52 protein-coding genes (2 of these 52 cut by a window edge) are annotated in these 55,785 nt (G+C 73.2%); 27 read left to right on the top strand and 25 right to left on the bottom strand.

All coding sequences use genetic code 11. The annotated features are described in order from the left end of the window. A protein-coding gene (locus tag ACY0MR_RS25240; protein WP_361854409.1) for an HpcH/HpaI aldolase/citrate lyase family protein crosses the window boundary here: on the bottom strand, positions 1 to 602 show its 5' portion. The gene continues 595 nt to the left of window position 1, outside the view; only the first 602 of its 1,197 coding nucleotides appear in the window; the start codon lies at positions 600 to 602; its stop codon lies off the left edge, out of view. Positions 603 to 779: 177 nt separating this feature from the next. Here ACY0MR_RS25240 and ACY0MR_RS25235 point away from each other — a divergent pair, with 177 nt between their 5' ends. Continuing rightward, entirely contained in the window at positions 780 to 1,688 is a 909-nt protein-coding gene (locus ACY0MR_RS25235) for a TerD family protein (RefSeq protein ID WP_473555502.1), read from the top strand. A gap of 104 nt (positions 1,689 to 1,792) precedes the next feature. On the opposite strand, the gene ACY0MR_RS25230 is transcribed toward ACY0MR_RS25235, so the two are convergent. The 6 genes from ACY0MR_RS25230 to ACY0MR_RS25205 form a co-directional block, all read right to left on the bottom strand. Further along, positions 1,793 to 2,533 (bottom strand): TerD family protein, encoded by a 741-nt coding sequence (locus ACY0MR_RS25230; protein ID WP_361854415.1) that lies wholly within the window; start codon positions 2,531 to 2,533, stop codon positions 1,793 to 1,795. A 130-nt stretch (positions 2,534 to 2,663) separates the two neighbouring features. Further along, the gene (locus tag ACY0MR_RS25225) at positions 2,664 to 3,812 is read right to left on the bottom strand and encodes a DUF475 domain-containing protein (RefSeq protein ID WP_404080371.1); all 1,149 of its coding nucleotides are present in this window, start codon (positions 3,810 to 3,812) and stop codon (positions 2,664 to 2,666) included. Between the two features lie 28 nt (positions 3,813 to 3,840). Continuing rightward, on the bottom strand, positions 3,841 to 4,416 hold the full coding sequence (locus ACY0MR_RS25220) for a TerD family protein (protein ID WP_266965648.1): 576 nt from the start codon (positions 4,414 to 4,416) through the stop codon (positions 3,841 to 3,843). An 82-nt stretch (positions 4,417 to 4,498) separates the two neighbouring features. After that, on the bottom strand, positions 4,499 to 5,074 hold the full coding sequence (locus ACY0MR_RS25215; protein WP_015033386.1) for a TerD family protein: 576 nt from the start codon (positions 5,072 to 5,074) through the stop codon (positions 4,499 to 4,501). 127 nt (positions 5,075 to 5,201) lie between these two features. Continuing rightward, complete coding sequence (locus ACY0MR_RS25210) at positions 5,202 to 5,672, bottom strand: peroxiredoxin (RefSeq protein ID WP_403313176.1); 471 nt, start codon at positions 5,670 to 5,672, stop codon at positions 5,202 to 5,204. 153 nt (positions 5,673 to 5,825) lie between these two features. Next, complete coding sequence (locus ACY0MR_RS25205; RefSeq protein ID WP_041662345.1) at positions 5,826 to 6,248, bottom strand: DUF3052 domain-containing protein; 423 nt, start codon at positions 6,246 to 6,248, stop codon at positions 5,826 to 5,828. 418 nt (positions 6,249 to 6,666) lie between these two features. Here ACY0MR_RS25205 and aceE point away from each other — a divergent pair, with 418 nt between their 5' ends. Together aceE and ACY0MR_RS25195 are read left to right on the top strand one after the other, a co-directional pair. Beyond that, positions 6,667 to 9,399, top strand: coding sequence for a pyruvate dehydrogenase (acetyl-transferring), homodimeric type (gene aceE / locus ACY0MR_RS25200; protein WP_388799226.1), 2,733 nt, complete (start codon positions 6,667 to 6,669; stop codon positions 9,397 to 9,399). Positions 9,400 to 9,521: 122 nt separating this feature from the next. Beyond that, complete coding sequence (locus tag ACY0MR_RS25195; protein ID WP_388799223.1) at positions 9,522 to 10,358, top strand: potassium channel family protein; 837 nt, start codon at positions 9,522 to 9,524, stop codon at positions 10,356 to 10,358. Here ACY0MR_RS25195 and ACY0MR_RS25190 read toward each other — a convergent pair. Both ACY0MR_RS25190 and ACY0MR_RS25185 read right to left on the bottom strand, forming a co-directional pair. Continuing rightward, positions 10,339 to 10,767 (bottom strand): peptidase inhibitor family I36 protein, encoded by a 429-nt coding sequence (locus ACY0MR_RS25190; RefSeq protein ID WP_473555496.1) that lies wholly within the window; start codon positions 10,765 to 10,767, stop codon positions 10,339 to 10,341. The two genes, ACY0MR_RS25195 and ACY0MR_RS25190, sit on opposite strands and share 20 nt — an antisense overlap. Before the next feature lie 162 nt (positions 10,768 to 10,929). Next, positions 10,930 to 12,552: an MFS transporter gene (locus ACY0MR_RS25185; RefSeq protein ID WP_392204031.1), complete on the bottom strand. Its 1,623-nt coding sequence runs from the start codon at positions 12,550 to 12,552 to the stop codon at positions 10,930 to 10,932. Between the two features lie 94 nt (positions 12,553 to 12,646). Here ACY0MR_RS25185 and ACY0MR_RS25180 point away from each other — a divergent pair, with 94 nt between their 5' ends. The 7 genes from ACY0MR_RS25180 to ACY0MR_RS25150 all read left to right on the top strand — a co-directional run bounded on the left by ACY0MR_RS25180 (position 12,647) and on the right by ACY0MR_RS25150 (position 20,508). Further along, on the top strand, positions 12,647 to 13,315 hold the full coding sequence (locus tag ACY0MR_RS25180) for a TetR/AcrR family transcriptional regulator (protein ID WP_451061753.1): 669 nt from the start codon (positions 12,647 to 12,649) through the stop codon (positions 13,313 to 13,315). Positions 13,316 to 13,363: 48 nt separating this feature from the next. After that, positions 13,364 to 14,578 (top strand): alpha/beta hydrolase, encoded by a 1,215-nt coding sequence (locus ACY0MR_RS25175; RefSeq protein WP_388799214.1) that lies wholly within the window; start codon positions 13,364 to 13,366, stop codon positions 14,576 to 14,578. A gap of 74 nt (positions 14,579 to 14,652) precedes the next feature. Next, the gene (locus tag ACY0MR_RS25170; RefSeq protein WP_361854443.1) at positions 14,653 to 15,534 is read left to right on the top strand and encodes a DUF4429 domain-containing protein; all 882 of its coding nucleotides are present in this window, start codon (positions 14,653 to 14,655) and stop codon (positions 15,532 to 15,534) included. Positions 15,535 to 15,787: 253 nt separating this feature from the next. Next, positions 15,788 to 17,191, top strand: a complete 1,404-nt coding sequence (locus tag ACY0MR_RS25165) for a sensor histidine kinase (RefSeq protein ID WP_473555492.1) — start codon at positions 15,788 to 15,790, stop codon at positions 17,189 to 17,191. Then, complete coding sequence (locus ACY0MR_RS25160) at positions 17,188 to 17,871, top strand: response regulator (protein ID WP_388799208.1); 684 nt, start codon at positions 17,188 to 17,190, stop codon at positions 17,869 to 17,871. Before ACY0MR_RS25165 ends, ACY0MR_RS25160 begins: the two co-directional genes overlap by 4 nt. A 373-nt stretch (positions 17,872 to 18,244) precedes the next feature. After that, positions 18,245 to 19,294, top strand: a complete 1,050-nt coding sequence (locus ACY0MR_RS25155; RefSeq protein ID WP_473555490.1) for an alpha/beta hydrolase — start codon at positions 18,245 to 18,247, stop codon at positions 19,292 to 19,294. Further along, a complete protein-coding gene (locus ACY0MR_RS25150; RefSeq protein WP_473555487.1) occupies positions 19,291 to 20,508 on the top strand; it encodes an acyltransferase family protein in 1,218 nt (405 codons plus the stop codon). Before ACY0MR_RS25155 ends, ACY0MR_RS25150 begins: the two co-directional genes overlap by 4 nt. A 26-nt stretch (positions 20,509 to 20,534) precedes the next feature. Here ACY0MR_RS25150 and ACY0MR_RS25145 read toward each other — a convergent pair whose 3' ends face one another. Further along, positions 20,535 to 21,560: an aldo/keto reductase gene (locus ACY0MR_RS25145; protein ID WP_473555485.1), complete on the bottom strand. Its 1,026-nt coding sequence runs from the start codon at positions 21,558 to 21,560 to the stop codon at positions 20,535 to 20,537. Continuing rightward, the gene (locus tag ACY0MR_RS25140; RefSeq protein WP_361862327.1) at positions 21,557 to 21,967 is read right to left on the bottom strand and encodes a MerR family transcriptional regulator; all 411 of its coding nucleotides are present in this window, start codon (positions 21,965 to 21,967) and stop codon (positions 21,557 to 21,559) included. The genes ACY0MR_RS25145 and ACY0MR_RS25140 overlap by 4 nt, the downstream gene beginning before the upstream one ends. Positions 21,968 to 22,018: 51 nt before the next feature. On the opposite strand from ACY0MR_RS25140, the gene ACY0MR_RS25135 reads away from it, so the two are divergent. Then, positions 22,019 to 22,849, top strand: a complete 831-nt coding sequence (locus ACY0MR_RS25135) for a serine hydrolase domain-containing protein (RefSeq protein WP_388799194.1) — start codon at positions 22,019 to 22,021, stop codon at positions 22,847 to 22,849. 93 nt (positions 22,850 to 22,942) lie between these two features. On the opposite strand, the gene ACY0MR_RS25130 is transcribed toward ACY0MR_RS25135, so the two are convergent. The 5 genes from ACY0MR_RS25130 to ACY0MR_RS25110 are packed head-to-tail and all read right to left on the bottom strand — an operon-like array spanning position 22,943 to position 28,829. Then, positions 22,943 to 23,650 carry a hypothetical protein gene (locus tag ACY0MR_RS25130; protein WP_404080396.1) on the bottom strand — a complete coding sequence of 236 codons (708 nt, stop codon included), beginning with the start codon at positions 23,648 to 23,650 and terminating at the stop codon, positions 22,943 to 22,945. After that, the gene (locus ACY0MR_RS25125) at positions 23,647 to 25,263 is read right to left on the bottom strand and encodes an ATP-binding protein (protein ID WP_403313189.1); all 1,617 of its coding nucleotides are present in this window, start codon (positions 25,261 to 25,263) and stop codon (positions 23,647 to 23,649) included. Before ACY0MR_RS25125 ends, ACY0MR_RS25130 begins: the two co-directional genes overlap by 4 nt. After that, on the bottom strand, positions 25,260 to 25,952 hold the full coding sequence (locus ACY0MR_RS25120; protein WP_388799185.1) for a response regulator: 693 nt from the start codon (positions 25,950 to 25,952) through the stop codon (positions 25,260 to 25,262). Before ACY0MR_RS25120 ends, ACY0MR_RS25125 begins: the two co-directional genes overlap by 4 nt. 49 nt (positions 25,953 to 26,001) lie before the next feature. After that, a complete protein-coding gene (gene murJ / locus ACY0MR_RS25115) occupies positions 26,002 to 27,657 on the bottom strand; it encodes a murein biosynthesis integral membrane protein MurJ (RefSeq protein ID WP_473555480.1) in 1,656 nt (551 codons plus the stop codon). After that, positions 27,654 to 28,829, bottom strand: a complete 1,176-nt coding sequence (locus tag ACY0MR_RS25110; RefSeq protein ID WP_404080408.1) for a lipid II:glycine glycyltransferase FemX — start codon at positions 28,827 to 28,829, stop codon at positions 27,654 to 27,656. The genes murJ and ACY0MR_RS25110 overlap by 4 nt, the downstream gene beginning before the upstream one ends. Positions 28,830 to 29,024: 195 nt before the next feature. Between ACY0MR_RS25110 and ACY0MR_RS25105 the strand changes: the two genes are divergently transcribed. Further along, entirely contained in the window at positions 29,025 to 30,215 is a 1,191-nt protein-coding gene (locus ACY0MR_RS25105; protein ID WP_473561881.1) for a L,D-transpeptidase family protein, read from the top strand. Between the two features lie 19 nt (positions 30,216 to 30,234). Here the strand turns inward: ACY0MR_RS25105 and ACY0MR_RS25100 are convergent, their stop codons facing one another. Further along, positions 30,235 to 30,936, bottom strand: a complete 702-nt coding sequence (locus ACY0MR_RS25100; protein ID WP_473555477.1) for a pirin family protein — start codon at positions 30,934 to 30,936, stop codon at positions 30,235 to 30,237. Positions 30,937 to 31,063: 127 nt separating this feature from the next. On the opposite strand from ACY0MR_RS25100, the gene ACY0MR_RS25095 reads away from it, so the two are divergent. From ACY0MR_RS25095 to fabF, 5 genes are all read left to right on the top strand, one after another. Continuing rightward, a complete protein-coding gene (locus tag ACY0MR_RS25095; protein ID WP_361855849.1) occupies positions 31,064 to 32,245 on the top strand; it encodes a PucR family transcriptional regulator in 1,182 nt (393 codons plus the stop codon). 89 nt (positions 32,246 to 32,334) lie between these two features. Continuing rightward, complete coding sequence (locus ACY0MR_RS25090) at positions 32,335 to 33,252, top strand: ACP S-malonyltransferase (protein WP_361855846.1); 918 nt, start codon at positions 32,335 to 32,337, stop codon at positions 33,250 to 33,252. Between the two features lie 18 nt (positions 33,253 to 33,270). Next, positions 33,271 to 34,341: a ketoacyl-ACP synthase III gene (locus tag ACY0MR_RS25085; RefSeq protein ID WP_392863479.1), complete on the top strand. Its 1,071-nt coding sequence runs from the start codon at positions 33,271 to 33,273 to the stop codon at positions 34,339 to 34,341. A gap of 56 nt (positions 34,342 to 34,397) precedes the next feature. After that, positions 34,398 to 34,646, top strand: a complete 249-nt coding sequence (locus tag ACY0MR_RS25080) for an acyl carrier protein (RefSeq protein ID WP_030220891.1) — start codon at positions 34,398 to 34,400, stop codon at positions 34,644 to 34,646. 79 nt (positions 34,647 to 34,725) lie between these two features. Further along, the gene (gene fabF / locus ACY0MR_RS25075; RefSeq protein WP_361855840.1) at positions 34,726 to 35,988 is read left to right on the top strand and encodes a beta-ketoacyl-ACP synthase II; all 1,263 of its coding nucleotides are present in this window, start codon (positions 34,726 to 34,728) and stop codon (positions 35,986 to 35,988) included. A gap of 139 nt (positions 35,989 to 36,127) precedes the next feature. Here fabF and ACY0MR_RS25070 read toward each other — a convergent pair whose 3' ends face one another. Beyond that, on the bottom strand, positions 36,128 to 36,622 hold the full coding sequence (locus ACY0MR_RS25070; RefSeq protein ID WP_361855837.1) for a DUF3145 domain-containing protein: 495 nt from the start codon (positions 36,620 to 36,622) through the stop codon (positions 36,128 to 36,130). A 261-nt stretch (positions 36,623 to 36,883) separates the two neighbouring features. Here ACY0MR_RS25070 and ACY0MR_RS25065 point away from each other — a divergent pair, with 261 nt between their 5' ends. Then, positions 36,884 to 37,777: an SGNH/GDSL hydrolase family protein gene (locus ACY0MR_RS25065; RefSeq protein WP_473555472.1), complete on the top strand. Its 894-nt coding sequence runs from the start codon at positions 36,884 to 36,886 to the stop codon at positions 37,775 to 37,777. 57 nt (positions 37,778 to 37,834) lie between these two features. Here the strand turns inward: ACY0MR_RS25065 and ACY0MR_RS25060 are convergent, their stop codons facing one another. Continuing rightward, positions 37,835 to 40,318, bottom strand: a complete 2,484-nt coding sequence (locus ACY0MR_RS25060) for a glycoside hydrolase family 3 protein (protein ID WP_451061260.1) — start codon at positions 40,316 to 40,318, stop codon at positions 37,835 to 37,837. Between the two features lie 151 nt (positions 40,319 to 40,469). Here ACY0MR_RS25060 and ACY0MR_RS25055 point away from each other — a divergent pair, with 151 nt between their 5' ends. Further along, positions 40,470 to 41,069, top strand: a complete 600-nt coding sequence (locus ACY0MR_RS25055; protein ID WP_473555469.1) for a TetR/AcrR family transcriptional regulator — start codon at positions 40,470 to 40,472, stop codon at positions 41,067 to 41,069. Between the two features lie 7 nt (positions 41,070 to 41,076). After that, positions 41,077 to 41,802 carry a carbon-nitrogen hydrolase family protein gene (locus ACY0MR_RS25050; protein ID WP_388799166.1) on the top strand — a complete coding sequence of 242 codons (726 nt, stop codon included), beginning with the start codon at positions 41,077 to 41,079 and terminating at the stop codon, positions 41,800 to 41,802. A 96-nt stretch (positions 41,803 to 41,898) separates the two neighbouring features. Here the strand turns inward: ACY0MR_RS25050 and ACY0MR_RS25045 are convergent, their stop codons facing one another. Continuing rightward, complete coding sequence (locus tag ACY0MR_RS25045; protein ID WP_388799163.1) at positions 41,899 to 44,088, bottom strand: M4 family metallopeptidase; 2,190 nt, start codon at positions 44,086 to 44,088, stop codon at positions 41,899 to 41,901. Between the two features lie 146 nt (positions 44,089 to 44,234). Here ACY0MR_RS25045 and ACY0MR_RS25040 point away from each other — a divergent pair, with 146 nt between their 5' ends. After that, the gene (locus tag ACY0MR_RS25040) at positions 44,235 to 45,197 is read left to right on the top strand and encodes a LysR family transcriptional regulator (RefSeq protein WP_388799160.1); all 963 of its coding nucleotides are present in this window, start codon (positions 44,235 to 44,237) and stop codon (positions 45,195 to 45,197) included. 83 nt (positions 45,198 to 45,280) lie between these two features. Here ACY0MR_RS25040 and ACY0MR_RS25035 read toward each other — a convergent pair whose 3' ends face one another. The 3 genes from ACY0MR_RS25035 to ACY0MR_RS25025 all read right to left on the bottom strand — a co-directional run bounded on the left by ACY0MR_RS25035 (position 45,281) and on the right by ACY0MR_RS25025 (position 47,792). Beyond that, entirely contained in the window at positions 45,281 to 46,117 is an 837-nt protein-coding gene (locus ACY0MR_RS25035) for an EI24 domain-containing protein (RefSeq protein WP_392042773.1), read from the bottom strand. Positions 46,118 to 46,285: 168 nt separating this feature from the next. Continuing rightward, complete coding sequence (locus ACY0MR_RS25030) at positions 46,286 to 46,708, bottom strand: organic hydroperoxide resistance protein (RefSeq protein WP_148004235.1); 423 nt, start codon at positions 46,706 to 46,708, stop codon at positions 46,286 to 46,288. A 64-nt stretch (positions 46,709 to 46,772) separates the two neighbouring features. Beyond that, positions 46,773 to 47,792 (bottom strand): NADP-dependent oxidoreductase, encoded by a 1,020-nt coding sequence (locus ACY0MR_RS25025; RefSeq protein ID WP_388799153.1) that lies wholly within the window; start codon positions 47,790 to 47,792, stop codon positions 46,773 to 46,775. Between the two features lie 113 nt (positions 47,793 to 47,905). On the opposite strand from ACY0MR_RS25025, the gene ACY0MR_RS25020 reads away from it, so the two are divergent. Next, a complete protein-coding gene (locus ACY0MR_RS25020) occupies positions 47,906 to 48,343 on the top strand; it encodes a MarR family winged helix-turn-helix transcriptional regulator (RefSeq protein WP_361859982.1) in 438 nt (145 codons plus the stop codon). 119 nt (positions 48,344 to 48,462) lie between these two features. Here the strand turns inward: ACY0MR_RS25020 and ACY0MR_RS25015 are convergent, their stop codons facing one another. Then, complete coding sequence (locus tag ACY0MR_RS25015; protein WP_361859983.1) at positions 48,463 to 48,870, bottom strand: MerR family transcriptional regulator; 408 nt, start codon at positions 48,868 to 48,870, stop codon at positions 48,463 to 48,465. A 71-nt stretch (positions 48,871 to 48,941) separates the two neighbouring features. On the opposite strand from ACY0MR_RS25015, the gene ACY0MR_RS25010 reads away from it, so the two are divergent. Next, on the top strand, positions 48,942 to 49,850 hold the full coding sequence (locus tag ACY0MR_RS25010) for an NAD(P)-dependent oxidoreductase (RefSeq protein ID WP_404085570.1): 909 nt from the start codon (positions 48,942 to 48,944) through the stop codon (positions 49,848 to 49,850). 45 nt (positions 49,851 to 49,895) lie between these two features. On the opposite strand, the gene ACY0MR_RS25005 is transcribed toward ACY0MR_RS25010, so the two are convergent. Further along, positions 49,896 to 50,951, bottom strand: coding sequence for an SCO2400 family protein (locus ACY0MR_RS25005; RefSeq protein ID WP_473555463.1), 1,056 nt, complete (start codon positions 50,949 to 50,951; stop codon positions 49,896 to 49,898). 253 nt (positions 50,952 to 51,204) lie between these two features. On the opposite strand from ACY0MR_RS25005, the gene mreB reads away from it, so the two are divergent. The 4 genes from mreB to ACY0MR_RS24985 form a co-directional block, all read left to right on the top strand. Next, entirely contained in the window at positions 51,205 to 52,266 is a 1,062-nt protein-coding gene (mreB, locus tag ACY0MR_RS25000; protein ID WP_388799139.1) for a rod shape-determining protein, read from the top strand. A gap of 54 nt (positions 52,267 to 52,320) precedes the next feature. Further along, on the top strand, positions 52,321 to 53,934 hold the full coding sequence (locus tag ACY0MR_RS24995) for a GAF domain-containing protein (RefSeq protein ID WP_473555461.1): 1,614 nt from the start codon (positions 52,321 to 52,323) through the stop codon (positions 53,932 to 53,934). 105 nt (positions 53,935 to 54,039) lie between these two features. Then, positions 54,040 to 55,275: an MFS transporter gene (locus ACY0MR_RS24990; protein ID WP_392863487.1), complete on the top strand. Its 1,236-nt coding sequence runs from the start codon at positions 54,040 to 54,042 to the stop codon at positions 55,273 to 55,275. 68 nt (positions 55,276 to 55,343) lie between these two features. Further along, positions 55,344 to 55,785: the start of an acyl-CoA synthetase gene (locus tag ACY0MR_RS24985; protein ID WP_473555458.1), read on the top strand. 1,007 nt of this gene lie beyond the right edge of the window; the window shows 442 of its 1,449 coding nt (coding positions 1-442); it begins with the start codon at positions 55,344 to 55,346; its stop codon lies beyond the right edge, outside the window.

Here is a 55,785-nt window from a genome sequence, read left to right as displayed (position 1 = left end):
CGGTCGCGGTACTTGTCGGTGATCGCGGCGATGCCGGCGAGGGTCTCGGCCCGGGTCTCCAGATGGAGGAGGTCGGGAGACTCCAGCACGGGCATGGCGAAAAGACGCCTTCCGCTCGTCCGTTCGGCGTGAACCAGCGCTTCGAGGAAGGCCTGCCCGCGTGCCTCGGTGAACTTCGGCAGTACGAATCCGGACAGGAGGCGGACCGTTTCTCCAAGCCGGGCGACGAGGTCGGTGATCTGGTGCGGATCACGGACCCGGATGAAGAGCAGGGGCAGGTCGGCGGCGGGGTCCGTGGCGGGGTCGGCGTCCGTCACGGTCCCGGCGGCGAGGTCGGCGAACTGGCGTACGAGGTTGTCCTCGCCCGCCTCGACGTCGGCGTCGCTGATGGAGTCCTCCAGGCAGAGCACCATGGAGACCACTCCACGGGCCGCCTGCTTGCGCACGTCGGCGGCGAGCCGGGGCCGGGTGGCCGGGCTGTAGAGCGTGGCGCCCAGGGCCACGGCGAGCGTGCGCGCGGGCGAATCCGCCGTGAACACCGCCGGTTCCCGGTGGAAGAGACCAGCCCGCGTCGCGGACGGGATGTGCCCGAAATGACGCATATAACTCCCTCGCCTCTCTCTTCGGAACCTGACGACATGTGGCCGGTAATAGTACGTAGGTGCGGGTGTCCGCAGTTCCCTCCATGCATGAAATCCAGGTAACTCGTCGACGTCCGTCACGGCGACCCGGGACGGGTGACGCCCCCGCGTTGTCCGCGGGTCCTCCGGGAGGGCAGGATGACGGTCATGACGCACGCGATGCTGAAGGGCTCCAACGTCCCTCTCGACACCGCGGCCGTACGGGCCGTGCTCCGCTGGACCCCGGGCTCCGGGGTCCCCGACGTGGATGCCTCGGCCCTGCTCCTGGGGCCCTCCGGCCGGGTGCGGTCCGACGAGGACTTCGTCTTCTACAACCAGCCGCGCCATCCTTCGGGCCTGGTGCGACGGCTGCCGAAGAAGCGTGACTCCAAGGGTCTCACGGACACCGTGGAGGCCGATCTCGGCAGCCTCGACCCGTCGGTCGACCGGGTGGTGATCGCGGCCTCCTCCGACGGCGGGACCTTCCGCTCGGTCTCCGACCTGCGGATCCTGCTGTACGACGCGACGGCGGGGCCCGAGGCCGAGGCGCTGGCCCTGTTCTCCGTGACCGCGGAGACGGGCGAGGAGACGGCCGTCATCTGCGGCGAGCTGTACCGCCGCGGGGACGGCTGGAAGTTCCGGGCCGTGGGCCAGGGCTATCCGACGGGGCTGGTCGGCCTCGCCACCGACTTCGGCATCTCGGTCGACGAGGACGCGCAGGACGGCTCCCCGGGCGCCCAGGACGGCTCCCAGGAGGCCCTGGGCGGCTTCCGCGAGGTCCCGGGCGGCCAGGGCGCCCCCGCCGAGGCCCAGGGGGGCACCGCGGCCACCGTGGCCTCCGGCGGCGACCCGGACCCCGACCTGACCGTCGCCCACACCCCGGCGTCCCTGCCCCCGCAGCCGACCGTGCCGCCCCGGCCCGACCGGGCCCCCTCCTACGGCTATCCCCAGCAGCCGGCGCACCCGGCCCCGGCGTACGGCTATCCGCAGCCGGTGAACGCCTCCGAGCAGAACCCCGCCCCGGACTTCCGGATGCCGCCGATGGGCCCCCAGTTCGTCCGGTCCTGAGAGCCGGGCGCCGGACCGCCCGCGCGGACGGGCTGCCCTCCCCCGGGACGGGCCGTCCGCGTGCGACCCGGCCGGCCCCGGGGCCCCGCGGACGCGGGCAACGGCTACGCCTTGGTCTTGTAGCCGCGCCCCCACTGCAGGCCCCAGCCGTACAGCCGGTCCAGTTCGGCCTGGAAGCCGTACACGAAGCGGACCTCGCGGCGGACCGTGAGCTCGCCCTTGGCGTTCTCCACGGAGAAGACCGCGCAGGAGCGGGCCTGCGGGGCTCGCTCGTCGAGTTCGATCTCGATCCGGGGGCCGTTGCTCGGATAGAGCGTGATCTTGGCGTGCGTACGGTCGAAGGCCGGCGTCTGGTCGTAGATGTACACGAAGAACAGCAGGCGCTTGATCTCGTCCTTGTGGTCCAGGTTGACGAAGATCGTCTCCCCCGAGGAGCCGCCGAAGCGGTCGTCGCCGCTGAGCTTCACGTACGGCGCGCCGTTCAGGTCCCCGAAGAAGCCGCCGAGCGGCTGCACCACGCCCTTGCTGCCGTCGGCGAGCTCGTAGAGGCAGCCGAGGTCCAGGTCGACGTTGACCATGCCCTGGGTGTGGGCCTGCACGACCTCGGGCTTGAAGAGCTGGGACGGGTTGCGGAGCAGCCGGCCGCTCTGCCGGGAGCGTCCTTCGAGGTCGGAGGTCCTCATCCGCCAGGAGAGGTTCACCCGGAGGTTGCCGGTGGCCGCCCCCTGCTTGCTGAGCGAGACGGACGGGCGCCGTTTCGTCAGATCGATCGTGTTCGACGCGGCGCTGCCCGAGTCGAACTGCGACGCCGCCCTTCCCGGAAACAGGTTGTCCCAGAAGGCCATGCCGCCCTCACCCCCACTGATCGTCGACCGCCGGCGCCCCCGAGGGGCCCGTGCCGGCACCGCACATGGCTGCGGGGCGGCCGGGTGCTCCGGCCGCCCCGCAGGGAAGCGTTCCTCAATACCGGGGGTGTCACACCCCGGACGGCACCTCGGTCTTGTCCCCCGAGGAGCCGGACCCGCCCTCGGCCGCCGCCAGCCTGCGGTTGCGGCGGACGGAGGACCAGAAGGACAGGGCGATCAGGGCGACGCCGATGAGACCGGTGACGACCTCGGGGATCTGGTAGCGGATGGTGACCATGAGGATCACGGCCAGCGCGCCGATCGCGTAGTGCGCGCCGTGCTCCAGGTAGACGTAGTCGTCGAGGGTGCCCTGGCGGACCAGGTAGACCGTCAGCGAACGCACGTACATGGCGCCGACACCCAGGCCGAGCGCCATGAGGACGATGTCGTTGGTGATGGCGAAGGCGCCGATGACACCGTCGAACGAGAAGGAGGCGTCGAGGACCTCCAGGTAGAGGAACATGAAGAAGGCGGCCTTGCCGGCCAGCTGCACGGCGCCGACCTTCTTGCCGCTGCGCTTGGCCTCCTCCTCGGCCTCGTGCTCGCGCTCCTCCTCTTCCTCCAGCTTGTTCTCGAAGTAGCCGGAGAGCCCGCCGACGACGAGGTACGTGATGAGGCCGAAGACGCCGGAGAGCAGGACCGTCGCCGCCTTGTCGACGTGCGCGCCGCCGTGCTGGTGGGCCTGGGTCGCGAAGGTCATGGCGCTGACGGCCAGGACGATCAGGGCGATGCAGACCGAGAGCATGTCGATCTTGCCGAGCTTGGCCAGCGGCCGCTCCAGCCAGCCGAGCCACTTGATGTCGCGGTCCTCGAAGATGAAGTCGAGGAAGATCATCAGCAGGAACATGCCGCCGAAGGCCGCGATCGACGGGTGCGCGTCGGTGACGAGCTGCTCGTAGCGCTCGGCGTCGTTGAGCGCGAGGTCGACCGCCTCGATGGGGCCGATCTTGGCGCTGATCGCCACGATCACGACGGGGAAGACCAGTCGCATGCCGAAGACGGCGATCAGCACACCGACGGTGAGGAAGATCTTCTGCCAGAAGGCATTCATCTTCTTCAGGATTCCGGCGTTGACCACTGCATTGTCGAAGGAGAGCGAGATCTCGAGGACGCACAGGATCGCGACGATCCCGAACGCCTCCCACCCCCCGTAGAGCACCGCTGCGACCAGGCCGAGCGCCGTGATGGCGAACGACCAGCCGAAGGTTTTCAGAAGCACTGTTTGCCCCATCGTGAATTACATGGCTTTACGAGACATTGACCCCGAAGTCTAGAGCGATGCCCCGCAGACCCGACGCGTACCCCTGACCGACCGCGCGGAACTTCCATTCGCCGTTGTACCGGTAGAGCTCACCGAAGATCATCGCGGTCTCGGTGGAAGCGTCCTCGGAGAGGTCGTACCGGGCGAGTTCCTGGCCGTCCATCTGGTTCACGACGCGGATGAACGCGTTGCTGACCTGACCGAAGCTCTGACCGCGATTGTCGGCGTCGTGGATCGACACCGGAAAGACGATCTTGTCGCAGTGCGCGGGCACCTTGGAGAGGTCCACGATCAGGGACTCGTCGTCCCCGTCGCCCTCGCCCGTGAGGTTGTCCCCGGTGTGCTCGACCGAGCCCTCCGGGCTGCGCAGCTGGTTGTAGAACACGAAGTACTCGTCCCCGAGCACCCGTCCGGCCTGGCACAGCAGCGCGCTGGCGTCGAGGTCGAAGGGGGCTCCGGTGGTGGAGCGCGCGTCCCAGCCGAGCCCGACGAGGACCTGGGTGAGGTTGGGTGCGGCCTTGGAGAGGGAGACATTGCCTCCCTTGGCGAGCGTGACGCCCATGATTCGTTTCCTCCCCGGTGGTGATGAGGCACGTCCGGCGCCGCACGGGATGTGCGGCGCCGGACGGTTCGAGCGGTTCGGCTCAGACGTTGACGCCGAAGTCCTGCGCGATGCCGCGCAGGCCCGAGGCGTAGCCCTGGCCGACGGCGCGGAACTTCCACTCGTCGCCGTTGCGGTACAGCTCGCCGAAGACCATGGCGGTCTCGGTCGAGGCGTCCTCGGAGAGGTCGTACCGGGCGATCTCGGCGCCGCCGGCCTGGTTCACGACGCGGATGAACGCGTTGCGCACCTGGCCGAAGGACTGCTGGCGGTTCTCGGCGTCGTAGATCGACACCGGGAAGACGATCTTGGCGACGTCGGCCGGCACCGTGGCCAGGCTGACCTTGACCTGCTCGTCGTCACCCTCGCCCTCACCGGTGAGGTTGTCACCGGTGTGCTCGACGGAGCCGTCGGCGCTCTTCAGGTTGTTGAAGAACACGAAGTCCTGGTCGTTGCGGACCTTGCCCTCAGCGCTCACCAGGATGGCGCTGGCGTCGAGGTCGAAGTCCGTACCGGTGGTGGTGCGGACGTCCCAGCCCAGACCGACGGTCACGGCGGTGAGGCCAGGGGCCTCCTTGGTCAGCGAGACGTTGCCGCCCTTGCTGAGGCTGACTCCCACGAGTCCCTCCATGTGGTTTCCAGGGGCAGCGCCCCCAGTCGTGCGTTGGCATCGGATCAACGAGTGGATCCTAGTGACGGGTTCCCGCTCGAAACAGTCGATTCGCCCGGTGAATCCGGGTGTCGGGTCAGATCGGGGGCCTGAGCGCGTCGAGGGCCTTGACGTAGTCGCCGAGGTCGCGGGCCTCCGGCAGGCCGTTCACGACGGTCCAGCGGACCACCCCGGCCCGGTCGATGACGAAGGTGCCGCGCACCGCGCAGCCCTTCTCCTCGTCGAACACGCCGTAGGCGCGGGAGGCCTCGCCGTGCGGCCAGAAGTCGGAGAGCAGCGGGTACTCCAGGGACTCCTGCTCGGCGAAGACGCGCAGGGTGTGGATGGAGTCGGTGGAGACGGCGAGGAGCCGGGTGTCGTCGTTGACGAACGTCGCGAGGTTGTCCCGCAGCTCGCCGAGCTCGCCCGCGCAGACGCTCGTGAAGGCGAAGGGGTAGAAGAGCAGCACCACGTTCCGCTCGCCGCGGAAGTCGGAGAGCCGCACGGTGCGCCCGTGGTTGTCCCTGAGCGCGAAATCCGGGGCCTCGGCGCCGACCTCGATCGCCATCGCGTACGCATCCCTTCGGCGGGGCCCTGACCTTGGGCCGAATCGGTGAACCCCACCCTACGGCCTGGGCGTGCGGGCCCCCGGGAGGCCCGGCGCGGCGACGCACGAAAGCCCCCGCCGGCGGACCGGCGGGGGCTGATCGCAGCGTGGGGATCAGCGCTTGGGGGCGGTCAGGCGGGTGCCCGTCCAGTCCTTGGCGACACTGATGCTCTTGGTCTGGGAGAGACCAGCTGTCTGCGCGGCATCGTTGATGTCGCTCGGCTCGATGTAGCCGTCGCGGCCGGTCTTCGGCGTCAGCAGCCAGATGGTGCCGCCGTCCTCCAGAAGACCGATGGCGTCCACCAGGGCGTCGGTGAGATCGCCGTCCTCGTCGCGGAACCAGAGCACGACGGCGTCAGCGACGTCGTCGTAGTCCTCGTCCACGAGCTCGGCCCCGATGATGGACTCGATGCCTTCACGGAGATCGTGGTCGACGTCGTCGTCGTAGCCGATCTCCTGGACCACCTGTCCGGGCTCGAACCCCAGCCTGCCGGCCGGGTTGGTCCGCTCCTCCGCGTGGTCCGCGGTCGCGCTCACGGCTTGCCTCCTGCTCATTCGGTAAATGCTTGGGCCGCGCGTATGCGCGCGGCGCTGGCCGTAGTCCACACGTGCCGGGGTGGATCGCGCAAGTACCCGGCCGCGGAGACCGCCGAAACGGTGACGTTTGGGGCCGTCTCGCCGCAACTTCCGGCGCCCCGGTCACCCTGCTCCGTGATCAGGCACACATGATTCGTGCCGGTTTGAGGACTTCTGAGGTTTCAGTCTGCCGAACGCCCGGACGAAACGCATGCGCGGGTTGAGCGTAAGGTTGCGATTTGACCGCACCCAGAGTCGTGGAGGACACCGCCGGGGGTTACCCCTCGGTAAATGTGACGTCTGGCGCACACGGGGTACACGATGGTCATCCCGACCACTTCGTGGCCCCGTGGGCACCACCGAACAGCGAAGGAAGAGCGTGGCTCCCGGATCCGATCGCAACCCGATCATCATTGGCGGCCTTCCCAGCCAGGTCCCGGATTTCGACCCGGAAGAGACCCAGGAATGGCTCGACTCCCTCGACGCGGCCGTGGACGAGCGGGGCCGTGAGCGGGCCCGCTACCTCATGCTCCGGCTCATCGAGCGGGCCCGCGAGAAGCGCGTGGCCGTGCCCGAGATGCGCAGCACGGACTACGTCAACACGATCGCGACCAAGGACGAGCCCTTCTTCCCCGGCAACGAGGAGATCGAGCGCAAGGTCCTCAACGCCACCCGGTGGAACGCGGCCGTCATGGTCTCGCGCGCCCAGCGTCCGGGGATCGGCGTCGGCGGCCACATCGCGACCTTCGCCTCCTCCGCCTCGCTGTACGACGTCGGCTTCAACCACTTCTTCCGCGGCAAGGACGAGGGCGACGGCGGCGACCAGATCTTCTTCCAGGGCCACGCGTCGCCCGGCATCTACGCCCGCGCGTACCTGCTGGACCGGCTGAACGACACGCAGCTCGACGGCTTCCGCCAGGAGCGGTCGAAGTTCCCGAACGGGCTGTCGTCGTACCCGCACCCGCGGCTGATGCCGGACTTCTGGGAGTTCCCCACGGTGTCGATGGGCCTCGGCCCGCTCGGCGCGATCTACCAGGCGCGGATGAACCGCTACATGGAGGCGCGCGGGATCGCGGACACCTCCAGGTCGCACGTCTGGGCCTTCCTCGGCGACGGCGAGATGGACGAGGTCGAGTCGCTCGGCCAGCTCTCCATCGCGGCCCGCGAGGGGCTGGACAACCTCACCTTCGTCGTCAACTGCAACCTGCAGCGGCTCGACGGCCCGGTGCGCGGCAACGGCAAGATCATCCAGGAGCTGGAGTCGATCTTCCGGGGCAACGGCTGGAACGTCATCAAGCTGATCTGGGACCGCTCCTGGGACCCGCTGCTCGCGCAGGACCGCGACGGCATCCTGGTCAACAGGCTGAACACCACCCCGGACGGCCAGTTCCAGACGTACGCCACCGAGACCGGCGGCTACATCCGCGACCACTTCTTCGGTGACGACCACCGGCTGCGGGCGATGGTCGAGGGCATGAGCGACCAGCAGGTGCTGCACCTGGGCCGCGGCGGGCACGACCACAAGAAGATCTACGCGGCCTACGCGGCGGCGAAGGCGCACGCCGGCCAGCCGACGGTGATCCTCGCCCAGACCGTCAAGGGCTGGACGCTGGGCCCGAACTTCGAGGGCCGCAACGCGACCCACCAGATGAAGAAGCTGACGGTCGACGACCTGAAGCGCTTCCGCGACCGGCTGCACATCCCGGTGACCGACCGGCAGTTGGAGGACGGCCTGCCGCCGTACTACCACCCGGGCCGGAACTCCGAGGAGATCCAGTACATGCACGACCGCCGCAAGGCGCTGGGCGGGTACGTCCCCACCCGGGTCGTGCGGTCCAAGCCGCTGGCGCTCCCCGACGACAAGACCTACGCGGCCGCCAGGAAGGGCTCCGGGCAGCAGTCCATCGCCACCACGATGGCCTTCGTCCGCATCCTGAAGGACCTCATGCGGGACAAGGAGATCGGCAAGCGCTTCGTGCTGATCGCCCCCGACGAGTACCGGACCTTCGGCATGGACGCGTTCTTCCCGAGCGCCAAGATCTACAACCCGCTGGGCCAGCAGTACGAGGCGGTGGACCGCGAACTCCTCCTCGCGTACAAGGAGTCGCCGACCGGCCAGATGCTGCACGACGGCATCTCCGAGGCCGGCTGCACGGCCTCGCTGATCGCCGCCGGCTCGGCCTACGCCACCCACGGCGAGCCGCTGATCCCGGTGTACGTCTTCTACTCGATGTTCGGTTTCCAGCGGACCGGCGACCAGTTCTGGCAGATGGCCGACCAGCTGGCCCGTGGCTTCGTGCTGGGCGCCACCGCCGGCCGGACGACCCTGACCGGCGAGGGCCTCCAGCACGCGGACGGCCACTCGCACCTGCTGGCCTCGACCAACCCGGCCTGCATCGCCTACGACCCGGCGTACGGCTTCGAGATCGCGCACATCGTCAAGGACGGTCTGCGCCGCATGTACGGCTCCGAGGCCGAGGACGTCTTCTACTACCTGACCGTCTACAACGAGCCGATCCAGCATCCGGCCGAGCCGGACGACGTGGACGTGGACGGCATCCTCCAGGGCATCCACCGCTTCAAGCCGGCCGAGGCCGGCGCGATCCCGGCGCAGATCATGGCCTCCGGCGTCGCCGTGCCGTGGGCGCTGGAGGCGCAGCGGATCCTCGCCGAGGAGTGGAACGTCCGGGCCGACGTCTGGTCCGCGACCTCCTGGACCGAGCTGCGCCGCGAGGCCGTGGCCGTCGAGGAGCACAACCTGCTCCACCCGGACGAGGAGCAGCGCGTCCCGTACGTGACGCGCAAGCTCCAGGGCTCCGAGGGGCCGTTCGTGGCGGTCTCGGACTGGATGCGCGCGGTGCCGGACCAGATCTCCCGCTGGGTGCCGGGCCCGTACAGCTCGCTGGGCGCCGACGGCTTCGGCTTCGCCGACACCCGGGGCGCGGCCCGCCGCTACTTCCACATCGACGCCCCGTCGATCGTGCTGGCCGTGCTGACCGAGCTGGCCCGCGAGGGCCGGATCGACCGCTCGGCCCTGAAGCAGGCGGTGGACCGCTACCAGCTGCTCGACGTGGCGGCCGCCGACCCGGGCGCCGCCGGCGGCGACGCCTGATCCGACACCTTCCCGGGGCTCCGGGAAAGCCTCCCGGCACCGCCCGGACGGCACAGCGCACCTGGTGAGGGGCGGTGGGACCTCGGTCCCGCCGCCCTTCGGCGTTCTCTACGATTCCCCGCATGAAGGATCGCTGGGAAGCCCGTACACAGATGCCGCTGCTGGTGCTGGCCGTGGCCTTCGGCGTCGCGTACGCCGTGCCGATCGTGGCTCCCGACGCCGCGCCCTGGGTGCACCGGCTGTGCAACCGGGTCGAGTGGGCGGTGTGGGCGGCCTTCGCCCTCGACTACCTGGTGCGGCTGGCACTCGCCCCGGCCCGCTGGGCCTTCGTCCGCTCCCACCCCCTCGATCTGCTCTCGGTCCTGTTGCCGCTGGTGCAGCCGCTGCGGCTGCTGCGGGTCGTCTCCACGCTCCTCCTCGTCGGCCGGCGGGCCCGGATGGCCCCGCAGATCACGCTGACCACCTATGTGGCCGGAGCGGTGGTCGGGCTGATGATGTTCGGCTCGCTGGCCGTGCTCCACGTCGAGCGGGACGCTCCCGAGGGCAACATCAAGACGCTCGGGGACGCGGTCTGGTGGTCGTTCACGACGATGACCACGGTCGGCTACGGCGACCACGCCCCCACCACGGGGCTCGGCCGGATCCTCGCGGTGGGCCTGATGCTCTCGGGCATCGCCCTGCTCGGTGTCGTCACGGCGAACATCGCGGCCTGGTTCATCTCCCGCTTCGACCGCGACGACGCGGTGGAGCGCCGTCAGACCGAGCTGCTGGAAGCGCTGACGCGGGAGGTCCGCGAACTGCGCGCGGAGGTCGCCCGGCTGTCTGCCCCGGCGGGCGCCGCCGCGGACGGCCCCACCCTGCCGGCGGTCCCGGCGCCCCATGTCCCCCGCGACCCCCGCGACCCCGCCGCCCCTCCCGTATCAGCGACTCCTCCCGCTCCTACCGCTCCCAGAGCTTGAACGCTCTGACCTCGTAGGGCGTCTGCGGCACCCATGTCCCGCGCCCCGGGTAGGTCTCGAACTCCCCCGTCTCCGCGCACTCGGCGGACTGGTACGTGGTGACGGGCCGTCCCGTGCGGTTGGCGAGGGACTGGGCCGAGGCTCCCGGCGGCAGCGCGACACAGCTGTCGATGTCGGTCGTGGCGAGTTCGTGGGTCTGCACCCTGCCCTTGAAGTCGGGCTTGGGCCAGAGGCAGAGCCGCCCCGGACCGCAGGCCCCGAGCACGGTCCCGGCCGGCGCGGCCGCCGCGGGGGCCGCGAGGCAGGCGGCCAGGACGGCCGCGACGAGCAGGGCGCTCTTCGTGACCGATTGCGTCGCCGGCCTCCCCGTCGCCGACCTCGCCGTCGCCGACTTCGTATACGTGTACATGCTGATGAACCCCCGTTTGGTGACTCTCCGTAACCAAAAGCATGGCGGAGGTCGTCCCGGGACGGAAGAGGGGCCGCCCCCGTTCACGCGAACGGGTGACGGCCCCCGAGAAGGCCCGAGGTCCGGCGTCCCGCGGACACCCGCGGGACGCCGGACCGGACGTCAGATGTGGCCGCCCATGCCGCCGGCCTCGGCGTTCTCGCCGCGCTTGGTGAGCGTGGCGACCAGGGCCGCGACGACGGCGACGACACCGGCGACGGTGAAGGCCAGGCCCATGCCGTCGAGGAAGGTGTCGTGGATGACGCCGGTGATCTGCTGGAAGACGTCGGGGGTCATCCCCGGCGCCTGGGCCAGCTCCGCCGGGGCCATGCCGAACTCGGCGGCCTGCTCCAGCTGCGGATCGGCCGGGGCCGGGATGCCGGCGGCGACCCAGTTGGACTCGAAGGTGGCGGCGACCTTGGAGGACATGACGGCACCGAGCACGGCCGTGCCGAGCGCGCCGCCGACCTGCATCGCGGCCTGCTGGAGTCCGCCGGCCACGCCGGAGAGCTCCAGCGGCGCGTTGCCGACGATGACCTCGGTGGCGCCGACCATGACCGGCGCCAGGCCGAGGCCGAGCAGGGCGAACCAGAGCGACATGACGAGGGTGCCGGTGCCCGACGAGAGCGTGATCATGCCGAACATCGCGACGGCCGTGCAGACCATGCCGCCGACCAGCGGGACCCGCGGGCCGAACCGGGTGATCAGCGCGCCCGCGAGCGGCGAGGAGACGATCATCATCGCGGTCAGCGGGAGCAGGTGCAGACCGCTGTCGACCGGGCTGAGCCCCTTCACGCCCTGGAGGTAGAAGGTCACGAAGAAGAGGCCGCCCATGAAGGCGAAGGCCATGAGGACCATCAGGACCACGCCGGCCGAGAGCGGCACGGAGCGGAACATGGCCAGCGGGATGAGCGGCTCCTTGACCTTGGTCTCCCAGAAGGCGAAGACCGCGAAGAGCAACACCGCGCCCAGCAGGCCGCCCCACGTCTTGCCGCTCGACCAGCCCCAGGACTCCCCGGCCTTGATGAGGCTCCAGACGAGGGAGGCCATGGCGCCGGAGAGCAGCAGGATGCCGAGGATGTCGAACGAGCGGGGCGCGTTCTCCGCGCGGTGGTCCTTGAGGATGACCAGGCCGAGGACGAGCGCGACGACGCCGACCGGGACGTTGATGAAGAAGACCGACTGCCAGCTGACGTGCTCGACGAGCAGGCCGCCGACGATCGGGCCGCCCGCGGTGGACGCGCCGATGACCATGCCCCAGATGCCGATGGCCATGTTCAGCTTCTCGGCGGGGAAGGTGGCGCGGAGCAGGCCGAGCGCGGCCGGCATCAGCAGGGCTCCGAAGAGGCCCTGGAGGATGCGGAAGGCGATCACGGCCCCGATGGAGTTCGAGAGGCCGATGGCGCCGGAGGCCAGGGCGAAGCCGGCGATGCCGATGAGGAAGGTCTGCCGGTGCCCGAAGCGGTCTCCGAGCTTGCCGGCGGTGATCAGCGCGACGGCGAGCGCGAGCAGGTAGCCGTTGGTGATCCACTGGACCTGGGCGAGGGAGGCGCCGAGGTCGGTCTTGATGGCGGGGTTGGCGATGGCGACGATGGTGCCGTCGAGCGCGACCATCATCACGCCGACCGCGACTCCGAAGAGCGTCAGCCACGGATGGCCGCGCAGTCCCTTCGCCGGGGCCGGTACGGGTTCCCGGGCGTCCCCCTGACCCTGCGGGGCCTTTTCCACGGTGGTCTGACTAGTCATGCGAACGAGGCTAGTGACAGTCACTGACAATTGACAAAGCGATTCACGCGCCGGTAACTGTCACGTAGCTCACAGGTACGCTGAGCAGGACGAAATGCGTGAGAAACGTGAAGTAGGGGACCCTGACGTGACCTTGCCCGGCCTGCGGGAGCGGAAGAAGCAGCGAACGCGCGAGGCACTGGTCAAGGTGGCCCTCGAACTCTTCACCTCGCACGGCTACGAGCGGACGACCGTCGACGAGATCGTCGACGCCGTCGAGGTCTCCCAGCGGACCTTCTTCCGGTACTTCTCCTCCAAGGAGGAGGTCGCCTTCGCCGTCCAGCAGATGGTGGAGGAGCGCTTCGTGGAGGCGCTCCGGCGGCGGCCCGCCGGCGAGGGGCCCTTCGACGCGCTCCGCAACGCCGTGCTCTCCGGCTGGGACACCATCGGCGACGCCATCACCGCGGTCGTCCCGCTGGAGCTGTACCTGCGCACCTTCCAGATGATCGAGTCGACGCCCGCGCTCCTCGCCGTCCATCTGCGCCGCTCCATGGAGATGGAGGAGACCCTCGCCGGGATCATCGCCGAGCGGGAGGGCCTCGACGTCGACGCGGACCCGCGCCCGCGGATCGCGGTGGCGGCCTTCAGCGGTGTGATGCGCGTGACAGGGCAGATGTGGGGCCGGGGCACGGATCAGAGCCTGGAGGCCATCCGTGCCTTGACCGAGCGGTATCTGGATCACCTCGGTCCGGCTCTCGCACCCCGCTGGCGCGACGGGGCGTAGGTCACGATCGGTCGGATCGTCCGCCCGCGCCCCGTAGGGTGGCCGCCCGTGACACCCGTCGAAGCCGACTCCCCCTCGCTCGTCGTCCTGCGCACCCTGCTGGCGCTCGCCGTCGTGTTCGTGATGCTCGCGACCACCGGCTGGACGACGATCACGCACCGCCCGGTGCCCGGCCCGTCCCGCGAGGCCGCGCTCGCCGCCTGGGCGCGCGACCGTGTCGACCACCGCCCGCTGCCGGCGCCGACCGCCTCGGCCGGGGTCGTCGCCGCGTACTTCGCCCGGCTCGGGTCCGCGCGCGCGACGGCGCTCGCCGTGCGGCACCCGCTCGTCGTCGGCAATCTCGACGGCGTGCCGGTGGCCCTGCGCTACCGCGCCAACCGGATCACCCTGGGGCGCGCGCTCGACGCCGAGCGGGACCTGGTCCGCGACGCCCGGCTCTCCGCCGAGGGCCGGCACGAGGCGCAGCGGCGCCTGGACCGGTTCGTCTCGCTGCTGCGGCCCGGCCGGCAGGTCCTCGCCTTCGATCCGACCGGTACGGGCCGTACGGCCGAGGTCCTCGGGGATCTGACGCGGGCGCGGCACGTCTCGGTGATCGTGCCCGGCGTCGACACCAACCTCCTGACCTTCCAGAAGACCCACGGCCGGTACGGGGCTCCCGCCGGCATGGCCCGGTCGCTGTACCGCGCCGAGCGGGAGGCCTCCCCCGGCGCGAGGGTCGCCGTGATCGCCTGGGCCGACTACACCGCGCCCGCCGGGGTCGGCGTCGACGCGATGACCGGCCGCCTCGCCGAGGGCGGCGCCGCGCGGCTGGTCCGGCTGGCCGAGGGCCTGCCCGGCCACGCGCGCGTGGCCCTGTTCTGCCACAGCTACGGCTCCGTGCTCTGCGGGGTCGCCGCGCCCCGGCTCCCGGCCCGGGTGACCGACGTGGCGGTGGCCGGAAGTCCCGGGATGCGGGTGGAGCGGGCGGCGGATCTCCGGACCCCCGCGCGCGTGTGGGCGATGCGGGACGCCGACGACTGGATCGCGGACGTGCCGCACCTGGAGGTCGGCGGGGTCGGGCACGGCGCCGATCCGGTGGCCCCGGAGTTCGGCGCCCGACTGCTCTCGGCCCGCGGCGCCGTCGGCCACAGCGGCTATTTCGCGCCGGGCACCGAGAGCCTCGGCAACTTCGCCGCGATAGGCGTCGGCGCCTACGGCGAGCTGGTCTGCGCACGTGCCGACAGCGCTTGCCACGAGGGAATATCCGGTACGGAAGGGCGCTGACGCGCGTAGATCACGTAATTTCGGGACCTTTCACGGGGGCGACGCACAGGCACACGCCGCATACGATGAGGCGTATGGGTGATGTGCTGGCCGGAATTCATGCCACCTGGGAGTTCGAGAGTGACGCCCTCGTCATCCGCTTCGACCGGGGGAACCGTGCGCCGAGACTCTTCGGCGTGCTGCGCGAACGACGTGTACCGCACGAGGCGCTGGCGTCCGTGACGCTCTCGCCCGGCAAGCGGGGCACCGTCGTGCTGCACGCCGTGCCGAGACCGGGTGCCGATCCGCTGATGGAGGCGGCCGCGGGACAGCTCCCGGAGGCCTGCGACCCGTACCGCCTGGTGCTGCCGGCGGACCGGGAGACGCTCGCCGAGTACTACCGGGACGAGCTGCGGGCCGTCCTGGGGACGGGGACGGGTGCCTACTCCGGCGACCCCTCGGACGGGCTCGGCGCGGAGCCCGCTGACCGCTTCCTCGTGGCACCGCCGCAGGGTCCGCAGTCCTTCAAGGCGTACGACGGCAAGGCGAGCTTCGACGGGCAGTCGGAGGTCTCGTTCCGCTGGTCGTGGACGGGGGCCTCCTCCGAGAAGTGGAAGGCCGGTGACCAGTTCTTCCACGTACGGGACCTCTGCGGGGTCGAGTGGCGCTCGCCGGACGTCCTGGACGGGCACCTGCGGCTGGTGCCGCGGGGCGGCGAGCCCCGCGCTTCCCAGCCCGACCACGATCCGGCGTCCGTCGTGTTCGGCCTCGGCTACGGGCCGGTGCACCTGTCGCTCCCCTTCGCCGCGGCGGTCCTCGCGGCGATCAGGACCGCGGACCGCGTACCGGCCCGCACGGCCGCCGCTCCCGGGGCGGTCGCCGAAAGGATTCGGCACCTGGGTGAACTGCACGAGGCGGGACTGGTGACGGACGAGGAGTTCTCCGCGAAGAAGGCGGAACTCCTGGCGGAGCTGTAGCCGGGCCGGGGGTTCGGACGCGGACGCGGGCACGTTCCTGTCCGCGTCCGGACTCCCGGCCCGAGCCGTGTCGGGGGCGCTGACCGAAGCGCGCCCGGAACCCCGGCCCGAGCGCGTCGGAAGCGCGTCCGGAGCCCTCGGCCGTCGGGGCGGGGCCGGCGCCGGGGCCCGGTGTCATACCCGGGTATCAGGCCGGAGCCCGGTCCCCGGTATGACGTCGGGGGCCCGGCCCGCTGCCTACCCTGAGCGGGTCATGGCTACCGAACCGCGGCACGAGCCGCCCACCCCCGCCCTGCGGCGGCTCAGCACCCGGACGCGCGAGACGTTCCGGGGGCTCGGGACCGCGCTCACCACGCCCACGGCACCGGGAGCGCCGCTCCTCGCCGACGCCTCCTCGCGCTGGGTGCGGCTGCTGCCGTACGCCGTCGCCGTCGCGTTCGTCGCCTCCCTGCTCCCCACCACCGTCCACCTCCTCGCCGAGGACTACGGCGTCCACGGGGCACTCGCCGGAGCCGTCGGCACCGCCCAGACCGCGCCCCTGCTGCTCGCCGTCTCCCGCCCGCTCCAGGCCTGGTGGATCATCTTCACCGCCGACGTGCTCGGCGCGCTCGTGCTCCTCGTCGCCGACGGTCCGCGCGCCGAACTCTGGCCCTGGACCCCGCCGGTCGTCGTCGGCTACTGCGCGCTGATGGTCGCGCTCGGCCTGCGCGAGTCCCGCCGGGCCCTGTTCGGGGTGTGGCTGGCGACCGGGGCGGCCGGCTACGTCCTGGAGGCCTTCCGGCCCTCCGAGTACACCAGCGTGCACACCCTGCTCGTCGTGCTCAGCGGGGTGCTGCTCCTCCTCACCTCGGCGGTACGCGCGCGGGGCGACGCCCAGCGGCGGCTCGTCGAGCAGGAGACCATCAGCGAGGCCGAGCGGGCCCGCCGCACGCTCCTGGAGGAGCGCGCCCGGATCGCGCGCGAGCTGCACGACGTGGTCGCCCACCACATGTCGGTGATCACCGTGCAGGCCGACTCGGCCCCGTACCGCATCCCCGGCCTCCCGGACGCGGCGCGCGAGGAGTTCACCTCGATCGCGTCGAGCGCGCGCGAGTCGCTGGCCGAGATGCGACGGCTGCTGTCGGTGCTGCGCAGCGACGGCGGCGAGGGCGAGCGCGCCCCGCAGCCGGGCCTCGACCGGGTCCAGCAGCTCGTCGAGGCGACCGTACGGGCCGGGGTGCCGGCCGAACTGCGGCTCGCCGCCGACCTCGGGGACGTACCGCAGGCGGTGGACCTGTCGGCCTACCGGATCGTGCAGGAGGCCCTGGCGAACGTCGTCCGGCACGCCCCGGGCGCGTCGACCCGGGTGTCCGTCCGGGCGGACGGCGGCTGGCTGACGGTCCTGGTCGTCAACGGGCCCCCGACCGAGCCGGGTTCCGCGGTGGAACGCGGTGCGGCCGGCACCGGGCACGGGCTGGTCGGCATGCGGGAGCGCGTACGGTTGACGGGCGGCTCGCTGGACACCGGGCCGCTGCCGGACGGCGGCTTCCGGGTCGCCGCGCGGCTGCCGCTGACCCCGGACCCGGTGCCCGCCGCGGCGAAGCCCCGCGACCCGGCACCGGCCCCGCGTCCGACCCCGCCCCCTGCTTCGCCCCCGACCGCCGAGGACCCCGAGTGACCATCCGCGTGATCATCGTCGACGACCAGGCCATGGTGCGGGCCGGTTTCGCCGCACTGCTCGCCGCGCAGCCCGACATCGACGTCGTGGGCGAGGCCCCGGACGGGCGGCAGGGCGTCGACGTGGCCCGCTCGACGCACCCGGACGTGGTCCTCATGGACGTGCGGATGCCGGAGCTGGACGGGCTGGCCGCGGCCCGGGAGATCCTCCACCCGCCGGCCGGGGTCGTGCACCGGCCGAAGGTCCTCATGCTGACCACCTTCGACGTGGACGACTACGTCTACGAGGCGCTGCGCGCCGGCGCCTCCGGCTTCCTCCTCAAGGACGCGCCCCCGGCGGACCTGATCGCGGCGGTACGGATCGTGGCCGCGGGCGAGGCCCTGCTCGCCCCGTCCGTGACGCGCCGGCTCATCGCCGACTTCGCGGCCTCCCGGCCCGCTCCCCGCCGGGACACCACGGCGCTGCGCCTGAACGGGCTGACCCCGCGCGAGACCGAGGTCCTGGAGCTCATCGCGCGCGGCCTGTCCAACCAGGAGATCGCGGACCACCTCGTGCTCGCCGAGCAGACGGTGAAGACCCACATCGGCCGGGTGCTGGCCAAGCTGGACCTGCGCGACCGGGCGCAGGCGGTGGTCTTCGCCTACGAGTCGGGGCTGGTGACCCCGGGCACGGCGTCCTGACCCGCTCGCGGCGCGGCGCCACGGGCACGGCCCGCCGGGGCCCCACCGCGTGACGCCCCGGAACCGGCCCCGCCGCCCGCCCCCCGGCCCGGGCCCCGCGGCCCGAATCCCCGGAACGGGACCGGGCCCCCGGCCTCCCGCACCCGGCCTCCCGACCTCCCGGAACCGACCCACGGCCTCCCGGCCCCCGGCCTCCCGACCCACGGCCTCCCGGGGGAAAACCCCACCCCCCGCCTGGTGTTGTCCGCTCCACCACCCCCTACCCGGGTATCAGGCGGGAGTTGGCTCCTCGGTGTGACGTGCCGTCACCCGCCGTCTTCCTACCTTCCTCTCGCCAGCGAACGAGCGAGTACCGGAGAGGGAGGGCGGCCCCATGCGCCGTATTTCGAGGACCCTGATCACCGCGGCCGTGGTCACCGCGGTGATCGGCGGGACGGCCGGCTGGGCGTCCGGGGACAGCCAGGAGGCGGTCACCGGGGCGCCGGTCGGGACGGCGGAGTGGCGGGCCGCGGGGCTGCCGGACCCGGAGCGGACGGACCCGGCCGGAGTGGCGCGGTTCTTCGCCGGCCTGAGCCCCGTACGGCAGCGGGAACTGGCCAGGACGCACCCGACGGTCGTCGGAAACCTCGACGGGGCGCCGCCGGAGCTGCGGTACGAGGCCAACGCCCGCACCACGCGCGGGGCGTTCGGCGACGCGCGGGTCCTCGCCCACGACTCCCGCGGCCGCGGGCAGGTGGTCCTGGCGTACGGCGACCTGGCGCGGGCCGCGCACGTCGCGGTGATCGTGCCCGGATCGGACGTCGCCGCGGACCATGTGCGGTCGCTCACCGACATGGCCGCCGCCCTGCGGAAGGCCGCGGGCCCCGACACGGCGGTCGTCGCCTGGGCCGGGTACACCACTCCGGTCGGCGTCGGCGTGGACGCGGCCACCGGCCGGCTCGCCGAGGCCGGCGCGGACCGGCTCACCCGCTTCGTGGACGGTCTCGCGGCCGTCGGAGCGGCCGAGCCCTCCCTGTTCTGCCACAGCTACGGCTCCGTGGTCTGCGGCCTCGCCGCCCACGACCTCAAGGCCAAGGACCTGGTGGTCTTCGGCTCCCCCGGGATGCGCGCCGCGAACGTGGCCGACCTCGGCACCTCCGCCCGCGTCTGGGCGGCGAAGGACCCCACCGACTGGATCGACCGGATCCCGAACGTACGGGTCGGCGACCTCGGCCACGGAGCCGACCCCGCCGACCCGGCCTTCGGGGCGCGGCGGATCGCGGCCGACGACGCGGCCGGCCACGGCGGCTACCTCGCGCCGGGCACCTCCTCCCTCCGCGCCTTCGCCGCGATCGCCGACGGCTCCGTCCGCACGGCCGGCGAGCCCCGTCCCGCCACCGTCCGCGCCGCCGCCGGCGCCCGTACCGAGGGAGAGGTCCGATGAGCGGCCTCGCCACCCTGGCCCGCCGCACCGCCCGGACGATCGAGGCGGGCACCCCCGCCCACCGCGACCGGGCCGTCGACGGGCTGCGCGCCCTGGCCCTGCTCGCCGTGCCCACCGGGCACTGGCTGCTCGGCGGCTTCACGCGCTCCGCCGACGGGGCGATCCACAACGCGAGTCCGCTGAGCGGCTTCGCGGGGCTCGCGCCGGTCAGCTGGGTCCTCCAGATGCTGGGGATCTTCTTCCTGGTCGGCGGCTACGCCTCCGTCCTCTCCTACCGGCGCAGAAAGGGCTCCACGCGCGCGTGGCTCGGGGGCAGACTCGCGCGGCTCGGCCGCCCCGTGCTCGGCGTCACCGCCGTCTGGGCGGGACTGCTGCCCCTGCTCCGCTTCGGGTTCGACGTGCCCGTGGACACCCTGCGGACCGCGTCCACGCTGGTGATCCAGCCCCTGTGGTTCGTGGGGGTGTACACGGTGGTCACCGCGCTCACCCCGCTGTGCGTGCGGGCGTCCCGCCGCCTCGGGGTGTGGGCCGCGGCGCCGCTGCTCGGCTCGGTGGCCCTCGTCGACTTCCTGCGCTACGGCCCGTACGCGGACGCCGTGCCGTCCTGGCTGAGCCTCCTCAACATCCTGCCCGGCTGGCTCTTCGCGTACCAGCTCGGCGTCTCCTGGGGCGAGGGCCGGGTCACCCGGCGGCACGCGCGGGCGCTGCTGGCCGGCGGGGCCGTGCTCTTCGCCGTCCTGCTGCTCGTCTTCGGCTACCCGGCGTCGATGGTCGGCGTCCCCGGCGAGGCCCGCACCAACTCCCATCCGCCGTCGCTGCTGGTCCTCGCCCTCGCGGCCGCGCAGAGCGGCGCCGCGATCCTGCTCAGGGACCGGCTCGGGCGGCTCCTGAGGCGGCCCGCGCTCTGGGCGCCGGTCGTGGTCGTGAACCTGTCGGCCATGACGATCCTGTGCTGGCACCAGACGGCGATGCTCGCCGCGGCGGTCCCCGCCGCGTACCTCGGCGAGGTGCCGGGGCTGGTCGGCGCGCCGGACTCGGTGGGCTGGATCCTGGCGCGGCTGGCGTGGATGCCGGTCTTCGCCGGACTGCTCGTCCTGATCGGGCGGTACGCGCGCGGGTTCGAGTCGCCGTGGGCGAAGACCGGGCCGGGGCGCCGCACCCTGGCGGGGCTGCTGGCCGCGGGGTTCGCGGTCTTCGCCCTGGGGCTGGCGTGAGGCGCCCGGGGGCCGGGGGCGCGGGATCAGACCTCGCGTGCCGCGGACGTCGAGCTCATGTCCGGGTAGCGGTCGCCCGTCACCAGGCCGGCGATGGGCTCCAGCGCCGCGAGCTCGTCGGCGGTGAGGAGGATGCGGGTGGCGGCGGCGTTCTCCTGGAGGCGGGAGCGCTTGCGGGTGCCGGGGATGGGGACGACCGTGAGGCCGTGGACGGCGGCCCGCTGCTGCACCCAGGCGAGGGCGATCTGCGCCGGGGTCGCGCCGTGCGCGGCGGCGATCTTGCGGACGGGGTCGAGGAGGGCGGCGTTGCGCTCCGCGTTCTCGCCGGTGAACCGGGGCTGGTACTGGCGGAAGTCGCCGCCCGACAGGTCCTTGGCGGCGTCGGCGAAGGCTCCGGTGAGGAAGCCTCGGCCGAGCGGCGAGTAGGGCACGAAGGTGACGCCGAGTTCGGCGGCCGCGCCGACGGCGCTGCGCTCCACGTCCCGGGAGAAGAGCGACCACTCCGACTGGAGGGCGGCGATCGGGTGGACGGCGTACGCCTCGCGGAGTTCGGGCCCGGTGACCTCGCTGAGGCCCAGGTGGCGGACCTTGCCCTGCCGGACGAGTTCGGCCATGGCGCCGACGGACTCGGCGAGGGGGACCTCCGGGTCGCGGCGGTGCATGTAGTAGAGGTCGATGGTCTCGATGCCGAGCCGGCGCAGGCTGTCCTCGACGGCCTTCCTGATGTAGGCCGGGTCGTTGCGGACGGCCCGGTAGGTCGGGTCGTCGGCGCGGCGCTCCACGGCGAACTTGGTGGCGAGGGTGACCTCGTCGCGGTGGGCGGCGAGGAAGGGGGCGAGGAACTCCTCGTTGGCGCCGCTGCCGTAGATGTCGGCGGTGTCGATCAGGGTGACGCCCGCCTCCAGGGCCGCGTCGAGGGTGTCGCGGGCGGCCGCCTCGTCGGTGTCGCCGTAGAACTCGCTGATGCCCATGGCTCCGAAGCCCTGGACGCCGATCTCGGGGCCGTCCTGGCCGCCGAGGCGTACGGTGTCGATCCTGCTCACGCTGGTCATGAAGGTGTTCCTCCGCATGCGGTGCCGTAGTGGCCGATCTTGATGTCGAGCACGGCGAGCGTGTCCTGGAGCTCGGTGATCCGGGCGAGCACGTCCCTCCTGGTGGCCTCCAGGAGCTCCCGCCGGGCGTCCCGGGTGTGGTCGCCCTCCCGCACCAGCTCCGCGTACCGGACCATGTCCGCGACCGGCATCCCCGTGAGCCGCAGCTTGCCGACGAACGCGAGCCAGTTCAGGTCCTGCTCCGTGAAGCGGCGCTGGCCGGTGTGGGAGCGGTCGACGTGCGGCATGAGGCCGATCCGCTCGTACCAGCGCAGGGTGTGCGCCGACAGGCCGGTCAGCGCGGAGACCTCGCTGATGGTGTGGTGGGTCCGGGGTCGGCTCGGGCTCGTGCTCGCCATCGCGCTCATGCCTCCACGCTAAAACGTTGGAGTGCACTCCAAGCAAGTAGGCTCGGCCCCATGCAGAGCAGCGTGCCGAGTCTGGCGTCGATCGAGAACTGGCCCGTCCCCACCGCGGCGGCCGCCGTGGTCCGCGCGGACGGCACCCTGGCCGGGTCGTACGGGCCCACCGGGCAGCGCTTCCCGCTCGCCTCCGTGACCAAGCCGCTCGCGGCGTACGCCGTCCTCGTCGCGTACGAGGAGGGGGCGGTCGACCTCGACGAGCCGGCCGGGCCCGAGGGCGCGACCGTGCGCCACCTCCTCGCCCACACCTCGGGGCTCGCGTTCGACGAGAACCGGGTCATGGCCGCGCCGGGCACCCGCCGGATCTACTCCAACACCGGTTTCGAGGCCCTCGGCGACCACCTGGCCAAGGCGACCGACATCCCGTTCGCCGAGTACCTGCAGCAGGCCGTCCTGGAGCCGCTGGGCATGGCGTCGACGACGCTGGACGGCTCGCCCGCCAAGGACGCCGTCTCGACCGTCGACGACCTGGTGCGGTTCGCCGCCGAGCTGCAGGCTCCGCGGCTGCTCGACCCGCGGACCGTCCTGGAGGCGATGAGCGTCGCGTACCCCGGCCTGACCGGCATCCTGCCCGGGTACGGACACCAGCGGCCCAACGACTGGGGCCTCGGCTTCGAGATCCGCGACGGCAAGTCGCCGCACTGGACGGGCGCCGGGTCCTCGCCCCGCACCTTCGGGCACTTCGGGCAGTCCGGCACCTTCCTGTGGGTGGACCCGGACGCGCGCGCGGCGTGCGTGGCGCTGACCGACCGGCCCTTCGGGGCGTGGGCGGTCGAGGCGTGGCCGCCGTTCACGGACGCGGTCCTGGCCGATCTGCGGGCGGCCTGAGACCACGGCCCGGCAGGGCCGTCCGCTCCTCCCCGCCGTCCGCCGTCCGGGCACCGGTGCGCGGGCGCGGGGACGGCACGGGGGCGTCTCCGGTTATCCGTCGCAGCGTGCGGTGGGCAGGATCCCGTCCGGGCCGCTGAGCGACACGTCGACCAGGCCGGCCGCGTCCTCGGCGTAGGCGGTGGTGCACACCAGCTGGTGGACGCCCGCCTCGGACAGCTTCTTGACGGGGAACGGCGTGCGGACCCAGACCAGCCGGCGCGTCCTGGTGCCCGTCGCGGGGTCCCCGGTCGAGTCCTGCAGCACGGTCGGGCTCCCCGCGTCCGCCGTCGGCAGGGCGGTGGTGATGCCGGCCGCGGCCTCGTTCGCCCGCGGCCCGGCCACGAGCATGGCGAGGATCTTGTCGGTGGCGGCCCCGCCGCGGCGCAGCTCGTCGCGGGAGATCTCGTAGTCCGGGCCGAACAGGTCGGTCGGGGAGCCCGTCCCCGAGCCCTCCCACGGGGAGCCGTCGGCCGGACCGGGGACGCCGAGACCGCGGGCGACCGGCATCGAGCGGCCGTCGGGGCCGACGAAGTACAGCACGATCCGCTCGTTCGGCGGCGGCTGGGCCTTGACCGTGGCCGCCCCGCCCGCCTCGACGACGTCGGTCTTCTGTATGCCGCAGCCGGCCACGGCGGTCGGCACCAGCAGGGCGAGCAGGGCGGCGGACGCGCCGCGGCGGCGCCCGTCGCCCCGTGCCGGCCGGCGGCGGCGGGCGCGCGCGGTCCCCGTGCCGGTCACCGTGGCGTCCGCGCCGGTCACAGCGGCATCCGCACCGTGAAGACCGCTCCGCCCTCCGGGGAGTTGGCGGCGGTGACCGTGCCTCCGTGGAGCCGTACGTTCTCCAGGGTGATCGCGAGGCCGAGGCCGCTGCCCGCCGAGCGGGTCCTGGCCTGGTCCGCCTTGTAGAAGCGGTCGAAGACGTGCGGCAGGACGTCGGGGTGGATGCCGGGACCCCGGTCGGCGACCTCCGCCACCAGCTGCTCCTCCTCCGCCCACAGCCGGACCGTGACCGGCGCCGCGCCGTGCCGGAGGGCGTTGCCGACGAGGTTGGCGACGACGACGTCGAAGCGGCGCGGGTCGAGCCGGGCCCGGATCCCCTCCCCGAGGTACGGGACGACCTGGGCCGGATCGGTCCAGTGCCGGTGCTGGAGGGTCTTGCGGACGCAGTCGGCGGCGTCGACCTCGTCGGTGTGCAGCTCCGCGGCGCGGGCGTCGAAGCGGGAGATCTCCATGAGGTCCTCGACGAGTACGGCGAGCTTCCCGGTTTCGGCGCTGATGAGGCGGACCGCGCGGGCCGTGTCGCTGTCGAGGGTTCCGGCGTCCTCGTCGAGGACCTCGGTGACGGCGAGCATCCCGGCGAGCGGGGTGCGGAGTTCGTGGGAGACGTCGGAGGCGAAGCGGCGGGCCCGGGCCTCGGCGTCGCGGAGCTCCGCGACGGAACGTTCCAGCTCGGCGGCGGACTCGTTGAACGTCCGGGCGAGGTCGGCGAGTTCGTCGCTGCCCGTGGCGTGGATCCGGGTGTCGAGCCGGCCGCGTCCCATGCTGCGGGCCGCGTGGCGGAGCTCGCGGACCGGCCGGAGCACGCCGCGCGCGGCGATCAGGGCGGGGATCAGGGCCACGGCGAGGGCGGGCAGGGCGCCGTCCCGGGCGGCCGTGACCATCGCCTCGATGTTGGCCTCCTCCTCGTCGAGTTCCATGACGGCGTAGAACACGAGGCCGGTGCGCTGCGGCGGGCCCTCGGGCGAGTGGGCCAGGAAGACGGCGGGGACGGCGATGGTGAGGTACGGGGTGCCGTTCCTGACCACCCGCTGGAAGCTGCCGTGCGGGACGGCCTGGTCGTCGGCGGCTCGGGCCCGCAGCTCCGGCGTGATGACGGAGGAGGTGGGCCGGTCGGTGGAGGAGACGCGGAGGGTGCCGTACTCGGCGTAGACGCGCCAGGCGCGGGGCTTGCCCTGGCGGGCGACCAGCATGAGCGTGTCCCGCAGCATGTCCGGTTCGACGGGCAGGGTGACGCCGAGGGCGGCGACCTGCTCGCGGAAGGCGGAGACGGCGGTGTCCTGGGTCTGCTCCAGGATCGCGTTGCGGGCGGCCCGGTAGGTGAGCGCCGCGGTGGTGCCGCAGCCGACGGCGGCGACGAGCAGGAAGGCGAGGACGAGCCGGGTGCGCAGCCCGAAGGGGTGCGGGCGCAGCCGCGGGCTCCGGCCCTCGCGCCGGGCGGCGCGCCCGCGGCGCCCACGTCCGGCCGCCCCGCGGTCGGCCGCCCCGCCGTCGTGGCCGGCCGTCCCGCCGTGGTGGCCGCGTCCGTGGCCGGAGTGCCCGCCGGGCCCGTCCGCCCGGCCGGTGTCCTCGTCCGGGGCGACGCAGGCCTTCACTGCGGGCCCAGCGGGCCGAAGCGGTAGCCGAAGCCGCGCAGGGTCTGGATGTAGCGGGGGTCGCCCGGGGTGTCCTCGATCTTGTTCCGCAGCCGCCGGACGCAGGCGTCGACCAGCCGGGCGTCGCCGTGGTAGCTGTGTTCCCAGACGTGTTCGAGGAGCTGCTGCCGGCTGAACACCTGCTCCGGTGCGGCCGTGAGGTGGAGCAGCAGCTTCAGCTCGGAGGGGGCGAGGGCGATCCGCTCGCCGGCCTTGGCGACGGTGAGGCCGGCCCGGTCGACGGCCAGCTCCCCGTGGAACTCGACGGCGGCCCGGCCGCCGGCCGGCTCCTCGATGCGCCGCAGCACGGCCCGGATGCGGGCCTCGATGACCTCGGTGCGGGCGGGCTTGACGATGTAGTCGTCGGCGCCGGCCTCCAGGCCGATGACGACGTCGAAGTCGTCGCCGCGGGCCGTCAGCATGATGATCGGCAGCTGGCTGTTCTCGCGGACCCGGCGGCACACCTGGACACCGTTGATGCCGGGCAGCATCAGGTCGAGCAGCAGGAGGTCCGGCCGGAACTCCGCGAGCGCGTCGAGTCCGGCCTCCCCGGTGGCGGCGGTGCGCACCTCGTGCCCGCGGCGCCGGAGTCCGAGCTCGACGCCTTCGCGGACGGAGGGGTCGTCTTCTATCAGGAGCACGCGGGGCATCTGTGAAGTATCCAAGGTCGAAGGGCCCCTCCGGCCGGAGGGGGTGTGCTCAGCGGCGGTGGGCGAGGCCGCGCAGCCGGCCGCCGCCGGACCCGATGAGGGCCTGGAGCTCGGTGAGCCGCAGGGGCTTGGCGAGGACGGCGAAGACGGTGAGGACGGTCAGCGCGCCGGCCGCCCCGGAGGGCACGGCCCCGGCGGGCCCGGTGAGGTCGGTGACGAGGAGTCCGTAGCCGGCGGCGGGCACGGCGGCGGCCAGCAGCCGCACCAGGGCCCCGGCGGAACCGCCGGAGGCCGGGGCGCCGGGCGCCGGGCCGCTCCCCCTGAGCCTCCTGCGCAGCGCGGAGGCCGTGAGGGCCCAGCCGGCCCAGAGGGCGAGCGAGTACCCGGCGGCCATGCCGGCGACGGCCCAGCGGGTGGGCAGGTACTGGAAGGCGGCGAACGACAGCCCCGCGTTGAGCCCGGCGATCACCAGGTTCAGCAGGAACGGGGTGCGGGTGTCGCGCAGGGCGTAGAAGGCGCGGTTGCACACGTACTGCCCGGAGAGGGCGACGAGGCCGGGGGCGAAGGCCATCAGGATCCAGGACATCGCGCGGACGTCGTCGCCGGTGGTCGCCCCGTACCGGAAGACGGCCGTCAGCAGCGGGACGGCGAGCGCGAGGAGGGCGCAGGCCGCCGGGACGACGGCCGCCTGGCTGGTCCGCAGGGCGTACGAGACGTCCCGGCGGACTCCCGCGAGGTCGCCGTCGGCGGCCGCGGCGCTCATCCGGGGCAGCAGCGCGGTGACGAGGGAGACCGTGATGATGCCGTGCGGGACGGACCACAGGAGGTAGGCGTTGTTGTACGCGGCGAGGCCGCCGCCGCTGACCGTGCCGCCCGCCGAGGTGGCGAGCAGGGTGGTCACCCAGTACGCCCCCTGGTTGGTGAGGACGAGCAGGACGAGCCAGCCGGCCGAGCGCAGCGGTGCGGCGAGGCCGCTGCCGCGCCAGTCGAAGCGGGGCCGCCAGCGGAAGCGGGCGGCGCGCAGCGAGGGCACGAGGGCGAGGGCTTGCAGCACGATGCCGGCGGTGGTGCCCCAGCCGAGCAGGGCGGTCTCGCCGGGGGTGAGCGCGCCGCCGTCGGAGACGACGAGGAAGAGGGTGAAGACGGCGACGACGACCACGTTGTTGAGGACCGGGGTCCACATCATGGCGCCGAAGCGGCCCCGGGCGTTGAGGACCTGCCCGAGCAGGGTGAAGAGGCCGAGGAAGAGGATCTGCGGCAGGCACGCGCGCGCGAAGGCGAGGGTCAGCTCCCGCTGCGCGCCGGTGTAGTCGGTGTAGGTGTCGACGATCAGGGGCGCGGCGAACACCGCGGCGGCGGTGAGGACGGAGAGGGCGAGCACGCAGAGGGTGAGGAGCCGGTCGGTGTAGGCGGCTCCGCCGTCCTCGTGCTCCTTCGCGGCCTTGACCAGCTCGGGGACGAAGACCGCGTTGAGGGCGCCGCCGAGGAGGAGCGTGTAGATGATGGTGGGGACGGTGTTGCCGACCGCGTAGCCGTCGGCGACGGCGGCCGCGCCGAGCGCGGCGGCGACCACGGAGGCGCGGACGAAGCCGGTGGCGCGGGAGACGAGCGAGCCGGCGGCCATGAGCGCGCCGCTGCGCAGCGCGGACGGGCGGGACGTCGCCCGTTCCCTGCCGGGCTGTTCGGCGGTGAGCGTGGCGGTCATCGGCGGGCCAGGTACGCCTGGAAGGCGCGGTACAGCGCGTGGTTGGTCGTGCCCTGCATCGGTGTCTCCCACTCCCCCAGCGTCTCGACGACCTGTCCTCCCGTGCCGAGCTTCCAGCGGAGCAGCCCGTGGGCACGGTCGCCCGGGTCGAGGGTGGAGGGTACCCCGCGCAGGTCGTAGACGGCGGCGCCGAGGGCGTGGGCGTCGAGCATCATGCGCCACTGGAGGGCGTTGGACGGCCGGACCTCGCGGCGGTGGTCGGCGGAGGCGCCGGTCTGGTACCAGACCCGGCCTCCGACGGTGACCATGGTGTGGGCGGCGAGGATCTCGTCCTCGTGGCGGGCGAGGTAGAGCTTCATCCGGCCGGGCTGCTCGGCGTTGAGGACGGCGTACTGGCGCTCGTAGTAGGCGAGGGAGCGGCCCAGGCGGAAGCCGTCGCGCTCCTCGGTGATGCGGAGCAGCCGGTAGAACTCGGGGAGGTCGGCGGCGGATCCGACGGTGATCTCGACGCCGGACTTGCGGGCCTTGCGGACGTTGCGCCGCCATTCCTGGTTGAGGCCGGTCCACAGGTCGTCGGCGGTGCGGCCGGCGAGCGGCACCTGGAAGACGTGGCGGGGCTGGGCGTCGGCGCCGTCCTCCGACTCCCCGCCGCAGCGGCGCCAGCCGCGGGCGCGGAGCCGTTCCGCGACGGCGGTGCCGAGGGGGTCGACCTCGTCGGCGAGGACGTCGGAGAGCCGGCGGCCGGGGCCGGCGGCGGCCTTGACGGTGGCGGCGTTCCACCGCCGGTAGGCGGGTCCGGGGCCGATGCGGACGGCGAAGGCGCCGCAGGAGCGGAGGTGGGCGAGCAGCGGGGTGAGCCAGCCGTCGATGTCGGGGTCGGACCAGTCGGCGACGGGTCCTTCGGGCAGGTAGGCGAAGTACTTGCGGGTGCCGGGGAAGGGGCGCAGGAGGACGAGGGCCACGCCGGTCGTGCCGCCGGACTCCGGCCCCCAGCCGACGAGTCGGTGCTGCCAGCCGTCCTTGACCTGCGCCCAGGCGGGGACCTGGAGGAAGCTGGGCCCGTCCGCACCGGAGCGGGAGGCGAGGAAGGCGCGGTAGACCTCGGGGGTGACGGGGCCGAGCCGCAGGGTGCGGCGCTCGGCGGGTGCGGCCGTCACGAGCAGGGCTGACACAACGGAGCCTCCTTGTTCCGCCCCTCGGTGGTGGGGCGCACAGCAGGCTCACAGCCGAATTCGACGGAGTCGCGCGTCGTATGTGACCGGACGATGACCGTTGTGCCGCAGCCCCCGTCATACGGGGTCCGGGGCCGCCGCGGGGGGTGGGGAGCGACCTAGAGTCCGAAACATCCCACTCGCTTCCCACCACCCCTGCGGAGGTCTCCCGTGCTGCGCATACGCACAACCCGTCCCGTTCTCGCGGCAGTCGCGCTGGCCGTCTCCCTGACGGCCTGTTCGGCGCAGGCGGCGAGCGGCCCCGGGGGGAGCGGGGCTCCCGCCGCGGACGGGTCGGCGTCCCCGCCGAAGGTGACGGTCGTGGAGCCGGCCGCCGGCGTCCCGGTGACGGTGACCGCGGCGGGCGGCACGATCTCCGAGGTGAAGGTCCTGGACGCGGACGGCGGTTCGCTCGCGGGCCGGGCGGCCGAGGGCGGCACCCGCTGGGTCTCGGACCGCAAGGCGGCGCCGGGGACCCGGTACACGGTGGAGGTCACCTCGCGCACGGCCGACGGGAAGGAGTCGACCACCCGGTCCTCCTTCGAGACGGCCCGGGCCGGCAAGGTCAACAAGCTGACCCTGGCCCCCGGCAAGAACACCACCGTCGGCATCGCCCACCCCCTCTCGATCGTCTTCGACCTGCCGGTGACGAAGAAGGCCGACGTGGAGAGGCAGCTCAAGGTGACCACCTCGAACGGGACCGAGGGCTCCTGGGGCTGGGTGAAGGACCACTCGGGCCGCGACCGGGCGGACTGGCGGCCCCGGGCGTACTGGAAGCCGGGCACGAGGGTCACCCTGCGGGCGGACCTGAACGGCACGGACTCAGGCGGCGGCTGGTTCGTACGGGACTACCGCACGGGCTTCACGGTCGGCGCCGCGCAGGTCGTGAAGGTCGACCTGGACCGCCACGAGCTGACCCTCTCCAGGGACGGCCGCACGGTCCGCACGATCCCGGTGTCCGGCGGCACCCCGGGCGGCGACAAGCGGTCCTGGCGGGGCACGGCCGTGCTGATGGCGAAGGAGGGCACCATCAACATGAACTCGGAGACGGTCGGCCTCGGGGACGCCTACGACAAGGACGTCGACTACTCGATGCGGCTGACCTGGTCGGGGATGTACGCGCACGCGGCCCCCTGGAACGCCCGGCACTTCGGCAAGGCCAACATGAGCTCCGGCTGCATCGGCATGAGCGACGCCGACGCCGCCTCCTTCTACGGCGCGGTGCACGTCGGCGACCCCTTCGAGATCACCGGCCGGGACACCAAGGGCACGGTCGCCGAGGGCAACGGCTACGGGGCGTGGAACCTGAGCTGGGAGCAGTGGCGGAAGAAGAGCGCGCTGGCCTGAGGGGCCGGGCCCCGGCCGGTCAGCCGAGGGCCCTGCGCCAGTCCCGCATCTCCCAGACCAGGACCTCCGCACCGGTCGTGGCGACGAGGGTGCGGTCCCCGGACCCGGTGAGGCGGACGGCGTCGCCGGGCCCCAGCGGCTCCTCGCCCGCGCCGTCCGCCCCGGTCTCCCCGCCGAGCGCGACCGCGCCGCGCACGACGTGGACGTAGACGAAGTCGGCGGCCGGGACGGGGATCGTCCCGCCCGCTTCGGCCCGGCGGACGTGCAGCCGCGCGTCCGCCGCCGGGAGGTCGTAGGCGCCGGACGCGCCGGTCCCCCGCACCACCTCGTACGAGGGCTCCCCGCCCGGCGACAGCGGTGCGAGCCACATCTGCACGAAGACGAGCGGCACGTCGCCGTCGTTGCGCTCGACGTGCCGGACCCCGCCGGCCGAGCTCAGCCGCTGGAGGTCGCCGGGGCGGACGACGCTGGTGTGGCCGGCGGTGTCGTGGTGGGTGAGCTCCCCCTCGACGACCCAGGTGACGATCTCGGTGTGGCTGTGCGGATGCTCGTCGAAGCCGGCCCCGGGCGCGAGCCGCTCCTCGTTGCAGGCGAGGAGCGCGCCGAAGCGCAGGTTGTCGGGGTCGTAGTGCGGGCCGAAGGACAGGGCGTGCCGGGTCTCGATCCCGGCGGCCCGGTCGCCCCCGGGGTACCGCTCCGCCGCGCGCTGGATGCGTATCACGGGTCCTACGGTAGTGCGCCGAGCCGGAGGGCCCGGGGGCTGCGCCGGGGCCGGACCGCCGGGCCCGGCGGGGGCGAACCCGCCCCGACCCCGCACGCCGCCGTCCGGATAAGGCAGTCTTGTCCCCGTGCCAGAACCCACGAACGCCCCTCACCCGCACGCCGCGACCCTGAAGCGCCTCGAACAGTCCTCCGGGCGGCTCGCCGCCAACGCCATTGCCCGCATGGACGAGACGCTGCCGTGGTACCGGGCGATGCCGCCCGAGAACCGGTCGTGGATCGGCCTGGTCGCGCAGGCCGGCATCGCCGCGTTCACCGAGTGGTTCCGGCACCCGGAGACCCCGCAGGCCATCTCGACGGACGTCTTCGGCACCGCGCCCCGCGAGCTGACCCGCGCGATCACCCTGCGCCAGACCGTCGAGATGGTGCGGACCACCATCGAGGTCATGGAGACGGCGATCGAGGAGGTCGCCGCCCCCGGCGACGAGTCCACCCTCCGCGAGGCGCTCCTCGTCTACGCCCGGGAGATCGCCTTCGCGACGGCCCAGGTGTACGCGCAGGCCGCCGAGGCGCGGGGCGCCTGGGACGCGCGCCTGGAGTCGCTGGTGGTGAACGCGGTCCTGTCGGGCGAGGCGGACGAGGGCGCGGTGTCCCGCGCCGCGGCGCTGGGCTGGAACTCCCCCGACCACGTGTGCGTGATCCTCGGGACGGCGCCCGACGGCGACAGCGAGCTGACCGTGGAGGCGATCCGCCGCGCGGCGCGGCACGCCAAGCTCCAGGTCCTCACCGGGGTCCTCGGCAACCGGCTGGTGGTCATCGCCGGCGGCAACGACAACCCCCTGGCCGTGGCGAAGGCCCTGATCGGCCCGTACGCGGCGGGGCCGGTCGTCGCGGGCCCCGTGGTCCCCGACCTGCTGGCGGCCACGCGCTCGGCGCAGGCCGCGGCGGCGGGCCTGAAGGCCTGCTCGGCGTGGCAGGACGCGCCCCGCCCGGTCCTCGCGGACGATCTCCTGCCGGAGCGCGCCATCGCGTCCGACCCTTCGGCGCGCGAGCAGCTGGTGGAGGAGATCTACAGACCGCTGGAGGAAGCGGGCTCGGCGCTGCTGGAAACTCTCAGTGTCTATCTGGAGCAGGCCAGCAGCCTGGAAGGCGCGGCCCGCATGCTGTTCGTGCACCCGAACACCGTGCGCTACCGGCTTCGACGTGTGACCGACGTCACCGGCTGGTCACCCTCCGATGTCCGTTCGGCGTTCACGCTGCGGATCGCGCTCATTCTCGGACGCTTGGCCGACGGAGATCCGCAGTCCTAGACTTTTGTCGAACACCAACAATTCCCCCGACGGTTCTTCGTCCCTGTCCCCACGGGCGCCGGACGCCGTCCGCAAGAGAGAGTGTGAGGGTGCTCGTACTCGTCGCTCCCGGCCAAGGCGCCCAGACGCCCGGCTTCCTGACTCCCTGGCTCGAACTCCCCGGCGCCGCCGACCGCATCGCGGCCTGGTCGGACGCGATCGGACTCGACCTCGTCCACTACGGCACGAAGGCCGACGCGGACGAGATCCGTGACACCGCCGTGGCACAGCCCCTGCTCGTCGCCGCCGGCCTGCTGTCGGCCGCCGCGCTCGGCGCGGTGTCCCCCGGCGTCGTCGCCGGTCACAGCGTCGGCGAGTTCACCGCGGCCGCGTTCGCGGGCGTCCTCGACGACACCGCCGCGCTGCGTCTCGTCCGGACCCGCGGGCTCGCGATGGCCGAGGCCGCCGCGATCACCCCCACCGGCATGTCCGCGCTGCTCGGCGGCGACCCCGAGGTCACCGTCCCGCACCTGGAGAAGCTCGGCCTGACCCCGGCCAACGTGAACGGCGCGGGCCAGATCGTGGCCGCCGGCACCCTGGAGCAGCTGGCCGCCCTGGAGGCGGACAAGCCCGAGGGCGTCCGCCGGGTCGTCGCGCTCAAGGTCGCCGGCGCCTTCCACACCTCCCACATGGCTCCGGCCGTGGCGCAGCTGGAGGCGGCGGCGAAGGAGCTGTCCCCGGCCGCCCCGGCCACCCGCTACGTGTCGAACAAGGACGGGCAGGTCGTCGCCGACGGCGCCGAGGTCGTGGCCCGCCTGGTCGGCCAGGTCGCGAACCCGGTCCGCTGGGACCTGTGCATGGAGACCTTCCAGGCGCTGGGCGCGACCGCGCTGATCGAGGTGTGCCCCGGCGGCACCCTGACCGGCATCGCCAAGCGGGCCCTGCCGGGCGTGGCCACGGTCGCCCTCAAGACTCCCGACGACCTGGACGCGGCCCGTACGCTCATCGCTGAGCACGCGGCCGTCTGACAAGGAGTGTCGAGAAGCATGTCGAAGATCAAGCCCAGCAAGGGCGCCCCGTACGCGCGGATCCTCGGTGTCGGCGGCTACCGCCCCACCCGGGTCGTGCCGAACGAGGTGATCCTCGAGAAGATCGACTCGTCCGACGAGTGGATCCGCTCGCGCTCCGGTATCGCCACCCGTCACTGGGCCTCTCCCGAGGAGACCGTCGCCGCCATGTCGGTGGAGGCCTCGGGCAAGGCCATCGCCGACGCCGGGATCACCCCCGAGCAGATCGGCGCCGTGATCGTCTCCACGGTCTCGCACTTCAAGCAGACCCCGGCCGTCGCCACCGAGATCGCCGACAGGATCGGCGCCGGCAAGCCGGCCGCGTTCGACATCTCCGCCGGCTGCGCGGGCTTCGGCTACGGCCTGACGCTCGCCAAGGGCATGGTCGTCGAGGGCTCCGCCGAGTACGTGCTCGTCATCGGTGTCGAGCGGCTCAGCGACCTGACGGACCTGGAGGACCGCGCGACGGCCTTCCTGTTCGGCGACGGCGCCGGCGCCGTGGTCGTCGGCCCCTCGGACGAGCCCCACATCGGCCCCACCGTGTGGGGTTCCGAGGGCGACAAGTCCGAGACCATCAAGCAGACCGTGCCGTGGAACGAGTTCCTCCCCCAAGCTCTCGGCTCCGCTCGAGCAGGGGGGACCCCCACGGGCGACGTCTCGAACCTGCCCCTCGACAGCAACGGCGAGATCAAGTTCCCCGCCATCACGCAGGAGGGTCAGGCGGTCTTCCGCTGGGCCGTCTTCGAGATGGCGAAGGTCGCCCAGCAGGCCCTGGACGCCGCCGGGATCTCGGCGGACGACCTCGACGTCTTCATCCCGCACCAGGCGAACATGCGGATCATCGACTCGATGGTGAAGACGCTGAAGCTGCCGGAGCACGTCACGGTCGCCCGTGACGTCGAGACCACCGGCAACACGTCCGCGGCCTCGATTCCGCTCGCCATGGAACGACTCCTGGCGACCGGCAAGGCGAAGAGCGGCGACACGGCCCTCATCATCGGCTTCGGGGCGGGTCTCGTCTTCGCCGCCACGGTCGTTACCCTCCCCTAGGCACTCCGGTTCTCCCGGACGCCTTTTCACAAGTAATCACAAGAAGGAGCGCCACCATGGCCGCCACCCAGGACCAGATCGTCGAAGGCCTCGCCGAGATCGTCAACGAGATCGCCGGCATCCCGGTCGAGGACGTCGAGCTGGGCAAGTCGTTCACCGACGACCTGGACGTCGACTCGCTCTCCATGGTCGAGGTCGTCGTCGCCGCCGAAGAGCGCTTCGACGTCAAGATCCCGGACGAGGACGTCAAGAACCTCAAGACGGTCGGCGACGCTGCCGACTACATCCTGAAGCACCAGGCCTGATTCGGCCCTCGCTGACTCGGTCCGCCACCCGGCGGTGGCGCCGTATTCCGACCATCACACACATGGAGAACGAATTCCTGTGAGCTCGACCAATCGCACCGTGGTCGTCACCGGTATCGGCGCAACCACACCGCTGGGTGGCGACTCCGCGTCGACCTGGGAAGGTCTTCTCGCGGGGCGCTCCGGCGTCCGGCCCCTGGAGGGCGAGCGCTTCGCCGAACTGCCCGTGCAGATCGCCGCGACCGCCGCCGTCGACCCCGGTGACGTCCTGCCCCGCCCGCTCGCCCGCAAGCTGGACCGCTCGGCGCAGTTCGCGCTGATCGCGGCCCGCGAGGCCTGGGCCGACGCGGGCTACACCGCCCCGGCCGGCGAGGACGCGTCCGTCGCGCCCGAGCGGCTCGGGTCGGTCATCGCCTCCGGCATCGGTGGCGTAACGACTCTGCTGGACCAGTACGACGTGCTGAAGGAGAAGGGCGTCCGCCGCGTCTCCCCGCACACCGTGCCCATGCTCATGCCGAACAGCCCCTCCGCGAACGTGGGTCTGGAGGTGAACGCCCGGGCGGGCGTCCACACTCCGGTCTCCGCCTGCGCGTCGGGTGCCGAGGCCATCGGCTACGCCGTCGAGATGATCCGTACCGGCCGTGCCGACGTGGTCGTCGCCGGCGGCACCGAGGCGGCGATCCACCCGCTGCCGATCGCCGCCTTCGCCAACATGATGGCGATGTCCAAGAGCAACGACGAGCCCACGAAGGCCTCGCGCCCCTACGACACCGGCCGTGACGGCTTCGTGCTCGGCGAGGGCGCCGGCGTGGTGATCCTGGAGTCCGAGGAGCACGCGAAGGCCCGTGGCGCCCGCGTCTACTGCGAGGTCCTCGGCCAGGGCCTGTCGGCCGACAGCCACCACATCGCGCAGCCCGAGCCGACCGGCCGGGGCATCGCCGCCGCGATGCAGAACCTGCTCGACGCGACGGACCTCAAGCCGTCCGAGGTCGTCCACCTCAACGCGCACGCCACGTCGACGCCGCAGGGCGACGTCGCCGAGATCAAGGCGCTGCGGAAGATCCTGGGCGACGACCTGGACCACGTCGCGATCTCCGCGACGAAGTCGATGACCGGCCACCTCCTCGGCGGCGCGGGCGGCATCGAGACCGTGGCGACGGTCCTGGCCCTCCACCACCGCCTGGCCCCGCCGACGATCAACGTCGACGAGCTGGACCCGGAGGTCGACGCCGACATCGTCCGCGACGAGCCCCGCGAGCTGCCGCAGGGCACGATCGCCGCGATCAACAACTCGTTCGGCTTCGGCGGCCACAACGTGGTGCTGGCGTTCCGCACGGTCTGACGCGCGACGCACGGCCCGAAGGAGGCCCGCCCCCTGACCGGGGGCGGGCCTCCTTCGCGTTCCCGGGCCTCGTCGGGGCGCGCCGCGGCGACCGGGGCGCGGTCGGGCGCCGGCCCCGGCGGCGGGCCGTGACGGCGGGTCAGACGACCTGGTGGAGCCAGCGGACGGGGGCGCCCTCGCCCGCGTAGCGGAAGGGCTCCAGTTCGTCGTCCCAGGGCTTGCCGAGCAGCCGGGCGATCTCGGCCTCCAGCTGGGTCTCGCCCTGCGCGGAGCGGGCGAGCGCGGCCCTCAGCCGGTCCTCGGGGACCAGGATGTCCCCGTGCAGGCCGGTGACGGCGTGGAAGATGCCCAGGTCGGGGGTGGCGCTGTAGCGCTCCCCCTCGGCGGTGGGGCAGGGCTCCGCGGTGACCTCGAAGCGGAGCATCTGCCAGCCGCGCAGCGCGGAGGCGAGTTCCGAGGCGGTGCCGGTGCGGCCCTGCCAGGAGAACTCGGCTCTCCAGGTGCCGGGGGAAGCCGGCTGGCGGATCCAGTCGAGCTGGACCCTCGCACCGAGGACGCCCGCGACCGCCCATTCGACGTGCGGGCACAGCGCGCGCGGTGCGGAGTGAACGTACAGGACTCCACGTGTCGTCACCGGGACCTCCAGTGTGGGACGAGGTTCGCCTTTTCCCAGCGGCCTCAGTAAACAGCATCAGGAGCAAAAGGTCACAAACCATCAAAAAGGGGACAGGAAGTGACGTGATGTAATTTACCGGAGCCGGTCGGCAAAGGTGCCTCTGGTTCGACGGGGGAAAAGCTACCGTGCCGCGCCGTCGTCGGTGTGACGTACGGTCGGTCCGGGGGCGGGCGAGCACGAGGCTTTCACCCGCCAGGACGCCGAAGGAGGGGGCCGGGGATGCGCGGCCGACGCAGGATCCGTACCGCCGTCGCGGCACTGCTGTGCGCGGGGGCGCTGGCCGGCTGCACCGCCGGGGAGCCCGCGGCGCGGGCCCCGGGGACGACGGCGACGCCGAGGACCACCCCGAAGCCGGTCCCGAGTCCGAGCCCGCTGTGGGACGTCTCCCCCGCCTCCGTCGCGGCCGTCGGCGACTCCGTCACCCGCGCGTTCGACGCCTGCGCGATCCTCGCGGACTGCCCCGAGTCGTCCTGGGCCACGGGCACGGACACCGCCGTGAACAGCCTCGCGATGCGCCTGCTGGGCCCGGAGAAGGCCGCCGCCCGCAGCTGGAACCTGGCGCGGTCCGGGGCGCGGATGGCAGAGCTTCCGGAGCAGATGGCGGCGGCCGCCGCCGAACGGCCCGAGCTGGTCACGGTGATGATGGGCGCGAACGACGCCTGCCGGGCCACGCCGGAGCTGATGACCCCGGTCGCCGACTTCCGGACGCAGTTCGAGACGGCGCTCGGCCGGCTGCGGAAGGGCGCGCCGAAGGCGCAGGTGTACGTGGCGAGCGTGCCGTCCCTGATGCACCTGTGGTCGACGGGGCGGATCGTCCCGATGGGTCTCGAGGTGTGGAAGCTGGGCGTCTGCGGGGCGATGCTGGCGGACGCGGCGGACCTGGGCGCCTCGGCGGAGCGGCGGCGCGCGGAGGTGCAGGACCGGGTGGTGGCGTACAACCGGGTCCTGTCGGAGGTGTGCGCGAAGGACGAGCGCTGCCGGTACGACGGCGGGGCGGTCTTCGGATTCCGTTTCGACAGGACGCAGTTGAGCCCCTGGGACTTCTTCCATCCGAGCCGGGACGGACAGGCGCGGCTCGCGGAGCTCGCGTACCGCCGGATCACGGCGGAGTGAGGACCCCGGGGCGGCTGTCAGGTGCCGCCCCGGGGCCGGTCTCGGGGGCCTCCGGGATCAGATCTCGACGGTGGCGGTCAGCCGGGCGTCCGTGAGGGAGCGGGCCGCCACGACCTCGTAGCGTCCGTGGACGAGGGTCCAGGCGTCCTTCTCCTCGTCCCAGATCTCGAAGGCGCGCCGGGGCAGCGCGATCCGGGCCTCCACGGTCTCGCCGGGGTCCGCCCCGACGCTCGCGAAGCCGGCCAGCCAGCGGGCCGGGCGCTCCACGGTGTCGTCCACGGGCGCCAGGTAGACCTGGACGACCTCGCGGCCGGCGCGGTCGCCGGTGTTGGTGAGCCGGACGGTCGCGGTGCCGGGGCCGGCGGCCAGGGCGTCGTACGACCAGGTCGTGTAGCCGAGGCCGTGGCCGAAGGCGTACGCGGGGACGGCGGCCGCCCGGTCCCAGGCCCGGTACCCGACGAACAGGCCCTCGGCGTAGTCGAGCCGGCCCCCGGTGGGGGTGGTCTCGGTGACGGGGACGTCGGCGAGGGCGACGGGCCAGGTGGTGGGGAGGCGGCCGCCGGGCTCCTCGGCACCGGTGAGGACGTCGGCGAGGGCGGCGCCGCCCTCCTGGCCGGGGAACCAGCCGAGCAGGACCGCGGCCACGTCCCCGCGCCAGGGCAGTTCGACCGGGGAGCCGGCGTTGACCACCACGACGGTGTTCGGGTTGACGGCGGCGACGGCCCGTACGAGGTCGTCCTGGCGGCCGGGCAGGGCGAGGTCCTTGCGGTCGAAGCCCTCGGACTCGACGCGCTCGGTGGTGGCGACGACCACGACGGCGGTGTCGGCGGTGCGGGCCGCCTCGACGGCCTCGGCGATCAGTTCGTCGGGGTCACGGCGCGGACCGAGGTGGACGAAGGAGAACATGACGGCCGGCAGCGGGGCCGCGAACTCCTTGTCGAGGGTGTGGAGCAGGGAGACCTCGACGGTCTCGCCCGCGGTGAGCGTCACCTTGGCGCGCTCGACCGGGGAGCCGAAGAAGGCCTCGAAGGGGTCGGTCTCCGGGCCCATCGCCTGCACGCCGTCGTAGAGGGTCTCGCCCCCGACGGCGAGGGTGAAGGCGCCGAGGCCGCGGGTGCCGAAGGAGTGCTCGCCGGACTCGCGCGGGGTGAAGGTGCCGGTGACCTCGATGGAGGCGAGGGCCTCGTGGGTGACGCCGGCCGGGAGGTCGTCGCCGATCCATTGGACCTGGCCGTTGGGCAGGGAGCCCTCGCCGAGCACGGCGCCGGAGGCGTCGCGGCAGCGGGCGCGCAGCGTGAAGCCGGGCGAGACGGAGCCGGCGGGGGTGAGTTCCTCGCTGGGGTCGGCACCGAGGTGGTAGGTGAGCGCGCCGTCGGCGAGCGCGGCGGTGATGCCGTCGAGCGGGGAGACGACGTGGTCCGGGAAGACCTGGGCGGAGCCGCCGCCGAGGATGCGGGCGTCGCGGGCCGCGGCGCCGGAGAGGGCCACGGTCGCGCCGGGGCGCAGGGGCAGCGCGCCGTTCTCGTTGCGGACGAGGACGAAGCCGCGGCGGGCGATCTCGCGGGCGAGCGCGTCGCCGTCGATCGCGGCCGGCGGCTCGGTGACGACGGGCGGGGCTCCTTCGAGGGCGCCGACGCGGGCGGCGAGCCGCAGGACGTTCCGTACGGCCGCGTCGACGGCGGACTCCTCGGCCTCGCCGGCGCGGACGGCGGCGGCGAGGGCCTCGCCGTAGACGGTCCGCGGGCCGGGCATGGCGACGTCGAGGCCGCCGGCGATGTCGCCGGTGGTGGAGCGGGCGGCCATCCAGTCGGAGACGTTGCAGCCGTCGAAGCCCCACTCGCCGCGCAGGACCTCGTTGACGAGCTGGTGGTGCTCGGTCATGGTCACGCCGTTGACCTGGTTGTAGGCGGTCATGATGCCCCAGGGACGGGCGTTCGCGACGATGGCCTCGAAGGGGGCGAGGTAGAGCTCCCGGAGCGGCCTCGGGGCGATCCGGTTGTCGACGGTGAAGCGGTCGGTCTCGGCGTCGTTGGCGACGAAATGCTTGACGGTGGTGCCGACTCCGCCGTCCTGGACGCCCTGTACGTAGCCGGTGCCGATGGCCCCGGTGAGGAGCGGGTCCTCGCTGTAGGCCTCGAAGTGGCGGCCGCCTAGCGGGGTGCGGTGCAGGTTGACCGTGGGGGCGAGCACGACGTGCACGCCCTTGCGGCGTGCCTCCTGGGCGAGGAGGCGGCCCGCGCGGCGGGCGAGGGCGGGGTCCCAGGCGGCGGCGAGCGCGGTCGGGGACGGCAGGGCGACGGACGGGTCGTCGGCGGTCCAGCGGACGCCGCGGACGCCGACGGGGCCGTCGGACATGACCACGGACGTCAGGCCGATCTCCGGCAGGGCGGGCAGGGACCACATGTCCTGGCCGCCGAGCAGCCGCGCCTTGGTGTCCAGGTCGAGCGCGGCGAGCGCCGCCTCGACGGCCTCCTCGCGGGCCGTGTCGGCCGCACCGTCCACCGCCGTGTCCGCTGCCGTGCCCGCGCTGGTCTCCGTCATGGCCGTACCTCCTCGTTGACGTACCGATGACCCCGATGACGCCATCGTGCACCGCGTTACCTGTAGATCGGTAGGTGATGTTACCTCTTCGTTATCCACGGGCGGGGTACGGTCCAGGTGCGGAAGCGACGAGCGGAGAGGGGTCAGGGCGATGGCGCGGGCCAGGAGCGAGGAACGGCGGGCGGAGATCCTGCGCGCGGCCCTCGAAGTGATCGCCGAGCGCGGCTACCGGGGCGCCACCCTCGGCTCGGTCGCCGAGCGCGTCGGCCTCACCCAGCAGGGACTGCTGCACTACTTCCCGACCAAGGAGGCGCTGCTGGTCGCCGTCCTGGAGGAGCGCGACCGCTGGGACACGAGCGGCGGCCGGGACCGCGAGGGCTGGCGGCTCGACCTGATCGAGTCGCTCGTCGAGTACAACGCGATGCGGCCCGGCATCGTGCAGACCTTCTCCGCGCTCCTCGGCGAGAGCGTCACGGACGGCCATCCGGCCCGGGAGTTCTTCACCGAGCGGTACGCGCAGGTCCGGACGAACATGGCGCAGGTGCTGCGCCTGGAGTTCGGCGACCGCCTGCCGAGCGGGCTGAGCCCGGAACGGGCGGCGCCGCTCCTGACGGCGGTGATGGACGGCCTCCAGTACCAGTGGCTCCTGGACCCGGCGGCGGTCGACATGCCGGCCGCCTTCCGCGACTTCCTGCGCCTGCTGCACGGAGGCGCGGAGCACGAGCCGCCGCCGGGACGACGGGCGGCATGATGGGGGCATGATCGTCGCAGCCACCCAGTTCGCCCCGGTCGCCGGGGACATCGCCGCCAACGTGGACACCGTCGCCGGGCTGGTCCGGGCCGCCGGGGCCGAGGGCGCCCGTGTGGTCGTCTTCGCCGAGCTCTGCCTCAGCGGGTACGAGCCGACCCTGATACGGGACACCCCCGAGCTGGTCCTCACCGAGGACGACCCCCGGCTCGACCCGGTGCGGGAGGCCTGCCGCGCGGTGTCGGCGGCGGCCGTCGTCAACGGGCCGGTGCGGACGGCGGACGGCCGGCCCGCGATCACGACCCTGGTCGTCGGCCCGGAGGGCGGGCTTCTCGCCCGCTACGACAAGCAGCACCTGTACGGGATCGAGCGGGAGGTCTTCGCCGCGGGGACCGCCGACGGGCGGTTCACGCTCGACGGGGTGCGGTTCGCGACGGCCACCTGCTACGACAACCGCTTCCCCGAGCTGGCCGCACGGGCCGCCGACGACGCCTGCGCGGTGTACCTGGCGAGTTCGGTGCTCGCCGCCGACAACGACTCGTTCACGACGGTGTACCCGGTACGGGCCCGGGACTTCGGCCTGTCCGTGGTGCTCGGCAACGTCCTCGGGGCCAACGAGGACGGCGTGGGCGGCGGATCGGCCGGCGCCTGGGGACCGGACGGGGCCCGGATCGCGGACGCGGGCGGCACGGAACCGGGGTTCGTCCTCGCCGAGGTCGGCCCGCCGCGCCGGTGACGCACGCGGAGAGCCGGGCGGCCGCGGGACGACGGCCGCCCGGCTCCGGGGAAGGCCGTCACGGAACCCCCGGTCCGTGACGCCGCCCCGCCCCCGTTACGGGGCGCTCAGGCCCAGCGTGTACGCGCCGGAGCCGCTGTACGCGTGGACGATGTAGCGGTAGTAGCCCGCCGTGCCGGTGTAGCTGGTGTTCTCGTCGGCCGTCGCGGTGCCGCCGACGGCGACGTCGACCCAGCTCGCGCCGTTCCACTTCTGCAGGTAGAGGTCGTAGTCCTTGCCGGCCGGGCCGCGCAGGCAGCCGACGTGCGTGCCGGAGGTCGCCGAGTAGTAGTAGGAGCCGTCCGGCTGGACCGCCCGCTGGCCGGAGGTCAGGCTGCCCTGGTAGGTGTGCTCGGAGTTCGCGCAGCCGGTGGGCGGGGTCGTGGTGCCGACCGACAGCTGGTAGGTGACCGTGTGGGTCGCGGAGCCCGTGCCGGTGACGGTGATCGGGTAGGTGCCGTTGGCCGTGCCCGCCGCGACCTGGACGGTCATCGTCGACGCGTTGCCGGAGGTCACCGAGGCCGGGCTGAAGGAGACGGTGACACCGCTCGGGGCACCGCTCGCGGAGAGCTGGACGGTCTGCGCGCTGCCGCCGGTGGTGCTGGTGTTCACCGTGGAGGTGACGGAGGCACCGGGCTGGACCGAACCGGAGGAGGGGTTCAGGGCGAGCGAGAAGTCCGGGGTGGTGGTGCCGCCGCAGTCGGTCTCACCGGACTGGGCCGGCACGCCGATCGCGTTCCAGGCCGCCTTCACCGCGTTGCACTCGGTGCTGCCGTAGGTGTTCTTGGCGCTGGTCAGGGTCGCCCTGCGGGCGGCCAGGTGGTTCCAGGAGGAGGTCTTCATGAGCAGCGCGCCCATGAAGATCTTGCCGGCCTTCTGGATGCCGACACCGGTCACCGAGGACGGACCGCCGGAACATATGGGGCTGCTGGGCTTTCCGCCGCCCGGGTTCGACCCCTCGGCGAGCAGGTAGAACCAGTGGTTCTGCGGTCCGGCCGCCGCGTGCACCTCGGTGCCCGAGTTCAGCTGCGGGTAGCAGTTGGGGTCGTTGCCGACGAGCGAGGGGTTGTACATGTTCCGGATCGGCTTGCCGTCGCCGAAGAAGTTGACCTTCTCGCCGACGGTGTAGTCCGGGGTGTCGTTCGGGTTGTTGGCGTAGTGCTCGGTGAGCGCGCCGAAGATGTCGCCGGTGGACTCGTTGAGCCCGCCGTTCTCGTTGGAGGAGCCGGCGCTGCCCGGCGTCCGGTCGAAGATCTCGTGGCCGTACTCGTGCGCCACGACGTCGATGCCGGTGAGCTGGTTCGAGCCGGTCTGGGCCCGCCCGTAGGTCGTCTTCGTACCGTCGTAGTACGCGTTGACCTCGGAGAGTCCGGCGCGGGCCGGGACCATGCCGCCCTGGCCGTTCTGCCCGTTGTAGCCGAACCACTCCTTGAGCATGGAGTGTTCCTTCTGCGCCGCGTACATGATGTCGACGCAAGCGGTCACCAGGTCGTTGGCGCCGTTGTTGCCCCAGGGCGAGGAGCCCGTGTACGCGCTGCCGTTCTGCCCGCCGCACTTGAAGCCGCCGCGGCTGGTGTCGGTCATGGAGCTCGCGGCGGTGTCGATGGTGACGTTGCCGTTGTGGTAGCCGCGGCCGTCGGCGTGCAGGATCTTGTCGGTGGCGCGGGCGACGGAACCCGTACGGGCGTCGACGTAGGTGTCGAGGGAGCTCGGGGCGTCCTTCGCGGTCCGGCCGACGACCAGGGTGTGCCAGGTCAGGACGGCCTTGCCGCCCTTGAGCAGCACGGTCAGTTCGGGGGTGCTCGCGCTCTCCACCGAGGCGAGCTGCCCGCGGGCGGTGGCGAGGGCCTCGGCCGCGGTGACCTTCGCCTTCGTGGAGACCTTGATGGCGGGCGCCGGGGCGCCGGTGACCTCGCGGACCTTGCCGGAGCTGTCGGAGAGGACGACCGCGTCGCCGCCGCCGGCGACCGGAAGGCCGCGGTAGGTGCGCTCGTACGACGCGTAGTAGAGGCCGTTCGTCCACGGGGTGACCGAGGTCCGGACGAGCTCCTCGTCGGTGCCGTGCCGGAGCTCGTCGAGTCCGCTGGCCGCGGCGCCGTCGGCGGCGGCGAGCGCGAGGGACCGGCCCTGGCCCGGGGGTACGGGCTGCGCCTTCGGGGCCGCGGTGGCGGTGCCGGCGAGGGCGGTCGCGAGGCTCGCCGAGAGCGCCAGGGCGGCCACGGCCGCCGTGAGTCTGCTGGGGTGCAACGTCTGCTCCGATCGGGGTGGGATCGTGGTGGGGGAGACGGATCGTCGCGCCGAGTATGGGCGTGCACATGACTTGTTCGGGACATCTCATCCGGCATAAGACGCGGGTTATGGTGCGGCCGCGCGGTGCTGCGTACGCTGCTGAAATGCAGCTGGAGTTGAGGCATCTGGAGGCCGTCTGCCGGATAGCGGAGGCAGGCAGTCTGGGACGCGCGGCCGGCCGGCTGGGGGTCTCGCAGCCCGCGCTCTCCGCGCAGCTCCGGCGCATCGAGCGGGTCGCCGGCGGGGAGCTCTTCCTGCGCGGCCGCCACGGCGTGGAACCCACCCCGCTGGGCGAGTTCGTCCTCGCCAAGGCGCGGCTCGTCCTCGGCGAGATGGACGCGCTGGCCGCCGGGGCGCGGGCCGTCAGCCACGACACCCCGCTGCGCCTCGGCTGCATCCTGCTCGTCCTGGTGGACGGGCTGCTGGGGCAGCTGGAGCGGGTGATGGCCGGTCAGGACATCGCGGTGACCGTGGAGCACTCGGCCACCACCCTGACCCGGCAGCTCGGCGCGGGCCGGTACGACGCCGTGCTGTACGGGGAGGTCAACGACCACGAGGTGACCCTGCCCGAGGGCACCACGGCCCGGACCCTGGTCCCCAGGGAGCCGTTCTGCGTCCGCCTCTCGGCCGCGCATCCGCTGGCGGGGAAGGAGCGGATCGCACTGGCGGAGCTGGCCGGCGAGTCCTGGATGACGCTCGTCGAGGACGACGACGGCGGGCCCGAGGCGCTGGTCGCCGCCTGCGCGAAGGCCGGGTTCACGCCCTCGCTGCGGCACCGGGTCGCCGACCGGAAGATGCACTACGACCTGATCGCCTCGGGCCGGGCGATCTCCCTGAGCCAGCCCACCGCCCCGCACGCCGAGGGCACGGTCCTGCGCCCGCTGGAGGGCGACCCGGTCCTGGGCCGGATCCGGCTGGCCTGGAACAGGGCGGCGGTCCCGGCCCGGCAGGCGGAGCTGCTGTACCGGGCGGCGGTCCACGCCTATCTGGCGAACGTGGACAACAACGCCTTCTACCGGGAGTGGTGGGACGCCCGGCCGGAACTCCACCCGGTCCTCGACGCCTGAGCCGGCGTCCGGGACCGGACGGGCCGGGACGCCGCCGCGTGAGGGCCTCCGGCGGAGTGCGCGGCGCCCGCGTCACGGCCCCCTCAGCGGGGCAGGTGCCGCACGCCCTTGCCCCCGGAGGCGGGCAGGCCGCCGTCCGCGCGGCCGCCCTCCGGAGAGTTCTCGTCCCGGTCGTCACGGCCGGTCTCGCCGCCCAGCTCGCGGGCCATCAGGGTGGCGCCGGCGACCGCTCCCGGCATCAGGAAGACGGCGACGAAGGGGACGATGAAGGCGAGGGTCAGCGGAACGCCGAAGCCGAGGACGGCCAGCCGGCGGCCGCGGAGCAGCGTCAGGCGCTCCTTGAGCTCGACGCCGCGGCGCTGGAACGCGACGGCCGTCAGCTCCTCGGCGAGGAAGAAGCCGGAGACACAGAAGCCGACGGCGGGGACGACGGTCTGGCCGACCACCGGGATGAAGCCGCAGGCGAAGAGGAGGACGCCGTAGAAGGCGACCCGCGCCAGGACCCGCAGGCTGTCGCGGGCCGAGATCCACAGCTCCCGCCAGAGCGGCAGCCCGGACTCGGGCACCTCGCCGCCCTCGGTGCGGTCGACCTCCTCGGAGAGGGACTCGTAGAAGGGCTGGCCGACGAGCAGGGTCACGGCGGTGAAGGTGATGACCGCGAGGAAGAGGCCGAAGGCGAAGACCAGGGCGGTCAGGGCGCCGCGGAAGGCCGCGAGCCAGGGGGAGGTCCAGTCGTCGGCGAAGGGGGTGACCCAGGAGACCAGGTCGTCGGCGCCGTAGCCGAGGCCGACGAGCGCGCCCGCGTAGAGCACGAGGGTCACGAGTCCGGGCAGCAGCCCGAAGCCGAACCACCGTCCGTGCGTGCCCACCCACTTCTGGCCCTTTACCAGGTAACCGAAACCCACCCCGAGATCGCGCATGGGGCTCACCCTATCGGTGGACCCCGGAGCGCCCGGGGGTGCGGGGACGCGGGCCCCCGGGGAGGCGGGGACGCCGGGGAGGCGGGGACGCCGGGCATGCGGCGAGGACCGCACCCCGACGGGTCGGGGTGCGGTCCTCGGCGGATCGGCCGGCGGCCGGCCGGTGGCTCAGACGGCGAGCTCGACCGTGATGTTGCCGCGGGTCGCCTTGGAGTACGGGCAGACCTGGTGCGCCTTCTCGATCAGGCTCTTCGCCGTCTCGGCGTCCACGTTCGGGATCGACGCCGAGATCTTGACGATGATGCCGAAGCCGTCGTCGTTCTTGCCGATGCCGACCTCGGCAGTGACCGTCGAGCCGGTGATGTCGGCCTTCTCGTTGCGGGCGACGACGCCGAGCGCGCCCTGGAAGCAGGCGCTGTAGCCCGCCGCGAAGAGCTGCTCGGGGTTGGTGCCCTCGCCGGAGCCGCCCATGGCCTTGGGCGGGTTCACGACGACGTCGACCTTGCCGTCGTCGGTGGCGACACGACCGTCACGCCCGCCCTCGGCGGTGGCGACGGCGGTGTACAGGACGTCGGAGTGCTGGATCGGCATGCGAGGTACTTCCTTCATGGGTTCGCCGCGACTCGCGCCCACGATCGCGGCGGCTGAGGGAAGACTAACCGGTCACCGAGACGATCATCTTTCCGGTGTTGTCCCCGCGGAGCAGTCCGAGGAAGGCGTCCACGCCGTTCTCGATCCCCTCGACGAAGGTCTCGCGGTGCTTGAGCTCGCCGGAGGCGAGCCAGCCGCCGACCTCCTGGACGAACTGCTGCTGGAGCCCGTAGTGGTCGCCGACGAGCACGCCCTGGAGGCGGAGCCGCTTGCCGATGATCATGGCCATGTTGCGCGGCCCGGGGACCGGCTCGGTGTCGTTGTACTGGGCGATCATGCCGCAGATGGTGGCGCGGCCGTGCACGTTGAGCGAGGAGATCGCGGCTTCGAGGTGGTCGCCGCCGACGTTGTCGAAGTAGACGTCGATGCCGTCCGGGGCGGCCTCGCGGAGCTGGTCCTTGACCGGGCCGTTCCGGTAGTTGAAGGCGGCGTCGAAGCCGAGCTCCTCGACGAGGAACTTCACCTTCTCGTCGGAGCCGGCCGAGCCGATCACGCGCGAGGCGCCCTTGAGGCGGGCCATCTGGCCGACCTGGCTGCCGACGGCACCGGCGGCGCCGGAGACGAAGACCGCGTCGCCCTCCTTGAAGGAGGCGACGTCGAACAGGCCGGCGTAGGCGGTGAGGCCGGTCATCCCGAGGACGCCGAGGTAGGCGGAGAGCGGGGCGAGCGCCGGGTCGACCCTGGTGGCGTGCTGGGCCGGGACGTCGGCGTACTCGCGCCAGCCGAGACCGTGCAGGACGTGGTCGCCGACGGCGAAGCCCTCGGCGTTGGAGGCGACGACCTCGCCGACCGCTCCGCCGTCCATGGGGCGGTCGAGCTGGAACGGCGGGATGTACGACTTCACGTCGTTCATGCGGCCGCGCATGTACGGGTCGACGGAGAAGTGCAGGTTCCGGACCAGGATCCGGCCCTCGGCGGGCTCGGTGACGGGGGTCTCACGGAGCGCGAAGTCCGCGGGGGTCGGCCAGCCGTGCGGACGGGCGACGAGGTGCCACTCACGGCTGGACGCGGGAAGTACGGACATGAGCACGGCCTCCAGAGAGTACGAAGAACTTCAGATCACAAAAGATTCACTACCTGAAACAACCATGCACCTCGATATTTTATGTTGTCAAGTATCCGGGTAGGATGGACGGCATGGCCACCCCACGCACGGACCCCCTGACCCTCGAAGTCGTCGAGCTGATCGGCACGGTCGTCGCGCGCTACTACGAGGAGTACGAGCAGGCCGCCGCGCAGCACGCGCTGACCGGCGCGCAGGCCCGTGTGCTCGGCCTGCTCGCCCTGGACCCGCTGCCGATGCGCCGCATCGCCCAGAAGCTGAAGTGCGAGCCGTCCAACATCACCGGGATAGTGGACCGCCTGGAGGCCCGCGGCCTGGTGGAGCGCCGCCCGGACCCGGCGGACCGCCGCGTCAAGCTGGCCGTCCCGACCGAGGAGGGCCGCGCGACGGCGCACCGGCTGCGCGAGTCGCTGGACTTCGCGCGGGAGCCGCTCGGCGAGCTGACCGAGGCCGAGCGGACCCTGCTGCGGGACCTGCTCAAGCGGATGCTGGGCGTCCAGCCGGACGTCTAGGGCTCCGGAGGAGACCGGGCCCCGGCCGGCCGGGACCGGGCCTCCTGGCCGGGCGGCTCATCGGGGCCCGGCTCGGGCCGCTCGCCGGAGCTTGGCGTCCCGGGCCCGGGGCGCGCCGTTCAGGCGGGGACGGACTCCCGGTCGGAGCCGTCGAAGGGCGGATAGTTCTCGGCGCCCGTGCGCTCGGCCGCGTCGATGTAGACGGCGAGGGCGTCTCGGGACCGGGCCAGCCGCTCCATCTGGTCCTCGATCCGCCCCATCCGCGACCGCATGGCGGCCAGCAGCTCGGGACACCCCGCCAGCTCCGGAACCTCGCCGACCGCGCACGGCAGCAGGTAGGCAATGTCCTCCGAGGACAGCCCAGCGGCGAGCAGGTGCCGGATCTGCCGCACCCGCAGCACGGCGCTCTCGTCGTACTCCCGATAGCCGTTGGACCCCCGGCCGGCCTCCAGGAGGCCCTGGGCCTCGTAGTAGCGCAGCTGATGGGTGTGGACACCCGTCCGACGGCCCAACTCCCCTATTCGCACAGCAGCCTCGCCCTCGATCCCGTACGCGCCCGCTTGACCTTCACACCGGTATCAACGTTCACGATGCTGCCATGACCGACAGAGCAGCCGCACCCGTGAACGCATCCGCCGCCGCACCCGTGACCGTCGTCGGACTCGGCCTGATGGGCCGGGCCCTCGCCGGCGCCTTCCTCGGCGCCGGGCACCCCACCACCGTCTGGAACCGCACCCGTTCCAAGGCCGCCGACCTGGTGGCCCGGGGCGCGCACCTGGCGCCCTCGATCGGGGACGCGCTCGCCGCGAGCCCCCTGACGATCGTCTGCCTCACCGACTACGACGCCGTGCACGAGCTGCTGGGCGCGGAGGGCGTGCCGCTCGACGGCACGACCCTGGTCAACCTGACCTCGGGCGACTCGGCACAGGCCCGCGCGACCGCCCGCTGGGCCGGGGAACGCGGCGCCCGCTACCTGGACGGCGCCGTCATGGCCGTCCCGCCGGCGATCGGCACCGCCGAGGCGATCGTCCTGCACAGCGGCCCCCGGGCGGACTTCGACGCCCACGCACCCGCCCTCGAAGCGCTCGGCACCGTCAGCCACCTCGGCGAGGACCACGGGCTCGCGTCCCTGTACGACGTGGCCGGACTGGCCATGATGTGGAGCGTCCTGAACGCCTGGCTCCAGGGCACGGCCATGCTGGGGAGGGCGGGCGTCGACGCGGCCGCCTACGCGCCGTTCGCCCGGCGGATCGCCGCCGGGGTCGCCGACTGGCTCCCGGGGTACGCCGAGCAGATCGACGCCGGCTCCTTCCCGGCCGAGGTGTCGGCCCTGGAGACCGACGCGCGGGCGATGGAGCACCTGATCGGCGAGAGCGAGGCGCTGGGCGTGAACGCCGAACTGCCGAAGCTGTTCAAGGCGATGGCCGACCGGGCGATCGCCGCGGGCCACGGCGGGGAGCAGTACCCCGTCCTGATCGAGGAGTTCGGCAGGCCCGGGACGGACTGACGCCCCGCGCTCCCGGCCCGGCGGCGCCCGGCGGGCCGGCAGCACTCAGACGCACCACCAGAGGAAGGGGGTGCACTCCTCCTCGGTGGGCGTGGGCGAGGGGGTCGGGGCGGGGGCCGTCGCCGTGGTCGAGGCGGTCGGAGTCGGACCGGTGGCGGTCGGCGTGCCCGAGGGGGGCGTCTGGGCCTTCGTGGCCGAGGGGCTCCCGGTGGGGGTCGCGGGCCGGGTCACCGGGTCGGTGGGCGCGGGCGGGCGCCGCGGGGCGTCCCCGCCGCTCCCGGTCCCCGTACCCGTACCGGAGCCCGTACCGGTGCCGGTACCGGTGCCCTTGCCCGCGCCGGATCCCGCGCCCGTGCTCGTGGTCGCGCTCACCCGGCGGGGGCGGTTCGGCGCGGAGGTGACCGGCGACGGGTCGCCGCCGCCCGGGGCCTCGGTGCTCTCGACCGGTTCCGGGGCGAGCGGGGACCGCGTGACGTCGAGTTCCTCCACCGCCGTCGCGGCGCCGGCCCGCTCCGGGTCCTCCAGCGCGAGCCGGGCCATGCTGAGCGAACCGGCCGCGATCACCAGACCGAGGGTGCCCACCAGGACCACCCGGCCCCGGCGGCTCCGTCCCCGGCGGCCCTTCCGCGCGGCGGCGCGGCCCTGTGCGGCGCCGCGCGCGGCACGCCGGCCGCCGGGGGCCGGGCGCGGCGGTTCGAGGACGTCCAGTTCGTAGACGTGCTCGGGAGCCGGCGCGTCGTCGCGCCCGTCCCGCCCGCCGGCCCCGTGCGACGCACCGGGTCCGTGCTGCGCACCGGGCCGGTCCTCGGCACCGCGTCCGTGCTCGGCACCGCGTCCGCCCTGCGCACCGGGCGCGGACGCCGGTCCGGGTGCGGACACCGGTCCGGGCGCGTACGCGGGACCGGACGGGTACGCGGGACCGGGCCCGTACGCCGGTCCGGTCGGTGCCGGCGTTCCCGCCGACGGGAACGCCCGGGCGGGCCCGGCCGGAGGGCCGGGTATGCGGGGGGTCTCGTACCGCAGTTCCTCGACGGGAGTCCCGCACCCGGCACAGGCGAGGGCCCCGTTGAGATGCCGCCGGCACGCGTGGCAGTAGTCCATGGGGCCCGCAGGCTATGCGGCCCGACACCGCCCCAGGTAGCCACGGACGTGAGGATTCTGTGAGGAAACCGCAGGTCGTCGGCGGTGCGTCGTGAATCTCCCGCTTCGGTACCTGCTGCGCTGCGCCGCACCGCGGGCCCCGGGCGGCGCAGCCCAGCGCGCGCCGCGCCCCGGACGGCCGGACGATTCCAGGAGGACCGCGTAACGCGAACCCCCCTCGCCCGTGCCAGCACCGCACTCCGGAGGATCCGCCGTGACCGTCAGCCTTGAGCAGCTGCGTCGTTGCCATGTCGCCGTCGACCTGGGTGCCGCCCGCACCCGGGTCTTCGTGAAGGGCGCCGGACTCGTCGTCGACGAGCCGAGCGTCGCCGCCGTCAACACCCGTACCGGAGCGCTGATCGCCGTCGGCGCGCTGGCCGAGAAGATGACCGGCCGCACCCCGGACTACATCAGGGTCGTCCGCCCGGTCTCGGGCGGCACGGTCGTCGACATCGAGATGGCGCAGCGCATGCTCCGCCACCTCCTCGGCGAGAAGCTGCGCCGTCAGCTCCGCCGCAAGCCCCGGCTGCGCGCCGCCGCCTGCACCCCGCACGACAGCGACCCGCTCGCCCAGCGCGCCGCCGTGGAGACCCTCGTCGGTCTCGGGGCCCGCCGCGTCGAACTGGTGGACACGCTGATCGCGGCGGCCGTGGGCTGCGGACTTCCGGTGGAGCAGCCGACCGCGACGATGATCCTGGTGTGCGGTGCGGCGACCACGCAGGTCGCGGTCCTGTCGCTCGGTTCGATCGTCACGGCGGAGCGGATGCCGGTCGGCGGCGACGCCATCGACCACGCCGTCATCCAGCACCTGCGCCACCACCACGAGCTGATGCTGCCGAGCCAGTCGGTCCGGCCGCTGCAACTCGCCCTCAGCGGGAACGGCCTGACGCCGCACGGCCCGGCCTCGACCGAGATCCACGGCCGGGACGTCGCCACGGGCCTGGCCCGCTCCGTGACCGTCGACACCGCCGCCGTGCGGGAGGCCATCCACACCCCGCTGACGGCCGTCCTCGACGGCATCGGGAAGGTGCTGCGGGACTGCCCGCCGGACCTGGTGGCCGACCTCGCGGACCGCGGGATCATGATGGTCGGCGGCAGCGCCCTGCTGCCGGGCCTCGACCAGATGCTGCGCGAGGCGACCGGCATGCCGGTGCACATCGCCGAACGGCCCGACGTCTGCGCGGTCCTCGGCCTGGGCGCGATGCTGGAGGGCAAGGTCCAGCCGATGGTGCTCGACCCGCTGTCGGAGCGGAACCCCCTGGCGGACGAGGACTGAGCCGCCGTCGGACACACCGCCGCGAAAGCGCATGATTCGTACGACAATGAGACCATGACGATCATGGACGAGGACACGGACGAGGACGCGCTCCGCCTGCCCATGCTGCTCGAAGCGGTCCTCAGCGTCGGCACGGACCTCGAACTCCGCTCCACCCTCCAGCACATCGTGGACTCCGCCGCCCTCCTCATCGGGGCGCGCTACGGCGCGCTCGGGGTCGTCGACCCCGAGCGCGGCCGCATCACCGAGCTGTTCACCTGCGGCATGACGGACGCGGAACGGCAGCGCATCGGCCGGCTCCCCGACGGCCACACCGGGGTGCTCGGCGTGCTCGTCCAGGAACGGCGGCCGCTGCGGATCGACGACCTCGCGGCCGACCCGCGCTCCTCGGGCGTGCCCGCGGAGCACCCGGAGATGCACTCCTTCCTCGGCGTCCCCATCCGGGTCCACACCGAGGTCTTCGGCAACCTCTACCTCACGGAGAAGCGCGAGGGCCGCTTCACCGAGGAGGACCTCTCGCTGCTCCGGGTCCTCGCCTCGCAGGCCGGCATCGCCATCGGCAACGCCCGGCTGTACGAGACCGCCCGGCAGCGGGAGCGCTGGATCGAGGGCGCGGCCGCGGTGACCACCGCCCTGCTGACCGGCGCGTCCGCCGAGAACGCCCTGATGACGGTCGCCGAGCAGGCCCGCATCCTCGCCGGGGCGTCGGCCGGCGTCGTCCTCCAGCCCACCCCCGAGGGCGGGATGGAGATCGTCGCCGCCTCGACGACGGACGACCCCGGCGACCTGATCGGTACGGCGATCGCCCCCGGCTCCCCGGTGCTCGTCCAGCTCCTCGGCGGGGAGCCCGTGTTCGTCGAGGACTCGGCGACCGACCCCCGGATGACCACCCACGTCCGGTCCCGCTTCGGGCCGTCGATGATGCTGCCCCTGCAGAGCGGCGGGAAGCTCATCGGCACGCTCGCCCTCCCCCGGCGGCGCGACGACCCGGCGTACACGGCGGTCGACCGGCTGCTGGCCTCGCAGTTCGCCTCGCAGGCGGCGCTCGCGCTGGTCCTCGCGGACGCGCGGCACGACCGGGAGCGGCTCGCGGTGTTCGAGGACCGGGACCGGATCGCCCGCGACCTGCACGACCTGGTCGTCCAGCGGCTGTTCGCCACCGAGATGATGCTGGAGTCCACCCGGCGGCGGGCGGCGGACTCCACCGACCCGTCGGACCCGGCGGGCGACGGGGCGCTGCTGGAGCGGGCCGTGGACGAGCTGGACTCGACGATCCAGGAGGTCCGTACGACCATCTTCGCGCTCCAGCAGCCGCCGGCCGACGCCCCGACCTCCTTCCGGGGGAGGGTGCTGCGGGAGACCGGCGGGGCGGCGGTCCTGCTGGGCTTCCAGCCGTCCGTGCACTTCGCGGGGGCCGTCGACACCCTGATCGGCGAGGAGACCGCCGACCGGCTCCTGGCCGCCCTGCGCGGGGCGCTCGCGGCGGCGCACCGGCGGCCGGGGATCGGCGCGATCACGGTCGAGGTCTCCGTCGGAGGACCGGGCGGCGGGGACGCGGAGGGGGCCCCGGGGGCCCGCCTGCGGGTCACGGACGACGGCACTCCGCCGACCACGGTGGACTGGCCTGAGAGGGTGGCTCGTCGATCAGGCCGGGCTCGCGGGGCCTGAGCGGCGAGACACCCCGGTGACCTCCGGGCGACCGGGCCACCGACGGGGCACCCGTACGGAGCACCACCGCGCGCCGCGCGTCCGGCCCCGATCTTGACTGGGGGCGTGGACACCGAGACCAAGCCCCCGACCGCGGCGGCCTACCGCAACCTGGTGACGGCCACCATCGGCTTCACGCTGACCTTCTGGGCGTGGGACCTGATCGCGCCCCTCGCCAGCTGGTACGGCGACCGGCTCGAACTCAGCTCCTTCGAACAGTCGCTGCTCGTCGCGGTGCCCGTCCTGGTCGGCTCCCTCGGCCGCATCCCGGCCGGCGCGCTGACCGACCGGTACGGCGCGAAGCTGATGTTCCCGCTGGTCTCGGCCCTGACGATCGTCCCCGTCCTGCTGCTGATCGTGGTCAAGGACACCTACGGCCTGCTGCTGGTCGTCGCCTTCCTCCTCGGCCTCGGCGGCACGACGTTCGCGATCGGCATCCCGCTGGTCAACTCCTGGTTCCCGCCGGAGAAGCGCGGCCTGGCGCTCGGCGTGTTCGGGATGGGCATGGGCGGTGTCGCGCTCTCCGGCTACTTCACCCCGCGCATCGCCAAGCACGGCGAGAACCTGCCGTTCGTCGTGGTCGCGATCGCGCTCGCGGCGTACGCGGTGCTCGCCGCGTTCCTCATCACCGACCGCCCCGACCGGCCCGTCCCCACCGCCTCCCTGGCGACCCGGCTCGGCTCGGCCGCGCGGCTGCGGGTGACGTGGGAGCTGTCCGCGCTGTACGCGATCGGCTTCGGCGGCATCGTGGCGTTCGGCGTCTACCTGCCGACGTACCTCAAGACCTGGTACGAGCTCGACCCGACGGACGCGGGCACGAAGGCGGCCGGTTTCGCCCTGGTGACCGTGGTCTTCCGGCCCATCGGCGGCTGGCTCTCGGACCGGGTCCACCCGGCACTCGTCACCGCCGGGGCGCTCGGCGTGGTCGCCCTCCTCGCGATCGTGCAGGCCTTCGACCCGCCGCTGAACCCGGGCGGCACGATCGCCCTCCTCGTCATGGCGGCCGGCCTCGGCACGGCGAGCGGCTCGGTGTTCGCGCTGGTCTCGCAGGTGACCCCGCAGGCCAAGGTCGGCAGCGTGACCGGCATCGTCGGCGCGATGGGCGGGCTCGGCGGGTTCCTCCCGCCGCTCGTGATGGGCGCGATCTACAGCGCGAAGGGCTCGTACTCGATCGGCTTCATGCTGCTGTCGGACCTGGCGCTCGCGGGCTGCGTCTACGCCTGGGGGCGGATGCGCGGGATCCGCCCGGAGGGCGGGGACCCGACGCCGGAGCCCTCGAAGATCACGGCGGGCCGCCCCTGAGGGCGGGCCTCCGGGCACAATGGGCCACCGGCGACCGACGCCCTCGACGACCACGAGGAGTACGACCGGTGAGTGCGCTCTTCCCCGCCCTGGAGGCCCCCTCCGACCGGCCCGCCCTGAGCTGCGGGCCGGTCACCCTGACCTACGAGGAGCTCGCGCGGGCCGCGGGGGCCGTGGCGGCCCGGATCGAGGGCGCCGGCCGGGTCGCCGTCTGGGCCACGCCGACCGCGCACACGGCGGTCGCGGTGGTCGGCGCCCTGCTCGCCGGGGTCCCCGCCGTACCGCTCAACCCGCGGACGGGCGAGCGGGAGCTGGCGCACATCCTCGGCGACAGCGGGCCCTCGGCGGTGCTCGCGGGCGCCGCGGACGAGCTGCCCGCCGGGCTCGCCGGACTCCCCTGGATCGTCGTGGACCCGACGGCGAGCGGGCCGCCGGTCACGGAGACGGCCGATCCCGAGTCGCCCGCCCTGATCGTCTACACCTCGGGCACCACGGGCCCGCCGAAGGGAG

The sequence above is a fragment of the Streptomyces sp. JN8 genome, assembly GCF_055808075.1.
Note: the sequence above shows the minus strand (reverse complement) of the source record. Positions and strands in the feature narration are given on the sequence as shown.

What these genes read in the sequence shown, in the direction of transcription:
- ACY0MR_RS25235 (WP_473555502.1), top strand. Translation starts at nt 780, where the DNA reads ATGACGGTCATGACGCACGCGATGCTGAAGGGCTCCAACGTCCCTCTC.
- ACY0MR_RS25230 (WP_361854415.1), bottom strand. Translation starts at nt 2,533, where the DNA reads ATGGCCTTCTGGGACAACCTGTTTCCGGGAAGGGCGGCGTCGCAGTTC.
- ACY0MR_RS25220 (WP_266965648.1), bottom strand. Translation starts at nt 4,416, where the DNA reads ATGGGCGTCACGCTCGCCAAGGGAGGCAATGTCTCCCTCTCCAAGGCC.
- ACY0MR_RS25210 (WP_403313176.1), bottom strand. Translation starts at nt 5,672, where the DNA reads ATGGCGATCGAGGTCGGCGCCGAGGCCCCGGATTTCGCGCTCAGGGAC.
- ACY0MR_RS25195 (WP_388799223.1), top strand. Translation starts at nt 9,522, where the DNA reads ATGAAGGATCGCTGGGAAGCCCGTACACAGATGCCGCTGCTGGTGCTG.
- ACY0MR_RS25190 (WP_473555496.1), bottom strand. Translation starts at nt 10,767, where the DNA reads ATGTACACGTATACGAAGTCGGCGACGGCGAGGTCGGCGACGGGGAGG.
- ACY0MR_RS25185 (WP_392204031.1), bottom strand. Translation starts at nt 12,552, where the DNA reads ATGACTAGTCAGACCACCGTGGAAAAGGCCCCGCAGGGTCAGGGGGAC.
- ACY0MR_RS25180 (WP_451061753.1), top strand. Translation starts at nt 12,647, where the DNA reads ATGCGTGAGAAACGTGAAGTAGGGGACCCTGACGTGACCTTGCCCGGC.
- ACY0MR_RS25170 (WP_361854443.1), top strand. Translation starts at nt 14,653, where the DNA reads ATGGGTGATGTGCTGGCCGGAATTCATGCCACCTGGGAGTTCGAGAGT.
- ACY0MR_RS25165 (WP_473555492.1), top strand. Translation starts at nt 15,788, where the DNA reads ATGGCTACCGAACCGCGGCACGAGCCGCCCACCCCCGCCCTGCGGCGG.
- ACY0MR_RS25155 (WP_473555490.1), top strand. Translation starts at nt 18,245, where the DNA reads ATGCGCCGTATTTCGAGGACCCTGATCACCGCGGCCGTGGTCACCGCG.
- ACY0MR_RS25150 (WP_473555487.1), top strand. Translation starts at nt 19,291, where the DNA reads ATGAGCGGCCTCGCCACCCTGGCCCGCCGCACCGCCCGGACGATCGAG.
- ACY0MR_RS25145 (WP_473555485.1), bottom strand. Translation starts at nt 21,560, where the DNA reads ATGACCAGCGTGAGCAGGATCGACACCGTACGCCTCGGCGGCCAGGAC.
- ACY0MR_RS25140 (WP_361862327.1), bottom strand. Translation starts at nt 21,967, where the DNA reads ATGAGCGCGATGGCGAGCACGAGCCCGAGCCGACCCCGGACCCACCAC.
- ACY0MR_RS25135 (WP_388799194.1), top strand. Translation starts at nt 22,019, where the DNA reads ATGCAGAGCAGCGTGCCGAGTCTGGCGTCGATCGAGAACTGGCCCGTC.
- ACY0MR_RS25120 (WP_388799185.1), bottom strand. Translation starts at nt 25,952, where the DNA reads ATGCCCCGCGTGCTCCTGATAGAAGACGACCCCTCCGTCCGCGAAGGC.
- murJ (WP_473555480.1), bottom strand. Translation starts at nt 27,657, where the DNA reads ATGACCGCCACGCTCACCGCCGAACAGCCCGGCAGGGAACGGGCGACG.
- ACY0MR_RS25085 (WP_392863479.1), top strand. Translation starts at nt 33,271, where the DNA reads ATGTCGAAGATCAAGCCCAGCAAGGGCGCCCCGTACGCGCGGATCCTC.
- ACY0MR_RS25080 (WP_030220891.1), top strand. Translation starts at nt 34,398, where the DNA reads ATGGCCGCCACCCAGGACCAGATCGTCGAAGGCCTCGCCGAGATCGTC.
- ACY0MR_RS25065 (WP_473555472.1), top strand. Translation starts at nt 36,884, where the DNA reads ATGCGCGGCCGACGCAGGATCCGTACCGCCGTCGCGGCACTGCTGTGC.
- ACY0MR_RS25060 (WP_451061260.1), bottom strand. Translation starts at nt 40,318, where the DNA reads ATGACGGAGACCAGCGCGGGCACGGCAGCGGACACGGCGGTGGACGGT.
- ACY0MR_RS25055 (WP_473555469.1), top strand. Translation starts at nt 40,470, where the DNA reads ATGGCGCGGGCCAGGAGCGAGGAACGGCGGGCGGAGATCCTGCGCGCG.
- ACY0MR_RS25050 (WP_388799166.1), top strand. Translation starts at nt 41,077, where the DNA reads ATGATCGTCGCAGCCACCCAGTTCGCCCCGGTCGCCGGGGACATCGCC.
- ACY0MR_RS25040 (WP_388799160.1), top strand. Translation starts at nt 44,235, where the DNA reads ATGCAGCTGGAGTTGAGGCATCTGGAGGCCGTCTGCCGGATAGCGGAG.
- ACY0MR_RS25035 (WP_392042773.1), bottom strand. Translation starts at nt 46,117, where the DNA reads ATGCGCGATCTCGGGGTGGGTTTCGGTTACCTGGTAAAGGGCCAGAAG.
- ACY0MR_RS25030 (WP_148004235.1), bottom strand. Translation starts at nt 46,708, where the DNA reads ATGCCGATCCAGCACTCCGACGTCCTGTACACCGCCGTCGCCACCGCC.
- ACY0MR_RS25025 (WP_388799153.1), bottom strand. Translation starts at nt 47,792, where the DNA reads ATGTCCGTACTTCCCGCGTCCAGCCGTGAGTGGCACCTCGTCGCCCGT.
- ACY0MR_RS25020 (WP_361859982.1), top strand. Translation starts at nt 47,906, where the DNA reads ATGGCCACCCCACGCACGGACCCCCTGACCCTCGAAGTCGTCGAGCTG.
- ACY0MR_RS25010 (WP_404085570.1), top strand. Translation starts at nt 48,942, where the DNA reads ATGACCGACAGAGCAGCCGCACCCGTGAACGCATCCGCCGCCGCACCC.
- ACY0MR_RS25005 (WP_473555463.1), bottom strand. Translation starts at nt 50,951, where the DNA reads ATGGACTACTGCCACGCGTGCCGGCGGCATCTCAACGGGGCCCTCGCC.
- ACY0MR_RS24995 (WP_473555461.1), top strand. Translation starts at nt 52,321, where the DNA reads ATGACGATCATGGACGAGGACACGGACGAGGACGCGCTCCGCCTGCCC.